General features: G+C 45.6%; 55 protein-coding genes and 1 pseudogene (2 of these 56 cut by a window edge). 32 read left to right on the plus strand and 24 right to left on the minus strand.

All coding sequences use genetic code 11. The annotated features are described in order from the left end of the window. The 7 genes from ACT3IB_RS11835 to ACT3IB_RS11865 all read right to left on the minus strand — a co-directional run. Positions 1-21 carry the beginning of a DUF4149 domain-containing protein gene (locus tag ACT3IB_RS11835; RefSeq protein WP_491539229.1) on the minus strand. It extends 471 nt beyond the left edge of the window, so the window shows 21 of its 492 coding nt (coding positions 1-21); its start codon is at positions 19-21; its stop codon lies off the left edge, out of view. Between the two features lie 94 nt (positions 22-115). Beyond that, complete coding sequence (locus ACT3IB_RS11840; protein WP_491539230.1) at positions 116-685, minus strand: plastocyanin/azurin family copper-binding protein; 570 nt, start codon at positions 683-685, stop codon at positions 116-118. Positions 686-763: 78 nt separating this feature from the next. Next, on the minus strand, positions 764-1,189 hold the full coding sequence (locus ACT3IB_RS11845) for an OsmC family protein (RefSeq protein ID WP_491539231.1): 426 nt from the start codon (positions 1,187-1,189) through the stop codon (positions 764-766). Positions 1,190-1,201: 12 nt separating this feature from the next. Continuing rightward, a complete protein-coding gene (locus tag ACT3IB_RS11850; RefSeq protein ID WP_491539232.1) occupies positions 1,202-2,311 on the minus strand; it encodes a DUF8744 domain-containing protein in 1,110 nt (369 codons plus the stop codon). A 177-nt stretch (positions 2,312-2,488) separates the two neighbouring features. Beyond that, positions 2,489-2,809, minus strand: coding sequence for a metal-sulfur cluster assembly factor (locus ACT3IB_RS11855; RefSeq protein ID WP_491539233.1), 321 nt, complete (start codon positions 2,807-2,809; stop codon positions 2,489-2,491). 12 nt (positions 2,810-2,821) lie between these two features. Further along, positions 2,822-3,064, minus strand: a complete 243-nt coding sequence (locus ACT3IB_RS11860) for a DUF2249 domain-containing protein (RefSeq protein ID WP_491539234.1) — start codon at positions 3,062-3,064, stop codon at positions 2,822-2,824. A 62-nt stretch (positions 3,065-3,126) separates the two neighbouring features. Next, entirely contained in the window at positions 3,127-3,483 is a 357-nt protein-coding gene (locus tag ACT3IB_RS11865) for a ferredoxin family protein (protein WP_491539235.1), read from the minus strand. Between the two features lie 166 nt (positions 3,484-3,649). On the opposite strand from ACT3IB_RS11865, the gene ACT3IB_RS11870 reads away from it, so the two are divergent. From ACT3IB_RS11870 to ACT3IB_RS11890, 5 genes are all read left to right on the plus strand, one after another. Further along, positions 3,650-4,408, plus strand: a complete 759-nt coding sequence (locus tag ACT3IB_RS11870) for a hypothetical protein (protein ID WP_491539236.1) — start codon at positions 3,650-3,652, stop codon at positions 4,406-4,408. A gap of 43 nt (positions 4,409-4,451) precedes the next feature. Further along, positions 4,452-5,087 carry a helix-turn-helix transcriptional regulator gene (locus ACT3IB_RS11875; protein WP_491539237.1) on the plus strand — a complete coding sequence of 212 codons (636 nt, stop codon included), beginning with the start codon at positions 4,452-4,454 and terminating at the stop codon, positions 5,085-5,087. Between the two features lie 126 nt (positions 5,088-5,213). Further along, positions 5,214-6,602 (plus strand): MmgE/PrpD family protein, encoded by a 1,389-nt coding sequence (locus ACT3IB_RS11880; RefSeq protein ID WP_491539238.1) that lies wholly within the window; start codon positions 5,214-5,216, stop codon positions 6,600-6,602. 222 nt (positions 6,603-6,824) lie between these two features. Then, positions 6,825-7,649, plus strand: coding sequence for a phosphosulfolactate synthase (locus ACT3IB_RS11885; RefSeq protein WP_491539239.1), 825 nt, complete (start codon positions 6,825-6,827; stop codon positions 7,647-7,649). A gap of 105 nt (positions 7,650-7,754) precedes the next feature. Continuing rightward, positions 7,755-8,501: a DUF2249 domain-containing protein gene (locus ACT3IB_RS11890; protein WP_491539240.1), complete on the plus strand. Its 747-nt coding sequence runs from the start codon at positions 7,755-7,757 to the stop codon at positions 8,499-8,501. Positions 8,502-8,538: 37 nt separating this feature from the next. On the opposite strand, the gene ACT3IB_RS11895 is transcribed toward ACT3IB_RS11890, so the two are convergent. The 10 genes from ACT3IB_RS11895 to ACT3IB_RS11940 all read right to left on the minus strand — a co-directional run bounded on the left by ACT3IB_RS11895 (position 8,539) and on the right by ACT3IB_RS11940 (position 21,371). Beyond that, on the minus strand, positions 8,539-8,922 hold the full coding sequence (locus ACT3IB_RS11895; RefSeq protein WP_491539241.1) for a hypothetical protein: 384 nt from the start codon (positions 8,920-8,922) through the stop codon (positions 8,539-8,541). A gap of 88 nt (positions 8,923-9,010) precedes the next feature. Next, positions 9,011-11,290, minus strand: coding sequence for a TonB-dependent receptor (locus ACT3IB_RS11900; protein ID WP_491539242.1), 2,280 nt, complete (start codon positions 11,288-11,290; stop codon positions 9,011-9,013). Between the two features lie 111 nt (positions 11,291-11,401). After that, positions 11,402-11,785, minus strand: a complete 384-nt coding sequence (locus ACT3IB_RS11905) for a hypothetical protein (RefSeq protein ID WP_491539243.1) — start codon at positions 11,783-11,785, stop codon at positions 11,402-11,404. Between the two features lie 145 nt (positions 11,786-11,930). Next, positions 11,931-12,437, minus strand: coding sequence for a hypothetical protein (locus ACT3IB_RS11910; RefSeq protein ID WP_491539244.1), 507 nt, complete (start codon positions 12,435-12,437; stop codon positions 11,931-11,933). A gap of 18 nt (positions 12,438-12,455) precedes the next feature. Continuing rightward, positions 12,456-15,545 carry an efflux RND transporter permease subunit gene (locus tag ACT3IB_RS11915; RefSeq protein WP_491539245.1) on the minus strand — a complete coding sequence of 1,030 codons (3,090 nt, stop codon included), beginning with the start codon at positions 15,543-15,545 and terminating at the stop codon, positions 12,456-12,458. A gap of 18 nt (positions 15,546-15,563) precedes the next feature. Beyond that, positions 15,564-16,793 (minus strand): efflux RND transporter periplasmic adaptor subunit, encoded by a 1,230-nt coding sequence (locus ACT3IB_RS11920; RefSeq protein WP_491539246.1) that lies wholly within the window; start codon positions 16,791-16,793, stop codon positions 15,564-15,566. A 15-nt stretch (positions 16,794-16,808) separates the two neighbouring features. Next, positions 16,809-18,047, minus strand: a complete 1,239-nt coding sequence (locus ACT3IB_RS11925; RefSeq protein ID WP_491539247.1) for a TolC family protein — start codon at positions 18,045-18,047, stop codon at positions 16,809-16,811. A gap of 281 nt (positions 18,048-18,328) precedes the next feature. Then, on the minus strand, positions 18,329-19,648 hold the full coding sequence (locus tag ACT3IB_RS11930; protein WP_491539248.1) for a sensor histidine kinase: 1,320 nt from the start codon (positions 19,646-19,648) through the stop codon (positions 18,329-18,331). After that, positions 19,635-20,321, minus strand: coding sequence for a response regulator (locus ACT3IB_RS11935; RefSeq protein ID WP_491539249.1), 687 nt, complete (start codon positions 20,319-20,321; stop codon positions 19,635-19,637). Before ACT3IB_RS11935 ends, ACT3IB_RS11930 begins: the two co-directional genes overlap by 14 nt. Positions 20,322-20,324: 3 nt before the next feature. Further along, complete coding sequence (locus ACT3IB_RS11940; RefSeq protein ID WP_491539250.1) at positions 20,325-21,371, minus strand: hotdog domain-containing protein; 1,047 nt, start codon at positions 21,369-21,371, stop codon at positions 20,325-20,327. Between the two features lie 169 nt (positions 21,372-21,540). On the opposite strand from ACT3IB_RS11940, the gene ACT3IB_RS11945 reads away from it, so the two are divergent. The 12 genes from ACT3IB_RS11945 (at position 21,541) to ACT3IB_RS12000 (ending at position 32,725) form a co-directional block, all read left to right on the plus strand. After that, positions 21,541-22,842: a rhodanese-like domain-containing protein gene (locus ACT3IB_RS11945; protein ID WP_491539251.1), complete on the plus strand. Its 1,302-nt coding sequence runs from the start codon at positions 21,541-21,543 to the stop codon at positions 22,840-22,842. A gap of 154 nt (positions 22,843-22,996) precedes the next feature. Continuing rightward, positions 22,997-24,025, plus strand: coding sequence for an Atu2307/SP_0267 family LLM class monooxygenase (locus tag ACT3IB_RS11950; RefSeq protein ID WP_491539252.1), 1,029 nt, complete (start codon positions 22,997-22,999; stop codon positions 24,023-24,025). 18 nt (positions 24,026-24,043) lie between these two features. After that, a complete protein-coding gene (locus tag ACT3IB_RS11955; protein ID WP_491539253.1) occupies positions 24,044-24,535 on the plus strand; it encodes a PH domain-containing protein in 492 nt (163 codons plus the stop codon). A gap of 113 nt (positions 24,536-24,648) precedes the next feature. Next, a complete protein-coding gene (locus tag ACT3IB_RS11960) occupies positions 24,649-25,077 on the plus strand; it encodes a hypothetical protein (protein WP_491539254.1) in 429 nt (142 codons plus the stop codon). Between the two features lie 57 nt (positions 25,078-25,134). Next, positions 25,135-25,923, plus strand: a complete 789-nt coding sequence (locus ACT3IB_RS11965; protein ID WP_491539255.1) for an undecaprenyl-diphosphate phosphatase — start codon at positions 25,135-25,137, stop codon at positions 25,921-25,923. Positions 25,924-25,946: 23 nt separating this feature from the next. After that, positions 25,947-26,693, plus strand: coding sequence for a Crp/Fnr family transcriptional regulator (locus ACT3IB_RS11970; protein ID WP_491539256.1), 747 nt, complete (start codon positions 25,947-25,949; stop codon positions 26,691-26,693). A gap of 134 nt (positions 26,694-26,827) precedes the next feature. Then, positions 26,828-27,427, plus strand: coding sequence for a DUF6448 family protein (locus ACT3IB_RS11975; protein ID WP_491539257.1), 600 nt, complete (start codon positions 26,828-26,830; stop codon positions 27,425-27,427). Between the two features lie 34 nt (positions 27,428-27,461). Next, complete coding sequence (locus ACT3IB_RS11980) at positions 27,462-27,689, plus strand: heavy-metal-associated domain-containing protein (protein WP_491539258.1); 228 nt, start codon at positions 27,462-27,464, stop codon at positions 27,687-27,689. 18 nt (positions 27,690-27,707) lie between these two features. Next, the gene (locus ACT3IB_RS11985; RefSeq protein ID WP_491539447.1) at positions 27,708-29,669 is read left to right on the plus strand and encodes a heavy metal translocating P-type ATPase; all 1,962 of its coding nucleotides are present in this window, start codon (positions 27,708-27,710) and stop codon (positions 29,667-29,669) included. A gap of 178 nt (positions 29,670-29,847) precedes the next feature. Then, positions 29,848-31,284, plus strand: a complete 1,437-nt coding sequence (nirK, locus tag ACT3IB_RS11990) for a copper-containing nitrite reductase (RefSeq protein WP_491539259.1) — start codon at positions 29,848-29,850, stop codon at positions 31,282-31,284. A 12-nt stretch (positions 31,285-31,296) separates the two neighbouring features. Then, on the plus strand, positions 31,297-32,073 hold the full coding sequence (locus tag ACT3IB_RS11995; protein WP_491539260.1) for a formylglycine-generating enzyme family protein: 777 nt from the start codon (positions 31,297-31,299) through the stop codon (positions 32,071-32,073). Positions 32,074-32,083: 10 nt separating this feature from the next. Beyond that, positions 32,084-32,725, plus strand: coding sequence for an SCO family protein (locus tag ACT3IB_RS12000; RefSeq protein ID WP_491539261.1), 642 nt, complete (start codon positions 32,084-32,086; stop codon positions 32,723-32,725). Positions 32,726-32,787: 62 nt separating this feature from the next. On the opposite strand, the gene ACT3IB_RS12005 is transcribed toward ACT3IB_RS12000, so the two are convergent. Both ACT3IB_RS12005 and ACT3IB_RS12010 read right to left on the minus strand, forming a co-directional pair. Beyond that, positions 32,788-34,002, minus strand: a complete 1,215-nt coding sequence (locus ACT3IB_RS12005) for an acyl-CoA dehydrogenase (protein ID WP_491539262.1) — start codon at positions 34,000-34,002, stop codon at positions 32,788-32,790. 121 nt (positions 34,003-34,123) lie between these two features. Then, positions 34,124-35,308, minus strand: a complete 1,185-nt coding sequence (locus ACT3IB_RS12010) for an acyl-CoA dehydrogenase family protein (protein WP_491539263.1) — start codon at positions 35,306-35,308, stop codon at positions 34,124-34,126. 328 nt (positions 35,309-35,636) lie between these two features. Here ACT3IB_RS12010 and ACT3IB_RS12015 point away from each other — a divergent pair, with 328 nt between their 5' ends. Beyond that, positions 35,637-35,924, plus strand: coding sequence for a carboxypeptidase-like regulatory domain-containing protein (locus ACT3IB_RS12015; protein WP_491539264.1), 288 nt, complete (start codon positions 35,637-35,639; stop codon positions 35,922-35,924). A 150-nt stretch (positions 35,925-36,074) separates the two neighbouring features. Here ACT3IB_RS12015 and ACT3IB_RS12020 read toward each other — a convergent pair whose 3' ends face one another. The 5 genes from ACT3IB_RS12020 to porD all read right to left on the minus strand — a co-directional run bounded on the left by ACT3IB_RS12020 (position 36,075) and on the right by porD (position 40,839). Continuing rightward, the gene (locus ACT3IB_RS12020) at positions 36,075-36,368 is read right to left on the minus strand and encodes a ferredoxin family protein (RefSeq protein ID WP_491539265.1); all 294 of its coding nucleotides are present in this window, start codon (positions 36,366-36,368) and stop codon (positions 36,075-36,077) included. Between the two features lie 135 nt (positions 36,369-36,503). Further along, positions 36,504-37,832: an FAD-dependent oxidoreductase gene (locus ACT3IB_RS12025; RefSeq protein ID WP_491539266.1), complete on the minus strand. Its 1,329-nt coding sequence runs from the start codon at positions 37,830-37,832 to the stop codon at positions 36,504-36,506. Positions 37,833-37,909: 77 nt separating this feature from the next. Further along, positions 37,910-38,884: an electron transfer flavoprotein subunit alpha/FixB family protein gene (locus ACT3IB_RS12030; protein WP_491539267.1), complete on the minus strand. Its 975-nt coding sequence runs from the start codon at positions 38,882-38,884 to the stop codon at positions 37,910-37,912. 115 nt (positions 38,885-38,999) lie between these two features. Continuing rightward, positions 39,000-39,770, minus strand: a complete 771-nt coding sequence (locus ACT3IB_RS12035; protein WP_491539268.1) for an electron transfer flavoprotein subunit beta/FixA family protein — start codon at positions 39,768-39,770, stop codon at positions 39,000-39,002. A gap of 157 nt (positions 39,771-39,927) precedes the next feature. Further along, a complete protein-coding gene (gene porD, locus ACT3IB_RS12040) occupies positions 39,928-40,839 on the minus strand; it encodes a type IX secretion system protein PorD (RefSeq protein ID WP_491539269.1) in 912 nt (303 codons plus the stop codon). A 134-nt stretch (positions 40,840-40,973) separates the two neighbouring features. Between porD and ACT3IB_RS12045 the strand changes: the two genes are divergently transcribed. The 14 genes and pseudogenes from ACT3IB_RS12045 to ACT3IB_RS12110 all read left to right on the plus strand — a co-directional run. Next, positions 40,974-41,732 carry a PorV/PorQ family protein gene (locus ACT3IB_RS12045; RefSeq protein ID WP_491539270.1) on the plus strand — a complete coding sequence of 253 codons (759 nt, stop codon included), beginning with the start codon at positions 40,974-40,976 and terminating at the stop codon, positions 41,730-41,732. Next, positions 41,732-43,789, plus strand: a complete 2,058-nt coding sequence (locus tag ACT3IB_RS12050; protein ID WP_491539271.1) for a helix-hairpin-helix domain-containing protein — start codon at positions 41,732-41,734, stop codon at positions 43,787-43,789. The genes ACT3IB_RS12045 and ACT3IB_RS12050 overlap by 1 nt, the downstream gene beginning before the upstream one ends. Positions 43,790-43,874: 85 nt before the next feature. Then, entirely contained in the window at positions 43,875-45,686 is a 1,812-nt protein-coding gene (locus tag ACT3IB_RS12055) for an SLC13 family permease (RefSeq protein WP_491539272.1), read from the plus strand. Positions 45,687-45,910: 224 nt separating this feature from the next. Beyond that, positions 45,911-47,680, plus strand: a complete 1,770-nt coding sequence (locus tag ACT3IB_RS12060) for an SLC13 family permease (protein WP_491539273.1) — start codon at positions 45,911-45,913, stop codon at positions 47,678-47,680. Positions 47,681-47,792: 112 nt separating this feature from the next. Then, a complete protein-coding gene (cysQ, locus tag ACT3IB_RS12065; protein WP_491539274.1) occupies positions 47,793-48,563 on the plus strand; it encodes a 3'(2'),5'-bisphosphate nucleotidase CysQ in 771 nt (256 codons plus the stop codon). A 103-nt stretch (positions 48,564-48,666) separates the two neighbouring features. After that, a pseudogene (locus tag ACT3IB_RS12070) lies at positions 48,667-49,020 on the plus strand (four helix bundle protein). A gap of 77 nt (positions 49,021-49,097) precedes the next feature. Then, a complete protein-coding gene (gene cysC / locus ACT3IB_RS12075; RefSeq protein WP_491539275.1) occupies positions 49,098-49,637 on the plus strand; it encodes an adenylyl-sulfate kinase in 540 nt (179 codons plus the stop codon). A gap of 114 nt (positions 49,638-49,751) precedes the next feature. Next, complete coding sequence (gene cysD / locus ACT3IB_RS12080; protein ID WP_491539276.1) at positions 49,752-50,657, plus strand: sulfate adenylyltransferase subunit CysD; 906 nt, start codon at positions 49,752-49,754, stop codon at positions 50,655-50,657. Between the two features lie 52 nt (positions 50,658-50,709). Next, on the plus strand, positions 50,710-51,120 hold the full coding sequence (locus ACT3IB_RS12085; RefSeq protein WP_491539277.1) for a four helix bundle protein: 411 nt from the start codon (positions 50,710-50,712) through the stop codon (positions 51,118-51,120). Between the two features lie 98 nt (positions 51,121-51,218). Further along, positions 51,219-52,499: a sulfate adenylyltransferase subunit CysN gene (gene cysN, locus ACT3IB_RS12090; protein WP_491539278.1), complete on the plus strand. Its 1,281-nt coding sequence runs from the start codon at positions 51,219-51,221 to the stop codon at positions 52,497-52,499. Positions 52,500-53,368: 869 nt separating this feature from the next. Continuing rightward, positions 53,369-54,778, plus strand: coding sequence for a capsule assembly Wzi family protein (locus ACT3IB_RS12095; protein WP_491539279.1), 1,410 nt, complete (start codon positions 53,369-53,371; stop codon positions 54,776-54,778). A gap of 155 nt (positions 54,779-54,933) precedes the next feature. After that, entirely contained in the window at positions 54,934-56,286 is a 1,353-nt protein-coding gene (locus tag ACT3IB_RS12100) for a UDP-glucose dehydrogenase family protein (protein WP_491539280.1), read from the plus strand. Positions 56,287-56,353: 67 nt separating this feature from the next. Further along, entirely contained in the window at positions 56,354-56,764 is a 411-nt protein-coding gene (locus ACT3IB_RS12105; protein WP_491539281.1) for a four helix bundle protein, read from the plus strand. A 202-nt stretch (positions 56,765-56,966) separates the two neighbouring features. Then, positions 56,967-57,671, plus strand: the 5' portion of a protein-coding gene (locus tag ACT3IB_RS12110) for a UDP-glucuronic acid decarboxylase family protein (protein ID WP_491539448.1). The gene runs 243 nt beyond the window's last position; only the first 705 of its 948 coding nucleotides appear in the window; the start codon lies at positions 56,967-56,969; its stop codon lies beyond the right edge, outside the window.

Raw genomic sequence — 57,671 nt, forward strand, 5'->3', positions numbered from 1 at the left:
AAAGACCGAGAGATAGTACATGGTTATTTAATTTCTGTATTTGGAATCTGACAGAAATAAAAAAGGCGACTGATAAACTCAGCCGCCTTGAAAATTGTATAACGTAAAGAATGTACTATTCTTGAACGTTAAGTATACCTTTCATTCCGCCGGAATAGTGGCCGGGGAAACTACAGAGGTACTCATATTCTCCGCTTTCTTCCGGAGCAGTAAAGGTAACTTCAACGGTTTCTCCACCGGCAGCAAGATCAGTATGAGCAATGATCTGATCTTCTAAATCAGTGGGTATATAATCATTATCTCTAGCCTTGGATGCTGCATTTGCAAAGGCAGCAGCATCAGCATTCATGGTAAGTAACACAAAGTTGTGCGCCATGGCAGAAGCCGGAAGATCACTTTCGGTAGTAAGACGAACACGAAGTTCTTCGCCGGGAGCAGCAGTAATCGTTTTTAGCAATACATAATCGCCCATTTTTTCGCCGGTAGTAATTCCTTCCTCTTCGCCGTCAACAACGAATTTCATGCGGTCAATACCCACCACCTCGATGGTGCGAATGTCGTCAGTTTGTTCGGTAGCCTGGGTATCTGCTGTTTGATCTTCAGCTTGCTGCTGATCTGATCCACCGCCGCAGGCAGTGACAAAAAGCAACATCAATGAGAATAAATAAGGTGCAAAACGTGTCATAAAATTGTGTGGTTCTTGAGTTAAAATTTAAGTACAGAAGATACGAAAGTATTTAATTGATTACACATTATTTTGTGATCAAAGTAGGGTTGCTTCCAAGGATATTTCGGTGCCTGCCAAGGCTTTGGAAACCGGGCATCCTTCTTTGGCTCCGTGAGCAAATTGTTGAAATTTATCGTTCCCAATTTTGGGCACGTCCGCTTTGGTGACTAATTTTATTCCTGTGATGGCCGGACCGTCATTGTTAACCTCAAAAGTAACTTCAGCTTGGGTTTCAATGGATTTAGGGTCGTATCCGGCTTCAGATAATTCCAGCGATAATGCCATAGAGAAACATCCGGCATGTGCGGCCCCGATAAGTTCTTCGGGATTGGTCCCTTCACCTTCTTCAAACCGGGAAGCAAAACTGTATGTTCCGGAATACGCTCCACTTCCAAGCTGCATGGTTCCGTTTCCACTTTTCAGGTCGCCATTCCATTGTGCGTTTGCTTTACGTATTGGCATAATATTATGTCTTTATGATTTGGTTGATAGTTGTGTTGATCTATTCAAATAAATTTCCTTTGACAGCTGATAAATAACGCCTCCCAAAAACAGCAGTATAGCCGCTACATTGCCATAGCTTCCTATTATTCTGATAAGCGATCCAAACACCATGTCGCCCACAATGCGAATCAACAGAAAGCCGTGCAATAGTATCAGTGGCAGATAAAAATAGGGGTGCCAGGGCACCAGTTTGCCCGACAGTGAGGGAATAATGACTGAGGCATGGGCGAAAATCATGCTGAACACAAATCCCACAAAAAGCATGTGTAGGAGCCCGTCGTAAATCGGTCCGGCGGTGGGAAAGCCGTACCATAGTCCAAATAGTCCCGCTAAAATGAGCCATCCGTAGCCGCTAAGCAGGCAGGTGGCACTGTATTTTGTCCATTCTACAGATTTGATTGTTTTGCGGGCTACATCATATTGAATGAGCCAGCCGGCAATACCAATCAGCAGGAGCGAGGCGATGCTCCAGCCGATGCTGCGATCGAGGTGGGTGATGATTATAGCGGCAATCCAACCGATAATGAGCAGCGTAAAAATATATTGGGCGCGTTTGGGGGGACGCATGATGCGGTTAAGTTCCAGGCGTTCGCCAAAGATTGTGAGCATGGGAAAGGCTGCCCACCAGGCCACCAGTTCATAAATGGGAAAGTGAAGCACGAAAAGGATATTGCCGGTAAGTAGTGAGGCCGCCCCGAAAGCCATGATCAAGTGATAGATTTTAGGCTGTAGATAGTAGAGGTATCCCATTACGAAAGTGAGACCGACGGAGCCGATAATCAGTGCCCAGTTGGAGAGGATCGGAAATCCGAGTAGAAGTAAAACGCTTGAGGCGGCTATAAAAACCGGTGCAACGTACGCCCATTTCTTTTCAAGAGCTGCCGCGCGTTCGAGTCCGATGAGTGTGCCCAAAAAACCATTAATCATCAGCGGTCCGTGGGCAATGGGAGATACAGGTGGGCTGCCAGACACAAGTAATCCCAGGCGAACCATGCCGGAATATAAGCCGGTCAGTAATCCTGCGGCAGCTAAAACAAGGAGACCCACTAATATATAGGTTGGTGTTTTATTGGAATTCATTGAACAAGTAAATTTTTTGAAGCAGTGTCATCCTGAATTTATTTCAGGATCTCTGTGCTTGTCAGGAAAACTTCAAATGCTGTACCAAGGCCAACTTCGCCGAAGTAGCAGGCTACGTAGGCTGAATTCAGCATGACACTTTGCTTAGATTTTAAACCACATCATGGGTAATTGTAGTTATTGCATCGGCGGGGGATGGGCAAAAAACTCCACATCGTCCTTAATCATATCCACGTTCCACTCGGGTTCCCAAACCAGCCGGATCTCAAACTCCTCAATTCCGTCTATGGATTGCAGCGCTTTTTCGATTTCCTGCTGCAGGTAACGACGCATGGGACAGCCCGGCGTGGTGACGGTATATTCAAGCACCACCTTGTCATCGTCAATCAAGATGTTATATACCAATCCCAGATCCACGATGTTTACACCTAATTCAGGATCAATGACATCGCGAAGTTGCCGGACTATCTTGCGTCTGTCTATGGGAGTAGAACCCATGATATAGTTAGGTTAATCTGAATTTTTGCCAATGTGTACTTTCCAAACTTCAGGACCCTCTTCGAGATAATCCCAGCTAAAGCTGTTCTGCCCGTGCATGGCCGCCATTTGATAGCGCAGCGGTTTGGGATTATGATCGTTAATGATGATAAATGCTTCTCCCTCATCCAGTTCATCATAGGTGTCAAAAATGGTTGCATGTTTTTTGTGGGGAGGAATTTTGCGAACATCGATTTGTTCTACGGTATCAGGCATTGGTTTAAGGTTTTGTTTTAATTTGTTGAGACACGGCGAACTGTGTCCGTATGTAAGTTCAATTATTTCACTACTTTTTCTTCTTCCCAGCTTCCAATAAGGTGTTCTCGTTTATTTTCTTTTCCACTCCATTTGTCAACATCGGGCAGGGCCTCTTTGGCTTGGTTGATGATATGATCAGCCCATTCTTCAGAAAGCCGTTCATTTAGTTCAATATAATTTTCCCACTCCATGGGCACTTCATCGTCTGGATAAATAGCCTCTTCGGGGCATTCGGCCACGCATGCATCACAATCGATGCATTCAATAGGATCGATGACCAAGAAATTGGGTCCTTCCCGGAACGCATCAACCGGACAAACGGCCGCGCAGTTGGTGTGTTTGCATTGGATGCAGGGATCAGTTACAACGTATGCCATAGCTGTTAAATAGTACTCAATTTCAGTTGCTTCACTCCAAAGGTAGGGGTCCCTAAAATTAATATCAACTATAAAAACGGTTTTAACCTTTTTTATTGATTTATGATAAAATCATCGATATCTTAAGCACGGATTGAAAACAAAACGAATTGACAAAGACACTGTTATGAATACTGATCAATCCCTTTCAAAGCTCACCCCTGAAGCCACTATTTCGGAGATCATAAATACGGATAGCGAGGCGGGTGAACTGCTTGCTTCCATTGGATTGGCATTATCTGAGCATGAGCAGGAAACGCTTCGGTCGGTCTGCCAGCAGCGAAAATGGAGTGCAGTAGAAGTCCTCCAGTGGTTAAAGAAACACAGTTCCATAACTAATGGAGAAGCATCAAGTACAAATACCAAGTCAGTCCCTGATAAAGATTGGACACTCATGCAATGGACTGCGTACCTTGAAGAATCGTTTATGAATTCCAACCAGTCGCTTTTGGAAGAGCTTGAGGAAAATTTTCCCCGTATCCAAAAGATACACGGTAATCAGTATCACTGGCTTAAAACGATGAAGTGGGAATTTGACAGCTTCAGAGAAGCACTGGGTATGTATTATACCTTTGAACGGGAAAAGTTTTTCCCGCTAATCGGACGCCTCAAAAAGAATAGCAATAACAATCTGAGTCACGGGACGATTCAAAAATTAGAAAAATCGCTTAATATTATTGAACGGGATCAGCGTCGGCTTCGAAACTTGATGAAGACTATCCGGGAAAAAGGAAATCAGTTCAAAAACCCTGGGAATGCATGTTCAACACTGCGGATTCAAAATGAGAATTTTAAAATCTTGTTTTCACAATTGGATAAACAGTTCGAAGTGGAGGAAGATCAGGTTTTACCGCGTACCAAAGATGAGATAAGAGTCAAAGGGTAATACAATTTTTTTAGGAGATACTTCCAAACTAATCAAGATCATTATGTTTACCGGTTCAAAAAAAGAAATAATCGACTTAATTAAACGCAGGGGAACGCTCTCTATTGATGAAGCCGTGGAAGAGATCGATTTGGCAAAAACGACCCTGCGCGAGCATTTTCTGCAGTTAGAACGCGATGGTTATGTAGAACGAGATTATGTGCGCTCGGGGCCCGGACGTCCCAGCCTGCAGTATCAGCTGACATCCAAAGGGAACAGCCTGTTTCCATCCTCCGAGTCGAAGCTCATTCGCAATATCATCAACTATCTCAAATCAAAAGGGAGTGAGCAGCTGGTTGAAGATTTTTTTGAGGATTTCTGGGACCAGCGTCTGGAAGAAGCCCAGGATCGGATCAAGGAATCATCAGCCGAAGATTCAGAGTCCAAGATCAAGGTACTAATGCAGATGCTGGAAGAGGAGGGCTTTATGCCGGAATTTGAGATGGATGAACGCGATGAGTCATTGACAGTAAAAGAGTGTAATTGTCCCTTTAGTGAAGTCATAAAAGAAACGCGGCTACCCTGCAAACTGGAGGAGATGTTCTATAAGAAATTATTTAGTGAAAAGGCCGAACGCACCAGCTATATCGCCGAGGGAGATTATTCCTGTACTTATGATATTCCGGCTGATTCAAGTTGAAATGCAATGCCCGAAGAGAGTGTTTAATTACAAAAAGAAGATAAAATAGTATTTAATATAAATAATGGAACTTCTTGGTTGCAGGATTAATGATTTTATAATCCCGAATGGTTAAATCACAGTATTATGATTGTTCATGAATTAGCAACGTTTGTTAAGAATGCATCTTATCATGATTTATCCGATGAGGCAAAAAAGCAGTTGAAAATAAGGCTCCTGGATTCGCTTGGAACCGCTATTGGAGCTATTGAGGGTCCGCCGGTTAAATCTATCAGAGCAATGGTCAACGATTTTGGCGGATCAGACATGAGTTCACTGATTGGCGGCGGCAAAACCACGCCCGATCGTGCTGCGCTTTACAATAGTGGACTGGTGCGCTATCTCGATTTTAATGACAGCTATCTGGCCAAGGGGGAAACCTGCCATCCGAGTGATAACATCGGATCTATTTTAGCGGCGGGAGAAACGACAGAACTCAATGGAAAAGATTTTCTAACGGCCTTGGCTGTGGCTTATCAAGTGCAGTGCCGGTTGAGTGATGAAGCGCCGGTGCGCGATAAAGGCTTCGATCACACTACACAGGGTTCTTATGCCGTAGCGGCTGGTGTTTCTAAAGCATTGGGATTGGAGGAAGATAAAACAGCCAACGCTATTTCTATTGATGGCACAGCGTTGAATGCCTTGCGCGTGACCCGAACCGGAGTGCTCTCCAACTGGAAAGGATTGGCTTATCCCCATACGGCTTTCGGTGGGACTCATGCCGCGCTGCTTGCGAAGTATGGGATAACCGGTCCGCCCGCCGTTTTTGAGGGCAACAAAGGCCTTATGGATTCCATTACCGGAGAGTTTTCGATTGATTGGCAAAATGAAGATTTCGAGCGCGTAACAAATACAATTATTAAGAAATACAATGCTGAGATTCATTCGCAGTCGTCTATTGAAGGAATGATTGAGTTGAAAGAAAAACACGGTTTTACAGCGGATGAAGTAGAAAAAATAGAGATCGAAATCTTCGATGTAGCTTACCACATTATCGGCGGTGGTGAAGAAGGCGACAAGACGATTGTGCGTACCAAAGAAGAGGCCGACCACAGCTTGCAGTATATGGTTTCAGCGGCGCTGCTTGACGGACAAGTAATGCCGGAGCAGTATGAGGAGAATCGCATTGAGGCGGATGATATACAGTCGTTATTGCAGAAAGTGAAGGTTTCACCTAAGCAAGAATACAGCGATCGCTTTCCCGATGAGATGCCGACAAAACTGACGGTACATCTCAAGAATGGAGCATCCTATGCCATCGAAAAGCGTGATTACGAAGGATTTCATACATGTCCCATGAGCTGGGAGACGATCATCCAAAAATTTGAGGGACTGGCTAAATCCTATACTTCCAAGAAATTGCGAAATAAAATTATAGATACCGTTCAGAATTTTGATCAGCATTCGGTTTCTGATTTGATGAAGCTGTTGACAGAAGTTCACTATTCTGCTAAGGGTAAAATAGAGTCGATTTAGGTTTTCAATCTCCCTAAACACCTCTTCGCCAAGAGGGACTTAAGGGTTGGCTTAAAACCTATAGTGTTCCTCCTTGGGGAAGGAGGACAGGAGGATTGCCTAAACTGATATTACATTGCTATCTGATAAAAAAATGAGTAATCGACACAGAACTTGAATTAGAAAAAAGCGTGGACACGTAATTAGGTGTTCCACCAATTAAGAACATAAAAGGTGGCTATTATGGCTGGCGAAGAAACATTCGATTTTCTGAATAAAAACGAACGGGAATCCAAACCAAGAACAACAGGTATTACCGAGATTCGCGGTCCCTATTACGATGTAATGGGAAAACGATATCTTAATGACATCATGGAGACGATGGGCGAACACGTGGATTCGCTAAAATTTTCCGGCGGATCGTTTTCGCTTATGCCGAAGCCGGCGCTACAGGAGCTGATTGATATCGCCCACGACCATGATGCGTTGGTTTCGACCGGCGGATTTATGGAGTACGTCCTCACCCAGGGCATAGAAGCCGTTGACAAGTACATTGATACCTGCAAAGATTATGGGTTTGATATTATCGAGCTTTCGGCGGGATTTATTACCCTGCCTACCGATGACTGGCTGCGACTGATCGAAAAAGTGCAGGATGCGGGATTGAAAGCCAAGCCTGAGATTGGCATCCAGTTTGGTGCCGGCGGCGATACGGCCAAAGGGGAGCTCGAATCAGAAGGCACGCTCGACACCGGTTATGCCGTGAAGCAGGCCAAGCGTTTTGTGGATGCCGGAGCGTACATGATTATGATCGAATCGGAAGGCATCACCGAAAATGCCGATCCATGGAGAACCGATGTGCCAGCCGAATTCATCAACGAAATCGGCCTTGAGAAGCTGATGTTTGAAGCGGCTGACCCGGAAGTGTTTGCCTGGTACATCAAGAATTACGGTCCAGAGGTAAATATGTTTGTGGATCATAGTCAGATTGTACAGCTCGAAACGCTGCGCCGCGGCATCTGGGGTACCAAAAGCCTTTGGGGACGCGTGTTAACCTATAAAGATTAAAATAGAACTTATTCAAACAGACATAATCTACCTCAGAGTTGGCTATGTCTAAATACACGATTGAAATTATTGTAAACACTTTAAAACAAAACGAATTTTATATCCATGAACCAGATAACAGAAGAACTTGATGTACGTTCGTTAATCCCCATTAAAAGACACGAAAAATTGCTGAAACTCTTTAAGGATTTGCCGGCAGGAGACAGTTTTGTCTTTATCAACGATCACGACCCCAAGCCGCTGTATTATGAATTTCGATCGATTTATGGTGATGTGGTCGGCTGGGAATACCTGCAGCGCGGCGGGCAGGAATGGAAGGTACGCGTAACACGAACGGAGCCGTCGCAGGGCAGAGAATTCGAAGATATTTCTACGTTAATGGATCTCCGAAAAGCGGATCCCAAAGACTGGAAATATGCTGTTTTTCATCGCTACGGGATGATGCTGAAAGGGGATACGATGGAAATCATTTCTGAAAAAGATCCTGAAGAAATCCGTCAAATTTTTAAGAAGAAGTTTGACGGTGAATATACGTGGACGTATAAGAAAGATCGTCCGGGTGAATATGTGATCCATGTGACCAAAAAAGAAGAAACTGATCCTGCTCTCGAAGATGTATCCATCGTAAACTTGTTTGATGTGCGTCCGCACCCACCGGCCAAGCGACATGATATAGTTTTTGATGCTTTTGACGAGCTGAGTCCCGGTGAAGCCTTTGTGTTTATTAATGATCACGATCCCAAGCCATTGTACTATCAGATGGAGGCCGAAAGCGATGAGTCCTTTAAGTGGGAGTACCTGGAGACCATGCCCAAGGAGTGGAAAGTGAAGGTTATGAAGCTGGAGGCGTAGGTACTATTTGATTGCCTGAGAGATCAGGAATCAAAACTTAGCGGCGAATCTGTGATAGGCTCCACCAGATTATCAGCCAGACAACGGTTCGGAGCATCATTGCTTTTAAGCTGTCGAATGCAACGTCGAAGTGCATCCAATATAGCAGGCTGATGAGCACGAGCACCAGTGTATTAAGTCCGAAAATGATTTGCGACATTTGTAAAGCTTTGGGATGCTGTCGCCAGATAAAGATTCCGGTGCCGGTATAAACAAATCCCATGACGAAATTAAAGATCAGCAAGGGTAAGAAGATGATATACCCGGGATCGGAGAAGCCCAATAACGTAGTTCCTCCCACCCAGATAGTTATCAAGCCAAAGGCGGTTGCAATAATTGCAGCTGTTGTTTGAATGAGTGATTTCAGGGCTTTTCGATTCATTTTCCTGACTATTTGATGACGTTGGTATCATTATTAATAAAAAGGGGATACCTGCAAAGTATCCCCCTTGAATATTACTTGCCAGATGTTACAGTGATGACAAGATGCCGTTCCATTTGAGTTCTACAAACAGGCTGCGTCCGGGATCGTTGAGCGGTAAGGTTGAGCCTTGCAGACTTCGGTTCAGGTGTTCGTGATAGGTCACGTCAAACAGGTTGTTAACACCCGCCGAAAGTTGAATACCACGTCCCAATTGAGAATTCAGCTTGAAGTTTGTAAGCAGATAACCGTCCGTAGGCTGTTCGTCAAATGATTCGGCCACGCGGGTTTGCTCAGCCACTCCGCGCAGATGCAGTTGCGGAATAAGCTTGCCGCTTAGGAAGCTGTAGTCCAATTTAAGATTTGCTTCATATGCCGGAATCTGTGGCAGGTCTTCATCCGTGGTCAAGTTTCGTCCGATCGTATAGGCAGTGGACAGATTATATCCCAACTTATTGCGACCATTATTTTGGAAGGTTAGCTCAAAGCCATATAGCGCAGCCTCATCTACATTTACAAATTGCTTTACGCCCGGTGCACCCATCTGTTTGGGATTTAAATCAGGACGAACGGTTGCGCTGATATAGTCGGTAACATAGCTGTAAAACAGCGATCCTTCCACGCTGATAACTTCGTTGGTATAGTTGAGCATAGCATCAACCTGGTGATTGGCCTCAGAGTTAAGCTGTGGGTTTCCAACATACTCATAGGGATCCATTCCGATAGCCAGGTAGTTTACGAAGAGCTCATCCATCCCTGGGTAACGCTCTGATCGTCCAATCCAGAAACCGGTCGACCAATTGGAATACAGATCTTTGGTTAAGCCGGCACTGGCGCTCCATCCAAGGTGTTCTTGATCGAGTTCCCCAAGCGTTTGGGCAAAGTAGGCATCGGGATTGCTGGCATTGGAATAGTAGTAATCGAAACGGGAAGAGAGCACCACGTTCCATTCGCTGATATTTGGCTGATATTCAACGACACCGCCAAAGCGATTGCGTTTGCCGCCCTGCCAGACATTATCAGTTACAGTTTGTCCGGCCATGGGACCCATATTGAAATCGCGGGTGCGGAAGCCCTCCATATAGCGCAGGGTAGCGTCGGTACCGAACGTCCAGTTGCCGGATGCGCCTGGGAGCACATAGGAAAGATCATAGCCGTAGGTTTCGGTGGAAAGATCAGTTAAAGCTTCAACCATGTTCGACATCTGCCGATCGAGATTGTCCATCAGGTGTGCTACGTACGAACCAAAAAACGAGCTTTCAAAACGTCCGCTACCCAGATTGGTGTTGGTATATGTGAGCGTAGCATTAGTGATATTATCTTCGCGCATATCCATCATCAGTGCGGGATATTGAATATCACGTGCAAAATTCTGGCTCAGTTTGGCTTTAAGGGAATTAGCGTCATTTAACTGGACTGCTGTTTCGACGGTATATTCTGCATTTGACATCTCAGCGTTAACGCTGTTTCCGGAACCATCCTCATAGTTTTCGGTGGATGCAAAAGCTCCATAGAGGTTGGTGGTCCAGCGACCGCCCTCTTTTTTGATGCCGCCGGCGTAACGCTGACGATCGATGTTGCTTTCATATCCTACCGTAAAATAGCTGGATAGAATGGGATCGCGATAGAAATCCGGCTGTTGCGATTTAAAGTTGATGACTCCGCCAAAAGAAGGACCGTGTTTGAGGGCATAGGGTCCTTTCAGGATTTCGACCTCTTCGATATGTTCCATCTGAACATGTGAGGTAGGTGGATCCATGCGGTTGGGGCAGGCCCCCTGCGACTGCAGCACGCCGTCCATCTCGACCATCAGCTGATTCTTTTGAAAGCCGCGCAATACCGGATCAACGCCGAAGCCGCCGCCTTTGCGGATGCCTGAAATATTGGGCGAATCTTTGAGAAACTGACCCGCATCGTGTGAGAGGTTAACGGTCGAAATCGCATCCATAAACTGGTCGGGCTGGAGCGATGATTTTCGTGCAAGCACAGTGACCGGGCTCATGGCCTCCGTTGACTTTCGCAAATAGATCGTTCTTCTCTCCTCAGTAACATCACTTGCGGTGAGTTGAACAGTTTTACTTTTATAGCCTACATACGTAATGCGAAGCGTAAATTTATTGGCATCAGCGGTGAAGCTGAATGTACCGTTGGCATCGGTGATAGTAGTAAGATCACCTTCTGACCAATGTATGTGCGCTCCCGCCAGCGGTTTATGATTTGATTGATCTACTATTTTACCGGAGATAGTTTGCTGTGCCCAGGCAGCATTCGTAAGGGCAAAAAGGAGCAATAGTCCTATTGTTAAAGAAAATAGTTTTTGTAAACGCATAATTCTGATAAGGTTTCATTGATCCGCATCACGAAGCAGATATAGCTATAGTAATAGCATAATCCGATCGCGGTACAGATTGGTTATTAAGTTGAGTAAGTAATCCGGAGATTATGCGCGGAGACGGGGCGGATGGAAAATATCATCCGTAAATGTAAACAGATGTTGCTTTTTTATACTTAGAAGAATAGCAGTTTGAGAAAAGGTGATATCATCAAAAGCAGAAACCAGCGGGGCTTTAATTTGGAAGGGAGCATGTATGCCAACGGGTTCATCTCCATGATGATCACAGCCGCAAAGCATGGCGTCGGTAGAATCACCGTTTGAGGTGCCGTGATTACAACTACAAGCTTGTTTTTCGTCCACTGAGCAGGAGCCCGCACAGTTGCCATCGATGCTGCAGGACATTTTTTCTCCGCTATGATGAGTACTCATTTCCGACATCACCAATGGAGAAATACTTTGCAACATGGATGCTCCGACGAAAAGGAGCATCACTATTGACGATATTTGGTTTAGCTTTTTTAGCACACCGTTCTATTAAAAGAGTGATTTGTCTTAAAATACGATTTTCCTTCATTAATAGAAAATATTTCAATAATGGTGGAGTGCTTTTGGAGGGTAAGTTTTGCCCATATAGTTATGTAAGGTAAATCTGTATTTTTGGCGGGGTTTCTGATTTAAGATGTTCGAAATCTATAACACTGCTTGTTTTATTCTTGGGATGAAAGATCTTGCCTCCCTGGTAAGCGGTGTACAATAATGCTCCCAGTGAGATCAGTGCTGAGATAGCCAATATTCCAAAGAGGGTGTTTTGCCATCGAATATTGTAGGACAGGGCAAAAAATCCCACGACACTTATTACTCCCGTTAAAATTGTAAACCAGAAAGCGATTTCAGCGGCCTCCTCGTGATCGTGAATCACATCATGAGAAGCTACATTGAGCTCTTCTACAATATCTTCGGCCGCTTCGCCGGTTTCCATGGCAACATAGCTGCTCACAGCCCCGATAAGAAAGAAGGTAAGGGCAATTTGCAGTATAGAAGTATTCTTCTTGATCAATCCCCATACTAAGATCAGCAGGCCAAAAGCAACACTGAAAATAGGAATATGATTGACGACGAGATGTAAATAATCAGCTTCCATAATAACTCCGTTTTAAGTTTAGAAGGATTCCTCCTTCGATACCAGTTCTTTTCCTTTTTCCATCCAGTGATAGATGGTGGGTAATACCAGCAGTGTTAGCAGTGTTGCTGTAACAAGTCCGCCTACGACTACCGAAGCTAACGGGCGCTGTACCTCGGAGCCCGGTCCGGTGTTAAAGGCCATCGGGATAAATCCGAGGCTGGCTACCAGGGCGGTCATAAGTACGGGACGTAAACGGTCGCTGGCTCCTTGGATGACGGCTGTTTTGAGGTCTTGTCCTTCTCTCCTTAGATCATTTAAATGAGAAATAAGAACAATACCGTTGAGTACGGCCACCCCGAACAGGGCCACAAAACCGATGCTGGCTGATACAGAGAGATAGAGGCCTCTCATCCAGAGCATGAAAATACCTCCGGATAAGGCCATCGGGAGATTGAGAAATATCAACAGGGTAAATCTGAACTTGCCAAACATCATATAAAGCAACCCAATAATAATCAGTAACGAAATGGGTACCACGATGTAGAGGTGATTCATGGCTCGCTGTTGGTTTTCAAACGTTCCACCGTACTGCAGAAAGTATCCGGCCGGGATATCAATATTCTCATTGATGGCCTCTCTTAAATTGGATACGTAGGTACCGATATCAATATCTTTGATATTTATACCCAGTATGGCACGCCGCCATCCGTTTTCTCGAGAAATTTGCCGGGGCCCTTCTTCAGCATTAATATTGGCAACTTCTTTAAGCGGAATATATCCACCGTTGGGTAGCTGTATGGGCACATCCATAATGTCCTGAAAATCCTTTCTCAGGTTTTCCGGTAGACGTACCCTGATATCAAAGCGGCGTTGGCCTTCAAAAATCTGCCCGGCCGTACTCCCGCCTATACCTGTTTCAATCACACTTTGAACTTCATTTACATTGAGTCCATAGGTGGCTACTGCTTCACGATCAATTTGAATATTGTAATAGGGTTGCCCGCTACTCTGCTCCATAATAAAGTTATCGGTTCCCTTAAGGTCACTGAGTAGCCCTGATATCTTTTGTCCCACAGCATTGAGGGTATCAAGCTTTTCACCGAATATTTTCACTGCAATATCAGATTTGACTCCACTCGTTAATTCATCCACACGCATGGCGATAGGCTGGGTAAAGTTGTATGATAGCCCCGGCTCAGTTTCCAGGTAGGGACGAATACTTTCGATAATATCTTGTTTATCAATACCGTCTCGCCACTGATCTCGAGGATAGAGCATTACCCAAACATCCGTCTGGTGAATACCCATCCAATCATTGGCCAGATCTGAGCGTCCTGTTTTGGGAACAACTGTTTTAATTTCAGGAATATTTTTTGTGAGTTTGCCGGCCAGCCAATTGGCATTGTTCACGGATTCATCAAGGGTTACCGAAGGCATGCGGATTTGCTCGATGAGTATGGATCCCTCATCTAATTCCGGTAAAAACTGGGTGCCAAGGAAGGGCATTATTGCAATGGAAATACCAAATATTGCTACGGCAGAACCCACAATGATTCCCTTTTTATTCAGACTTTGCTTGAGGAAATTTTCATAGCGAGGCTTTAACCAGTTAATGACATAGTTTTTACGCGTTTTTACCCCATTACGAAATACAAGAGCTGATATAGCAGGCACATAAACCAGGGCTAAAATAAGTGATCCCAGTACTGCGGCTCCAACGGTGATAGCCATGGGTCGAAACAGAATACCCTCCATCCCCGAAAAAGTCATTACAGGGACATATACCATCAGGATAATTAACACCCCAAAGAAAATCGGACGGGCTACCTCATGGGCGGCCTCCCTAATGATCTTCAGTTTTGACTTTTCCGTTTTATCGCTGTTCAGTTTCTCTACAATATTCTCTACCATCACTACCGATCCGTCGACAACCATACCAAAGTCAATGGCTCCCAAACTCATAAGGTTTGCGGCAAGCCCCAGCTGATCCATTCCAATAAATGCAAAGAGCATTGATAATGGTATTACAGCTGCAACAATGAGGGCACCCGTAATTTCACCGAGCAAGAGCAGCAACACGGCAATCACAAAGAATCCACCCTCTACCAGGTTGGTAATAATAGTGTCGGTCGTACGGTCAACGAGATCAGATTGATCATAAAATTTTTCAATCGTTACCCCCTCGGGTAAACTTTTATTGACCTCGTCAATTTTTTGGTCCATATCCTGGATTACTTTGCGGCCATTTCCCCCGCGAAGCATCATTACAATACCGGTGACGATCTCTCCCTCTCCATCCCGGGTTACCGCGCCTTGTCGCAGTTGTTTGCCGATATTTACATCTGCAATGTCTTTAACATAGATGGGACGATCTTCCGATCGTTTTACAATGATGTTCTCGATATTATCGGCATTGGAAATTTGCCCAAAACCCCGGATAATATACTGTTCCCGGTTGTGTTCAAGAAAGTTACCTCCGGACACGCTGTTATTGTTTTTAATAGCGTCGGTAACATCCTTCAGGCCAATGCCAAAGTTCCTTAGTTTATCAGGATCTACTGATACATCATACTGCTTTACAAAGCCCCCGAACGAGTTGATTTCAGTTACTCCATCAACCGTTTTTAATTGAGGGGCAATCAGCCAATCCTGAATAGTCCGGAGTTCGGTAAGGGTATGGTTTTTACCTTTTACCTCATACTGAACAATTTCACCCATAGCGGTAGATATAGGGCCCAAGTTGGGGGTCGATACTCCTTCAGGTAGTTCGCCAGCAATACTTTGAACACGTTGGCTTACTTGTTGGCGGGCAAAATAGATGTCGGTACCCTCTTCAAATAATATGGTTACTGCTGACAAGCCAAATTGTGAAATGGAGCGAACTTCTTTAACATTTGGAAGCCCGTTCATTGAGGTCTCTATGGGATAGCTCACCAACCGTTCTACATCATAGGGAGAGTATTGGCCGGCTTTCGTAATGACCAGTACCTGAACCGGAGTAACATCAGGTTGAGAATTTATGGGGATATTTGATAATGAAAACACGCCCCCCACAGCCATCAGCAGGACCAGGGCAAGGGCTACAAATTTCTGTTTTAAACTAAAATCGATGACTCTGTTTAACATAGTAGGCGAAACTGTAGGTTAGTCGGCAAATTGTTCGAAACGTTCTAATGCTTTAAGGCTGAAGACTTGGCTCACAGCGATTTTTTCTCCCGGCTTTAGTCCTGAACCTATGACGGCACGATCATTAGTCATACGTTCAACTTCAACGACCCTCTTTACATATTCTCGGGGAGATCGCTGTACAAAAACAGCAGCATCTTGTTGTTCAAATTGAATAGCGGAAAGGGGAATCGTAAAACTCGAATCTGAGGGTTGTGCAGCATAATTCATCCGAACACTCTGACCCACGATAGGCCAGTTCTCCTGAGTCGGCACAATACTGTTAAGTACGATAGATTTATTTGCTTCGTCCAGAGCCGGATTGATCGAGTTAACCGTCGATTCAATTCTCTTTTTTTGAGGCGTACTGCCTTCTGTTTTTTCGGTAATTACAACGGGGGTACCCTCACGCACAAAGGGAGCGTCTGCTGCTGAAACAAAGCCTTTTACAAGAACTTCGGTATTATCAATGATATCCAAGAGTTTGTCATAGGAGTTGACGGATTCTCCAAGATCTATCAGATGCTGATTTAATACGCCTGAGATGGGGGCATGAATCGTGAGTTCAGATTTTGGGTCCGAAGTGAATGGATCCCAATTTTGAACCTCATTGTTTGTAATACCCACAGCACGAAGACGAGCTAAAGAAGCGCTCTGTTTGGTCTTTGCTCTTCGGAGGTCAGCCTGTGATCGTTGAAGGGTACGTTCTGGACTAATCTTTTCTTCGGTTAACACTTTCAGGCGTTCAACCTGTTGTTCTTGATAGGTAACTTCAGCGGTTGCTTCCAAGTAATCACCAACGAGGTTGGCGAATTCCAGACTTTCTAAATTTAATAGGGGATCTCCCTTTTGTACACGGTCTCCCTCGTGGGCATAAATCTTCGATACTCTTCCGTTAATAGGGGAACTAACCACAGAAATGCGTTCCGGGGCCGCGAAAACTTGTCCCGGCGCATTAATTGAGAAATTAATCTGATCTTTTTCTACGGTATAAATCTGAATGTTAAGATCTTCGACTTGTTGCTCAGTAAGCCGCACCACTTGTTCCTGGGTTCCTTTTTCAGATAGGGAGGGAGGGGTTCCCGGATCAGTCGTAGTACCATCGGGACCGGTATCCGAGCTGCAGCTTCCTAAAAAAAGAAGAGACAACAGAATCAGTCCCAACGGGTTAAAAGATGAAGTTGTTTTTGTGGGTGAAAAGACGTTCATAATAAATGCTGGATTTTATTTAAATATGATATCTGTTTGCAGATATTTCTCGAGTTCGATCACTCGCAGGTAATAATCTCTCAGTGTTTCGTAATACGATTGCTGTGTTCGCAGGTAAGTCCTTTGGGCTTCCAGCAACGTAAGCAGATCCAATTCACCGAGTCGGTAACCTTTCTGAGTCATATCTACCAATTCTTTTGATTTGGCCTGTATCGATTTGCGATATCGAATTACGTTGGCACGCGTGGTTTCATAGCCGTGCCAGGCTTGTTCAGCCTGCTTTTTGATGGAAAGCTGTTCTTCACGATGTTTCCATTCGACTCTGCGATATTCTGCTTTCGACTGTTGCACTTTGTTAGACTGGTTTATGCCGAACCAAAGGGGCACGCTCACTCCAATTTCAAAAGCATTGAAATCAAAACCATTACCAAAATCCTGACGGTAGTACATAACATTTAGGTCAGGCAGGTAACTACTCTTGGCGGCTTTTGTCTGATAAGAAGCAGCAAGCTGTTCTTTATTTATTTGCTGCAGTTGTGGATGGCTTTCTAATTGCTGAAGTACCTCATCTTGATTGATATCTACTTCTACATAATGCAGTGTATCGGGGAAGCCGATTTCATAGGTTTGTTGCTCCTCATCCAGCCCAATCGTTTCAAATAAATTGTAGCGGGCCTCCATAATCTGCTGGTAGGCTTTCTCCATATTATTTTGTGCTTCGGTGAGCTGAAGATCGGCCTGCATGGCGTCAATTTCGGAGGACTCACCGAGATCGGACCGTGATTGTGCCGCATTACGCAAGTTTTTTAACAGCTGCACCCGCTCTTGTGCCAGGTGGCTTGATTCGATTGCATAGGCAAGTTTGGTATAGGCCGATTTTACATTGGCCTTGACCTGAAGTTTTAGGGCTTGCAGCTGGAGTTCCAGCGAACTGGTATTGGCACGTTCGCTTTTTACTCGATAATACCCGGTTAAGGGAAAGTCCAATGATTGGGAAACCACCCAGCGCTGTTCTGCAAAAGTACCCTGACCAATACCTTCCCGGGCATAGGTAACAGTAGGATTTTTAATGCCCATGCTTAGGCCCGCCTGTTGTTTTTGGGCCTCAATGCTATTTTTTAGCTGATTAACCTGTGGACTATGTTCATAGGCAATTTCAAGGGCTTTGCCAACGCTCAAATTATTAAGATCGGTTGTATCTTGTGAGATCGGTTGAAATGTAACAAGCAGTGCAATTATTACAGAAAAAATCATTACAAATTTCTTTTGTCCGTTATTATGCGAGCAATCGCAGTTGTTCTGAGGACTAATGTAATAACCAAATCTGTAGAGAAAATGGATTCAGGAAATCCGGCTCATGAGGTACATTGTCTGCTCATAATTAAGTAGACAACATTACCTGCTTTTTATGATTAATGGCTCAATTATGGACAGGCGAAAAGAAAGGGGAGTCGATGATTTTTGATGAGAAACCCAGAAAGATCTAACCTTTCAAACCGAATGACCCGCTTGCATTTGGTTTTGGGAGTGGTGGATTAAAAATGAATTGAAACTTCAGCGCCTTTGTCAGATTGATTTTGTGCCGAACATCTGAAGTTATGCAGCCGACAAATACTTTGGACAATAGAGAGTCCCAAACCGGGACTGTCATCATCAAAACCATCGGTATGATTTTGTGTTTTTTGGAACCGATCGAAGACGGAATCCAAAAATTCATTTGCTATGCCGGGTCCTTCATCCAAGACAGAAAAGCTACGTTGCTCACCTTCACATTTTGTTTGGAGGGTGATGGAAGTTCCGCTCGGCGTATATTTGATTGCATTCTGAACAATATTGTAGATAGCGGCCCTAATCAATTCGCTATTGCCTTTTACGTTTATAGAGCAATCAAACTCTTTTTCCAGAGTAAGTTGCTTCATTTCAATAAAATCACTGAGTTCATCTATTACATTTTCAGTGATGTTAGTAATCTCGACGTCTTCATCAAGCGAATATTGCCGATTTTCTATCCGACTAATAAGCAACAGGGCGTTGCTCAGGCGACTTAGTCGCACGGCCGTATCCTGTATGTTTCCCGCTGCTTTTATGGTTTGTTTATCGAGTGAGTCGGCATTGGAAAGAATTTTTTCTGCTTTTTGACGGATGATAGAAAGTGGTGTCAAAAGCTCATGAGAGGCATTTTGAATAAACTGTTTCTGGTCCTCAAAAGATGACCGGATGTGCTGCATCATAGAGTTCAGCGCCCGGTTGAGGACATTAATTTCGTAGGTGGTGGTATCGGGAAAGGTTTCGTCAAGATCGGAGGGATCAGAAATATGTTCGAGAGTGGAAACCGTTTCATAGAAGGGGGCAAGGACGTTATCCAGTACAAATTGGTTGAGGATATATAGCAAGAGAATCCAAATCAGCAGTCCGGCCAGCACGCTCAGTAATATTGTTCTGCTTATATGTTCCCAGGAAGCGACTTCTTCATATAGCCGTATGGTATAGTAGGTGTCGTTGACATTGATGGCTGTGGTCAACCGCCGGTAGGATTTTTCTTCAAATTCTTTGTTGGGATTTCGAATCGTATCGATGGTTGCAAAATTATTTGCATTGGGGGCAACGGTGCCGTCATATTTTTTAATATCGATCCATTCGTATGATCCGAGAATGCCCAGTTCCTTGATATCTTGAAGGCTGGAAGCATCTTCGTCGATCTGATTTATGAGATCAATTTTATGCTGTAGCAGATGATTATCGAGCTCACCATAAACGGTAGAATTGACAAGATAATAAATGCCGATTGAAGTGAGTGCAAAAACCACCAGCGTCAACGCCGTATTGCTCAGCAGTATTTTATTATTCAGTTTCATAGGTCGTCAGTTTATATCCCACACCATACACCGTTTTGATGAGATTCTCTACTCCGGCCGCATGTAATTTTTTGCGGATATTTTTCATGTGAGAGTTGATAAAATCCAGTGAAAAACGATCGTCAATTTTACTTCCCCAAATGTGTTCGGCAAGAGCTATGCGGGTGATGGTTTTATTTTTATTAAGCATCAGGTAGCGCAGCATTTTGTACTCGGTCTCAGTGACGTCCAGCGGTTTGTCATCAACCAAAACCTTCATGTGATCCATATTTAATTTCAGCGGTCCCGCTGCAATTTGGTTGTCGCTGATGTTGTATTTTCTGCGCATGACCGCGTGAATACGTGCTCTTAGTTCGGCAATGGGAAACGGTTTGGCAAGGTAATCGTCGCTGCCCAGTTCCAGTCCTTTTACTTTATCTTCGGTTTCGCCGCGTGCAGTTATTATGATTACAGCAGTTTCTTCATGATCATCTTTTATTGTTTTGAGTAAGTCAAGTCCATCACCGTCGGGCAAACCCAGATCCAGTAAAATAAGATCATATTCTTCGGCCGCTACCATATCTGAAGCTTTGCTCAGCTTTTGAACCGAATCCACATAAAACTGTTCTTCGAGCAGACACTCTTCAAGATCTTCAATCAGCAGCGGTTCATCTTCAACAATCAGCGCTCGCATATGTTAATTGTTTTGTTTTTGCATTTGGTGATGTTCGATTCGTCGCCGGTGGGCTTTCAGGTAGCGTTCATCTTCGGCATACGTGGTGGGGTAGACATCAGGCACCGGTTTAGGATTGAGATCCTCGTCCACATTTACAAAAGTAAACACGCAGGTGTTAGACAGCGCTTTGGTCACCTTGTCCATGCTGGTACGTTCGATATCAATTTCGAGGGTCATCGAAGTATCACCGGTATAAACCACGCGGCTGGTAAAGTCGAGTTTATCCCCAATACGGATGGGCTGCAAAAAGTTGATGCGATTTACGCGAACGAATATCGGTCGGTCGGGCATGATCTCCTCGGCTTGAATGAGGGCCAGCTCATAGGCGCGGCGAATGACGTAGCCTCCAAATATTTTGTGAGGCACGTTTTCCAAGTCAGGATACATCCGCTCCACGCTGTTACGGATTTGCTTTCCGGCCAGCAGTCCATCAAAGTCGTCTTCTTCCTGCGCCTTGTGAAGTTCCCGAAGCATCTGATATTCTTTCTTGCTGGGCGGTTCTTCAAGGGCATCAATTTGCTCTTGGTATTTTTGCCGCCGTTCAATAGCGTCGTTGTATCTTCGTTTCTCGATCTCACTTTCATAATCCAGTGACGGAATGGGCAGACTTTCGGCTTCGTCCCCTTTACCTTTTCGCGCCACCATTGTAAAATAGCAGGCGGCCAGTGAGTGCTCGGCTTCTTTATCCTGATCTACCCGAATACCGACCTCCATGGAGGTTCGTCCCACATAATTGATGCGCGCTCGTAAATATACGTCTTGCGTAATGTCTGCGGGAGTGTGCAGGGCGATATCATCAACGGCTGCGGTCACCACCCGGCCATCAGGCTCAAACTCGTGCACATAATCGAGGGCAATGTCTTCGGCGATTTTATCGAGCTCTTCAAGCAGACGTCCCCAGCGAATATTGCCGGGGATATCTTTGTCAATAATCATGAATCTTTTACGCAGTTTCTTATCACTGCTAAAAGGGAGGGTTCGCTCAATGGAGGTATCTAATGGACGCATAGTCTTAGGTTATTGAGAATTTCTTGGGTAAGAAATCTGTTAGTTTGATTGATATAAGAAATTTAGATTCCGAAAGGTACTTGGTTTTGCCGGCATCATTTTACAACATGCTTTGCAAATGATACCATCCTTATTTGAAGAAATCGTTAACATTATAGAATAAAGATAGATGAAAAAGCATAACACTACCTCAACGGAAAATCTGCAAAAGTTTATCAAGAGTAAAACTGGAAAGGTGATCGATATTCGTCCTATAGCCGCTTATAACGGCTGGCGTCTGCAAGATGAAAACCGGGGCGGCCATATCCCAAGCGCTAAGAGTATCCCGCTGAAATGGACCCGCTATATGGATTGGGTGGAAGTGCTGGAAGAGAAGAATGTCGAGAAAGATGAGCCGGCTGTGGTTTATGGATATGATGATGAAGATACACGATTAATGGCAGAAAAGTTGCTTAATCTGGGCTATACCGATGTGCAAGTTTATGATGGGTTCTTGTCAGAGTGGTCAGCGAATGAAAGTTTAGCGATGGACCGACTGGAACGTTATCAGCAGCTGGTACATCCCGACTGGCTAAAACAGCTTATCGAGGATAACAATCCCCAAGAGTATGACAATGATGATTTTGTGATTTGCCATTCGCATTATGGCTACATTGAGGATTATGAAAAAGGACATATTCCCGGTGCAATTGCATTGAATACCAACTGGCTGGAGTCGACGGAGACCTGGAACCGGCGTACGCCAGAAGAATTGCGGGCACGGTTGGAAAGCTTGGGGATTCGTCACGATACTACAGTCGTGGTGTATGGTCGTTTTTCAGCGCCGGTGTATGATGAGGAGCGTTTTCCGGGAAAGAGTGCGGGACATCTGGGAGCCATGCGCAGCGCAGCAATTTTGCTGTATGCCGGTGTTAAGGATGTCCGTATTTTAAATGGCGGGATTACATCTTGGGAGGATACGGGATATAAACTTTCAACTAAAGAAGTAGAACCTATTCCCGTAGATAAATTTGGTGCCGAAGTTCCGGGTCGCCCCGAGTTGATGATCGATACACCAGAAGCTAAAGGATATTTATCAGCTGATGATGCAGAACTGGTTAGCGTGCGTAGCTGGCCGGAATTTATCGGCGAACGCAGCGGATACCACTATATCGAGAAAAAGGGACGAATATCCGGTGCGGTTTTTGGGAATTGCGGCAGTGACGCTTACCACATGGAAAATTATAGGAATTTTGATCACACCATGCGAGAATACCAGGAGGTGGCGGAAACCTGGATCGAAGAGGGACTGACACCCGAAAAGCGATTGGCTTTTTATTGTGGGACCGGCTGGCGGGGCAGTGAGGCTTTCTGGAATGCATACCTAATGGGCTGGCCAAAGGTTTCGGTATATGATGGCGGATGGTACGAATGGAGTAGCGATTCACAAAATCCTATAGAAATAGGTGAGCCGACCTTAGAGCAAGGTTAACTGGATACTGTTTTAATCAAATATCGTGGCAAACGGCAAATTACAAAATAATAGTGTCGGTTAAGTATATTGGAATTTGAATAGATCATTTTTCGTTACACCTCCGAAGGATGAACTTTAACATTAAAGTAAATAGAGTTTTAGAAGATTATCCATGGAATTTGGCTTATATACCTTTGTTGAAAATACTCCGCATCCCGAATTGGATAGGATGCTTACGCCCGCTGAACGCCTTGAAAATCTGATGGAAGAAATTGAGTTGGCCGATGAAGCCGGACTTGATCTATTTGGCATCGGAGAGCATCACCGTGAGGAATATCTGTCCTCATCACCAACCACCATTTTAGCGGCCGCCGCGGAGCGAACTGACCAAATTAAACTAAGCAGCGCCGTAACCGTACTGGGATCGGAAGATCCGGTTCGAGCCTACCAGCAATTTGCGACCATCGATCAGCTTTCGAAAGGGCGGGCCGAGATTATGGTGGGACGTGGTTCGTTTGTGGAGTCCTTCCCGCTTTTTGGCTACGATCTGCAGGATTACGAGGAGTTGTTTGAAGAGAAACTGGAGCTATTGCTTAAGCTACGCGAAAGTGAAACCATTACCTGGAACGGCAAACATCGTGCTGATATTGACAACCGAGGCGTCTATCCGCAGCCGTATCAGGATCAGATTCCCGTGTGGAGAGCCGTGGGTGGTACGCCGAAGTCTGCTTATCAGGCCGGGGCGCTGGGCTTGCCGATGGCGCTGGGCATTATTGGCGGACAGCCCGAGCAGTTTAAACAATTGGCGGATATCCACCAAAGAGGAGCCGAGGAAAATGGTCATGAAGAGCCAAAGCTGAGCATCAATTCCCATGGATTTATCGCTGAAGATTCCAAAGAGGCGGCCGATATTGCTTTTCCCGCATTCAAGGTTACTATGGATAAAATTGGAAAAGAGCGCGGCTGGCCTCCGATGACGCGCGATAAATTTGAGGCCTCCCGGACGCTGCGTGGAGCAAATGCCGTGGGCGATCCGCAGGAAATTATTGACAAAGTGCTGTTCCAGCACGAAATTTTTGGTCACGATCGCTTTTTGCTGCAGATGAGCGTAGGATCTATCCCGCATAAGAAGCTGCTCAAATCGATTGAGCTTTTTGCCACCGAAGTAAAACCGGCGGTGAATAAAGCGCTGGGAGAATAACAACTTAATTAGGATGCCATGGAAGAGGTCAGAAAAACATTCAAAGCCCCGTGGGATTGGCTTCTGATCCTGATGACGAGCGGAATCACGATACTGCTTCTGGGACTCGATTACTATTCGCCAGGCATACTTTCCACCCTTATAACATGGTCGATTATTCTGGGCGCGCTCGGCTTTGGTATTTTTGGATATCATTTAGAAGATGGGCAACTCAAAATTCTACGCCTCGGATGGTCGAAGGATATCGATTTATCAGAGGTTAAAAATGTAGAATTCAAGCCCCATGCCATGACCGGGTCGGTGCGGACATTCGGCATTGGCGGACTGTTTGGCTACGTCGGTTATTTTCGAAATAGCATCCTCAAAAATTACAAAGCCTATGTGACCCATCGCGATAAAACGGTTGTACTCACAACCAAAGAGGGCGAAATTGTGATTTCACCGGATAATCCGAAAGCGTTTGCGGCATCTATAAAATTACTTATAGGAGATAAACCCGTCAATGGCTGAAACCTTTTGAAAAAGTCATCGCTATTATGAATTGATCTTATTTAAGTTTCTGTTTCAACGGCAGTTTCGTATCATTGAGCCTCATAAATCCAACCACTTAAATCTTATTTAATATGTACACCGGTTTCCAACATCTGCATTCCGGCCTTGCCTATCTGGTACTGCTTATTTTAGTGGGCGTTATTGGCTATGCATTGGTTAATTTCATCAACAAAAAGCCATTTACCGAGGGTGCGCGTAAATTTTCTTTAGTGGGATTAATCGCCGCTCACACGCAGCTCCTCATCGGTCTGGTGCTTTATTTTATCTCTCCCAACGTCATGTTTTCCGGGGATGCGATGGGTGATGCCATGTCGCGCCTGTATTTGCTCGAGCACCCGCTGACCATGATTATCGGTATCGTGCTGATTACCATTGGCTATTCCAAGGCCAAAAGTGGCGATGATGACGCAGCCCGCTACAAAAAGATTCTCATTTTTTACGGCCTGGGATTATTCCTGATTCTGCTCCGCATTCCGTGGTCCGCTTGGCCGGGCATGTAATTGTTGGTGTATTAGGATTCAAACCGAAAACCTCTTTCCCATCCAAATATTGGCAGCATGAGCATTATTGAAGTTATCATCTTGAGTATTATTGAGGGGATCACTGAGTTTTTACCGATCTCTTCAACAGGACACATGATCCTGGCTTCCCATCTTATTGGGATAGAAAATACCGAGTTTCTCAAAACATTTGAGATCTCCATCCAGCTTTCGGCAGTGCTGGCCATCGTGGTGATGTACCGCGATAAACTGTTTGCCGGATTGCAACTTTATTACAAGTTGTTCTGGGCTTTTATTCCGGTGTCGGTGGTGGGATTGCTGTTTTATGACGCCATTAAAGCAGTGCTGTTTAATACCGTAGTGGTAAGCGTAATGCTTATTTTGGGTGGACTTGTCCTCATCTGGCTCGACAAGTGGACTCGAAATCGAGAAACACAATACAAGGAGCTTGAAGATATCTCCACCAAGAGTGCCCTGATGATCGGAATTGCCCAGTGTTTTGCGCTCATTCCCGGTACCTCTCGGGCTGCTGCTACAATTATCGGCGGTGCGGCTATCGGCTATAACGAGCGTCAGGCGACCGAGTTTTCTTTTCTATTGGCGATACCCACCATGGCCGCCGCAACCGGATATGATCTATTAAAAACGGCCTCAGGAATATCTATGGAGCAATTTGTGTTGCTGGGGCTGGGAAGCGTATTTTCCTTTATTTTTGCCTGGATTGCGGTTAAGGGATTCTTGAAAATCGTGGATTCGTATGGATTCCGTCACTTTGGATATTACCGCATCGCTCTGGCGGTCACATTTTTAATACTGGCCTTCGGTTTTAATATTACCTTGTATTAGAGATAAAATCGTAAGCCTGAATTATGGCCGGCCGCAAAACCACCCCGCTCAAAGATTTTTCGCTTGACACCCACCGTTGCTCGGTTGACCTCCGACTGCAAAAGCTGAGCATGGTTCCCTTTTTCGCCGGGTTGGATCAGGAAGCACTCGAAGATATCAATCAGCAATTTAGTGCCGCACATCACCACGCAGATGAAACCATTTATCACCAGGATGAACGGGCGACGATGCTGCGGGTGGTGGTCCATGGTGCTGTAAAGCTGGTGCGCCATACCATGGAGGGCAAAGATGTACTGCTGGATATGCTTCAGCCGGGCGAATACTTTGGGAACCTTTCTACCACAGGCAAAGTCGTTTACTCTGAGACCGCTCGAGCCCAGACCGATGTCTGCATCCTTTCCATTCGGATGACAAATTTCCGATCGCTGCTTAACGACTATCCGGAAGTCGCGGTGGCCGTCCTCGATATTACGGCTGACCGACTGCAGTCATCCCAGGAAAAAATTCGTCATCTTACCACGCTCACCGTTAAAAAACGTATTGCACATATCTTGGGGATGCTGGCCGAAAAATTCGGGGAACAGAGCACGCATGGATTGCTTTTGCAGCTTCCCCTGTCCCGCAAAGATTTGGCGGACATGGCCGGGACATCTGCTGAGACCGCCAGCCGAATTATGAGTGACTTTCAGGATCAGGAGATCATTAAAACCGGTCGCCAATGGGTTGCTATATGTGATGAGAATCGCCTTGCCGATATCGCCAAAGAGTAGCCAGGTTAGAGTACAGCAAAGCCACTTTTCCCGGAAGTAAATAAATCCTCCCTTAATTGAGCCAGCTCATTTTAGTGCAGGTGGGCCTCCGTTACATTGGGCACAGAAACCAATGACAATAAACGGAGATCATTATGTTACAACTAAAAACAGTAAAACTATCAGCACTCATAGCACTTTTCTTTTTAACGGGATTATCACTCCCACAACAGGCCGAGGCGCACTGCGATCGGGTCAATGGTCCGGTGGCAGTAGATGCCCGAAAAGCCCTGGAAACCGGCGACGTAAGTCACGCGCTCATCTGGGTGACCGAAAAGCAAGCCGAGGAACTTAAATCTGCATTTGAGCAAACAAAAGAGGTTTATGCTCAGGGCGGAGAATCTAAAAAATTAGCCGAACGCTATTTCATGGAGACCACCGTACGACTGCATCGAGAGGCCGAAGGCATGCCCTATACCGGATTGAAACCGGCCCAGTCCAACCCCGAAGATATTGCCGTCGCTGAAGAGGCTCTGGAGTCAGGTGATGTAGAACCGGTAGCCGCGTTACTTTCCAGAGAGATTAAAGAAAAAGTTACGGAGCTGCATCAACAGGCAATTGAAGCCCAGGGTAAGAAAGAGGAGAGTGTTAAGTCAGGACGTGAAGCGGTGGATGCCTACGTGCGGTATATTGTGTATGTCCACAGCCTGTACGAAGCCATCCAAGCGGGACCGGCACACGGAGTGGGAAATTAATCAGCAAAATTCAATCTCCAAAAACGAAGATGTTATGGAATCACTGACTAAAACAATACTGCGAAGCGACGAATTAAGCTGTCCATCCTGTGTCAGCAATATCCAATCAACCTTGAATAATATGGATGGCATTGAGAATGCTAAAGTCCATTTTAACACCGGACGGATTGAAGTGGAACACCACGCGGATACCGTTTCTGAACAGGATTTGATTGATGCTATTCAGAGCACAGGATACGAAGCAAAAGTATCACAATTTTAAGGTTAGCAGGTGAGCATGATGAGATTATTAAATCGATTAAAGCAGAAAATTAGAAATCCCACAAGCCGAAAGAAGCTGTTGCTGGTTGCAAGCGGCCTGTTTATTGGGATGGGCTGGTCGGCTGAATGGCTTTTGAGTGCCCCGGTCATTTTTAATGCTTTGATGATTACGGCCACCCTGCTGGCCGGCTACGATATTGCGAGTCGCGCCTGGCAGGGGCTTAAGAATAGGCATACGAATATTGAACTGCTGGTAAGCATTGCGGCTGTTGGGGGGCTTGTAATTGGCGTGTTTTGGGAGTCGGCAGCGGTGACCTTTCTGTTTCTGTTGGGGGGATGGCTCGAAGCGCGGACGCTCAGCAAAACCCGAAGCACGCTTAAAGAGCTCATCGATATGGCTCCCGAAACCGCCATTGTAATACAGGATGACGGTCAACAAGAAATTCCGGCGCGGGAGGTGCAGTCGGGTTCGCTGATCCTGGTAAAGCCGGGCGGAAAAATTCCGGTGGACGGTGTCGTGGTAAGTGGTCATACGACGGTGGATGAAAGCATGGTCACAGGAGAATCGATGCCGGCTGAAAAGCAGGAAGATGACGAGGTGTATGCCGGGACCATCAACCGAAACGGGAGTATTAAAGTGCGTGCCACCCATGCCGGTGGGGATACAACCCTGGCTAAAATTATCCGTCGCGTGGAGGAAGCCCAGGAGGAGAAAGCACCTACCCAGCGATTTATCGAACGATTTGCGACCTGGTACACGCCTGGTATAGTGATCTTGAGTATTAGCTCGTTTGTGTTTACCCGGGATCTCGAGCTGGCTTTAACGCTGCTTGTGATTGGTTGTCCCGGCGCGCTCGTTATTTCTACACCTATTTCAATCATTACGGGCATCGGTCGTGCCGCGAAAAAGGGGATCCTCATCAAAGGAGGGGAATACCTCGAAAATGCCGGCAAGATTACGGCGATAGCCCTGGATAAAACCGGCACGCTAACCGAGGGAAATCCAAAAGTAACGGATGTTTTGAGTTTTAGATCGGCTGCCGTCTCAGTTGAAGGAACGTATGAGGATGATTCAATGTCAATCATCTCGAAAACTATTGATGGAAATGATAAAGAATCATTTTCCAGTGAGCAGCAAGAGATTTTGCGTTGGGCCTCGATTGCGGAATCAGCCTCAGAACATCCGCTGGCCGATGCCATTTTGGAGGCCACCAATGACAGTGATAAGATAGCCGAAGCCGATCGATTTACTGCTCATACCGGACAGGGGATCGAAGCAGAATACAACGCCGATCATATTTTGGTCGGACGGCTGGAATTTATCCGAGAACAGGGCGTCAGCATGGATGATCAGGCTGCGGAAGAAATAGAGAAGCTGGCAGAGTCCGGCAGAACGGTGGTGTCAGTGGCATTAAACGGTGAACTGATCGGAGCTTTGGGCATTATGGATACTATGCGTCCCGATGCCCCACAGATGATCCAAAAATTACGAAATTTTGGAGTAGAACGGGTCTTGATGATCACTGGGGATTCATCTGAAACGGCAGAAAACATCGCTGAGGCCGTAGGCATTGATGAAGTCCACGCGCGCATGCTGCCCGAAGATAAATTGGAAGTAGTGAAGAAACTTCAGGAAGAAGGACACAAGATAGCGATGACCGGTGATGGGATCAATGATGCGCCTGCGTTGGCGGCAGCTGATCTAGGTATTGCTATGGGAGCGGCCGGTACAGATGTAGCTATTGAAACGGCGGATTTGGCGCTAATGAGTGACGATCTGATGAAAATTCCGGAGGCGCTGTCCCTATCTAAAAAGACGTTGCGCAATATTCGTCAAAATGTAGTGGTCGCGCTCGTCACCGTGGCGGCATTACTGGCGGGCGTATTTATGGGATCGGTGCACATGGCGGGCGGCATGCTCATTCACGAGCTTTCAGTAATGGCGGTCATCCTGAACGGAATGCGGCTGCGATGGGCATAGATTTCAAGTTGGTTTGATACGAAGCTATTTTAAAGTTTCTGTGTTTTTAACAATATTGCTACCAATGGATTGAGGTAATGTGTTAAATAGATTGTTAGAGGGATATGATTGCATTCGATAAGAATGCTATTGCCGCTCTCCATTCAGAAAATAATCGAGAATTAAATCAGGGATGGATATGCTATTTAGAAAAGGTATGGGTGTGATGTTATTTTTAACAGGGCTGGTATTGAGCTGCTCTTCGAATAATGATTTTAATCCGGAAACCGCTGAAATTGTTGAGGAAGAAGAAGCCGAACTAACGCTTCCACCCAACGTGCCGCCGCCCATTGATCGAGATCACGCCACAAAGCTGATTGTGAACATGGAGGTTACCGAAGAAGAAAAACGCCTGGCCGATGGCGTTACGTATACGATGTGGACGTTTGGCGGAGAAGTGCCGGGAAAATTTATTCGAGCGCGCGAAGGGGATATGATCGAGTTCCATCTCAAAAATCATCCCGACAACAAACTGCCCCATAATATCGACCTGCATGCGGTAAACGGTCCGGGTGGGGGCGCAGAATCGACCTTTACCGCACCAGGACGTGAAACCGTATTTACGTTCCGAGCCTTGAATCCGGGGCTGTATGTGTATCATTGTGCCACGGCTCCCGTGGGAATGCACATTGCCAACGGCATGTACGGACTGATCCTGATTGAGCCTGCAGAAGGCCTTTCCGAAGTGGATCAAGAATATTACATCATGCAGAGTGAGTTTTACACCGAGGGTGATTACGGTGAACGCGGATTACAGCCTTTCGATATGGATCGGGCCATTAAAGAAGATCCGGAATACGTGGTATTTAACGGATCAGTTGGATCAACGACCGGTGATAACGCTATCACTTCCAAACCCGGTGATGATGTGCGCCTTTTTGTTGGAAATGGTGGTCCTAATTTGACTTCTTCGTTCCATGTAATCGGAGAAATTTTTGACAGGGTACATTACGAGGGAGGCGATCGCATACAGGAAAACGTACAAACGACCTCAGTCCCCGCAGGCGGATCTGCGATAGTGGAATTCGAAACCGAAGTGCCGGGCGATTATATCCTGGTGGATCACGCTATATTCCGTGCCTTTAACAAAGGCGCGCTTGCTACGCTGGCCGTTTCCGGTGAAGAGGATGAAAATGTCTATACCGGTCAGCAATTGGACCGCGTATATCAGCCGGAAGGCGGAGCAGTGCAGACCATTCCGCAGGAGAAACGTATAGAGCCCGCTGCTGAGACAATGGAAGAGCGGATCGAGCGCGGTAAGGAGGTCTATTCTTCTGTTTGTCAGTCTTGTCACATGCAGGATGGCTCCGGTATTGAGGGTGCATTCCCGCCATTGGTAGAGTCAGATTACCTCAATGAAAATCCTGATCGGGGAATTAGTGCGGTGGTTCATGGTTTATCTGGAGAAATTACGGTTAATGGAGAAAGTTATGATGGGGTAATGCCGCGACAGAATCTAACCAACGAGGAGGTCGCGAATGTAATTACGTACGTCCTTAACAACTTTGACAACTCCGGTGGGGAAATAACACCCAAGGATGTCGAGCGCGTGCGTGAGCAAGGTCCGGTTGAATAAAAGACAACTTAAATGCGATTATTCACTGTTTCTTTTTTGATATTATTTCTGGGATTATCTCTTTCGGTTGATGCACAGCCGGAGGGGATGGTCTCTATTGAAGAGGGAACGTACATGCCATTTTATAGCTCATCGGGTGATAGCGTGGAAGTGCAATCTTTTTATTTGGATACCCATCTGGTAACGAATGCTGAATTTCTGGAATTCGTCAGGGAAAAAGAAAAATGGCGACGGTCCGAGGTTAAAAGTGTGTTTGCGGATGAAGATTATCTTCGCCACTGGAAGGGCGCATTAGAATTGGGAGATATCAATCCCAATGCACCCGTGACGAATGTGACCTGGTTCGCGGCCCGTGCCTATGCTAAATGGAAGGGGAAGCGGCTGCCTACGCTGGATGAGTGGGAGTATGTGGCTTCAGCCAGCGCAACCAAGCCATTGGCCAGTCGAGATGAGGACTTTGTACAAAAAATTCTGAATTGGTACAGCCGACCCAATCCCAAAACAATGCCTCCGGTAGGACAGGAAGTCCCGAACTATCACGGAGTATATGATATGCATGGATTGGCCTGGGAGTGGGTTCAGGATTTTAATACGGTCTTTATTACCGGTGAGTCGCGTTCCGACCAGGGAGAGCTTAAACAGTTTTATTGTGCTGCAGGGAGTTCGGCAGCCGCGGATTCGGATAAAGGTAATTACGCCGCTTTTTTGCGCTATGCATTTCGGGGAAGCCTCGAGGCCGACTTTTCAGTAGGGAACCTGGGATTTCGCTGTGCCAAGGATAAAGAATAAATATATGATTATGAGATTTTCTGTTGTAGCAATACTGGTATTTATGATAATTGGTTGTTCAGGGAATGGGAAGGAAGCTGATAAATCTTCCCAAGCGAATGCATCCGCAAGTAATCATAATGTCCATTCAAATATGCAGATGGATGCGGCGGAGCCTTCGGAAGAATCTATTTATAATGTCAACAGTACGTGGAAAAATCGTCATGGTGAGGAATTGCAGCTAAATAAGCTACGCGGAAAGGTGCAGGTGGTAGCAATGGTTTATACGCATTGTGAGCACGCCTGTCCCCGTATTTTGGCCGATATGCAACGTGTTAAAGATAACCTGGGAAACGAGGTCGCAGCGCAAACGCACTTTACGATTATTTCTATTGACCCGGAGCGGGACACGCCGGATCGCCTGAAAATTTTTGCCAATGAGAACAATTTATCCGAAGAAAAGTGGACCCTGCTTAACGGTGGCAATGGCGATGTGTTGGAAATTGCAGCACTTCTGGGCGTAAAGTATAAACGCGTGAGCGATACGGATTTTACGCACTCCAACATGATTACGGTGCTAAACAAAGAAGGAGAGGTTGTTCATCAGCGAAAGAAGCTGGAGGATAGCCAAAGTGATATAAACGAAGCTATTGAGAAAGCAGCTTCAAGCTGAGAAAATAAAACCCTGACAGGGCTTGGTACCCTATCAGGGGATTTAATAGAATTGAATTAGATTTAGGGCATATCGTTACCACGCGGCACGAACGCCTGAATATCAGTAATTTCGCGTCCTAAAATAAGGCCATGAATATCGTAGGTGCCTTCGTAGGTGTTTACGGATTCAAGGTTCATCACGTGATGAATTACCCGGTATTCTCCGGTAATACCGTTAGCACCGTGCATATCGCGGGCAATACGTGCAATCTCCAAAGCGGTTCCACAGTTATTTCGTTTTGCCAGTGATACCATCGAGTGATGAGAACGTCCCTCATCTTTAAGCTTGCCCAGTCGCCATGCAAGCAATTGCATTTTCGTGATATCCGTCAGCATATTGGCCAACTTGGTTTGGGGCAGCTGGTTGGCTCCAATGGGATACCCAAACTGCTTGCGGTCGAGAACATATTCACGCGCTTTCTGGTAGCAGAATTCCGCAGCGCCCACCGTACCCCAAGCAATGCCGTATCGCGCAGAATTCAGACAAGTAAACGGCCCTTTGAGCCCGCGGATATCGGGAAACGCATTTTCATCAGGGACAAAGACATCTTCAAAAACCATTTCGCCCGTTTCAGAAGCGCGGAGTGACATTTTGTGTTTGGTAGATGGCGCACTGTATCCATCCATATCCTTGGTTACAATAAACCCGCGTATCTCTCCCTCGTCGTCCTTGTTTTCTTTTGCCTTTGCCCAGACGATACCTACATCAGCAATGGGAGAATTCGTTATCCACATTTTGGCTCCGTTCAGGATCCAGCCGCCATCAGTTTTTACAGCAGTGGTAGACATCGAGCCGGGATCAGAACCGTGATCGGGTTCGGTAAGTCCAAAGCAGCCGATGAGTTCGCCGGTGGCCAGTTTTGGCAAAAATCGCTCTTTTTGCTCATCCGTACCAAACTCAAAGATGGGCAGCATCACCAGCGACGACTGCACCGACATAAACGAGCGATAGCCCGAATCTACGCGCTCTACTTCCCGGGCAATGAGTCCATAAGCCGTTTGGCTGGCATCAACTCCTCCAAATTCCGGTGGAAGGTAGGAGCCGAGAAGCCCCAGATCGCCCATTTCGGTGGCGATATCCTTATCGAAATACTCTTCCTGATTTCCCTTAAGTGCACGCGGTTCTAATTTGCTCTGGGCATAATCACGAGCTGTTTCCATGATCATGCGATCATCTTCGGGGAGCTCGGATTCAAACTGAAAGGGGTCATCAATGTTAAAGCTGTTACTGGCCATGAGGTAATAATTGTTGGTGATATTTTCTTTTATCGAAAGTAAGCGATATGGTTGAAAGTTTCAGGTTTCAAGTTGAAGATTTTAAACATTCAACCTCCAACTTGTTTACTTTCAACAGTAATTATCCCCAGAATTCTTTTTTGAGTTCACGGGCAATTATCATCCGTTGCACCTCCGAGGTTCCTTCTCCGATGGTCATCAGCTTGGCATCACGCATGAAGCGCTCCACGTGATATTCCTTGATGTAGCCGTAGCCGCCGTGAATTTGCACGGCCTCATCTGCTGCTCTCACCGCTAATTCCGAGGCAAATAATTTAGCCATGGACACTTCCTTGGTGAAGGGCTTACCTTGATCTTTTAACCAGGCCGCGCGGTGGACCAGCATACGAGCGGCATCCACTTCAGTAGCCATGTTGGCTATTTTGGTTTCAATAGCCTGGAAATCGCCAATGGGTGAGCCAAACTGTTTGCGTTCGCCCGAATATTTCAGGGATTCTTCAAGGGCTCCGCGAGCAATACCTACGGATAGAGCACCAATGCCAATACGTCCGCCGTCGAGCACTTTCATCGTATCTACAAAGCCGCGGCCCAGTTCACCGAGCAGGTTTTCTGCGGGCACCTCCACATCCTCAAAGATGACTTCGGTTGTATCGCTGGAATTCATTCCAAGTTTTTCCATTTTTCCGCCGGATTCAACGCCATCCCATTCGCCTTCAACAATAAATGCGCTAATTCCCTTCGTTCCTTTATCGGGATCTGTTTTAGCCAAAACTACATATATATCCCCCACCGAACCCTGTGTGATAAAAATCTTGGTACCGTTGAGAATGTATTTATCGCCTTTTTTGATGGCCGTCGTTTTCATTCCCGAAGCATCACTGCCCGATCCGGGTTCCGTCAGACACCAGGCACCTAACTTTTCACCTTTAGCAAGGGGCGTCAAATACTTTTCTTTTTGGGATTTGTTGGCTGCCAGAGCAATATGTCCCGATGCCAGTGAGGTATGCGAGGCTACCGTTAAAGCCAGAGAAGCATCCCATCGGGCAATCTCTTCAATGGCCAGACAAAAGCTGACGTGTCCCACTCCACCGCCACCGTATTTTTCGGGATGAACCATCCCCATAAATCCCTGTTCGGCTAATTGTTTAACAAGGTCGTGTGGAAATTCTTTGCTGGCGTCGCGCTCTTTTACGCCTGGTTTAACATGTCGCTCGACAAAATCCTTAATACTGTCTCTGATGAGTTGTTGTTCTTCAGAAAGTTCAAAACTAAGCTCAGTAGGTCCTTTTAATACGTCAGTACTCATAAGATGGAATTAATGAATAAGGTTGGAATTTTTCTCTCTATTAAAATAGAAAAATTTTGATAAACCGTTTTTATAAAAAGCAGAAACTGTAGGCGGTGTATTTTACTACTAAGATGAATTGATATGCATTAAATATTTGGGTGGTAAGTATAATGAAAACATCAATTTATGAATTCGTTTATCGGAACAAATAAGCAAGAGTTATAGTAAAATTGAGTGAAAGTTGACTGATCAAGGTTAGCATAAATTTCATTAAGAAAATCGTGAGGACGTTATGTTTAAACACAAGACTCTTTTGTCAGCGCTAATTCTAATAATAGGTTTAGCGATGTTTTCAACTGAGGCTATTGCTCAAGAGCAATCACAAGCAAGTTTATCCGGAAAGGTTGTTGATGCATATACGCAGGATGCTATCTCCGGTGTGCAAATTATGTTAGAAGGGTTAAATATGGAAACGAGATCTGATGCAGATGGTTCTTTTTCGTTTGATTCAGTTGAACCCGGATCATATACCCTTAAAGCCTCTTCGGAAGGATATGAAGACTGGGAAAAGGATATTACTGTAAGTGAAAACGGAGACTCTATAAAAATAGAGCTGAAACCTGCTGGAGATTAATAATCCCGAATAAAGTTTAAATAAAAAGGCCTTCCGAATACCAGAAGGCCTTTTTTATTAAGGTGACTTACCTAATTCGTTACGTCGCAGCAAATAGCAAGGTGCAGTCTGTAAATATCAATGCTGCACTATGCGTTGTGAATACAAAATCTACCCGAAATTCCAGGTAACACCGCGACCAATCTCCGGATCTGGGTAATTCCAGTCTACAGCGCCTTGATCACAGGCATACATGCACGTACCGCATTCGATGCAGTCTTCGACCTGAAAGTGCACCTGGCCGTCTTCATCCATGGTATAGCAGTTGGCCGGACAAACATAAGTGGTACATTTATGCGGACAGGTTGAGTTACAGATATCCGTATCTACCTCAATATGGGGCTTAATATCTGATTTTGCCTGGTTGCGATAGCTAACCAGTCCCAGTCGTTCTGTAAGATCCATTAATTTCATAATGCGAAAAATAAAAACTTAACATTTTAAACACCGTGTCATTCTGAACTCGTTTCAGAATCTATAAAATATTTAGATTCAGATCCTGAAATAAATTCAGGATGACACATAGTTATATTTCAAATCCTATAACGATTTAGCGCCTTTAAATCCGATTTTCATAAGCTCCCAATACGAAGAATGCTTTTTGATGGATTCACTCATTAGCTTCCGCGATTTCTTCGTCGGTTCGTTGTCAATAGTAAAGAACTTGCGTCCGAAGTCACAAATCAGGTTTGGTACATCCTGGTACATCGTTGGGTTGTGCAGCATGTGAACGGCATCCTGGAAGCTATTGATGTCCTTCATGACATAGCTTTCCGCAAGCGCCTGCTTGTACTCCTTGAGCGTATTGCTCGTGAAGTCATCACGCTCTTTTGCTTTAATAATTGTTTCTGCTCCCAGAATCCCCGATCGCATCGCATAATCCATACCCTGGATCGCTTTTCCGGCATTCATGAGTAAGTTCGCCGCTTCGCCACAGAGCAGTACGCCATCTTTATAGAGTTCTTTCGGCATCACGCGCTTGTCGCCAGACGAAACCACGTGCGCCGAATATTCAACGACTTCCCCGCCTTGAATCGTATCTTGAATTACGGGGTGGTCTTTAAAGGTATTCAACAAATCATGTGGACTTTTTTCTTTTTCGCGCATATCCTTGATGCCAGCCACCAAACCCAGAGAAATGGTATCACGGTTGGTGTAGAGAAAGCCACCGCCCTCGACGCCGTCGGTGGCAAAGCCGACAAACTCATTCGACATGCCGCTGAGTCCATTCAACTGAAAGCGATCTTCCAGTACTTTCTGGTCGTAGCGGATGACCTCCTTAATGCCGGTCAGCATGTGATCGGCGGGCACATAATCATCCTGCAAGCCCACCTGGCGCGTAAGTAAATTATTGACGCCCTCCGAAATGATGACGCTGTCGGCATGAAACTCTTCATCGCCTGTGCGGATGCCCACCGCTTTATCATCTTCCATCAGGATTTCATCCACCTTGATATTGGTGGCGATGAACGATTCCATGGCATAGTCGCTTTCATCGATAGCATCCTGAACTTTTCCGGCCAGCCAGCGGTCAAACTTGGAGCGCAGGACCACCACACCGGAGTAGGGCGTTTCATTGAAGTGAGATGACTTAAAATCAATCGAAAAAGTTGACTGATCATCCATGAAGGTAAGCCGCCGGTGGTTGATAAACCGCTCCCAGCCGCCGTCTTCCTCCTCCCAGTAATTGGGGACGAGCTTGGCCAGATCACTGCCCCATAATACACCGCCGGAGACATTTTTAGATCCGGCAAATTCGCCTTTTTCGATGAGTAGAAATTTCATGTTGTTGCGTGCCAGCGTCATGGCTGCTGCGAGACCGGCAATTCCCGCCCCAACAATAATACAGTCAAACTTTTCGTCCATCATAATAAATATTGAATAATTAATTTTGAATGTTGATTTGCTTTGTTCATCGACAATTCAACATTTAAAACTTGAAATTTCTATCCTTTGATCTTTTTCAGTTCTTCAATAAAAGGTGGTAACACCTTGTAGAGGTCGCCGACAATTCCGTAATCGGCAATATCGAAAATAGGGGCATCGGGATCTTTATTAATAGCAACAATGACCTTACTGTTTGCCATACCTGCAACGTGCTGTATCGCTCCCGAAATTCCGACCGCAATATAAAGTTGTGGCGAAACGACTTTTCCGGTTTGACCGATTTGCAGGCTTGGATCCATGATTCCTGCTTCGGTGAGAGCACGTGAAGCACCAAGTGCAGCGTTTAGTACCGAGGCTAACTCCTCAATCAATTCCTGTCCTTCATCATCTTTGGCACCGCGACCGGCAGCAATAATTGTTTCTGCTTCGGAGAGATCGATTTTGTCACCGGAAGCACCAATAATTTCTCGCAGTGTAGCTTTGAGCTCGTCCTCATCAAAGCTAAAATCGATATCAACAACTTCAGCTTCGGTTGGAGATTCATTCAGGTCGTAAGAGCCCGACCGCACAGAGACCAGAATGTTATCACCGGAGGCTTTATTGTCTGAAAGAATTTTTGCCGCCATTACCGGACGGGTAGCTTCAATTCCATCGTCGGTCAATTCGAATTCAGAAACATCCGAGAGAACAGCCGCATCTTGATTGGCCGCGAGAGCGCCCAGAATATCTTTGGTGCCTTCTGTTGATCCAAAGCCGAAAATAAAGGGATCGGCTTCATCCATTACCTTCGAAAGTGCCTTAAGGAGTGGAGTGTTTTTGTGGTTCTCAAAAATGGGATCTTCTATCGTGTAAATAGTAGACGCACCATATTTTTGAACTTCTTCAACGTAATCAGAAGCATTGGGATCAACAATAACTGCCTCGGAAGAGTGTCCGTTAGCCTCAGCCAGTTGAGTCATCCGAGATAATACTTCCAGCGATGCCCGTTTAATTTTTCCGTCACTTACTGCGATGTGGGTTAGTAGTGTACTCATTGTTTTAAGGAATATTTTTAACTATTGAATTTCATTACTTTTAGCCATTGTGATTAGAAGGGCAGACGGAAATTATGAGATGAATTTGCCTTTTTACGTCTGCCAGCTCACTTACTTAAATCACGTTTTCTTCTTCATCGAGCAGTTTAGCTACTTTCTGCGCCAGCTCTTCAGGTTCTCCTTCAAACTTTTGCCCCGGTTCGCGTTCCGGTTTTTCCATGTAACCGGTTACTTTGGTTTTCGCAGAAAGGGCCGATTCATCAACGTTCATATCCGAAAGGGCAATGGTTTCCATCGGCTTGCGCTTCGACTGCATAATACCTTTTAGGCTGGGGATCCGCGGCTCATTCATATCATTTGAGCAGGTTACCAGACAGGGCTGGGGAAGTCCAATGATTTCCTGTCCCGAATCGCCCTGACGTTTTACCACCAGTTCATCGTCCTCCATAGAAAGTCCAACAGCGTTGGTGGCATAGGGCAGATCAAGGTGTTGAGCCAGCATGCTGCCGGCCAGTCCTGCATCCGTATCTTGTGATTGCTTGCCGCATGAGATTACGTCGTATTCCTTATCTTCAAAAAAGGAGGCCAGAATTTTAGCATATACTGCAGAATCATAATCAACATCATCTTCCGTAGTGATATGGGTAGCCTTATCAGCCCCCATCGCAAGTGCTTTGCGAATGGTTTCTTTTGCTTTCTCGGGGCCAACCAGCACCACTTCCACTTCTCCGCCGTGTTCCTCGGTGAGTACCAGAGCCTCCTCAACGGCCGAAGCGTCATAGGCATTCAGCACCATGCGATCGGTATCTTGAATCAGGTTGCCATCTTTAATTTGGATGGGTGCATCTACATCGGGAACTTGTTTAATACAGACGTAAAATTTCATACGATGAAAATATTTTCGGTTAGAATGGAAAAAGATTGTAACTCATCAGGCTGAGAATATACAAAACCTGAGATTAAATGTTCAGCAGCTCGCCATGTGTATACCGCTATCCATAAAAAAGTGCTTGAAGTCTTAAATAGCAATGATAAAGCGTTAGTTATTGCAACTTTTGATATTCACTGAGATGGCCCTGATCAACATTGGATAATAAGTTATAGGCTTCCAGCCTTACATCAGGTTCGGCATCTTCAAAGATGGATGTTATTTCGCGGTATTTGGCATTAAAAAAGGTATCAAAGAGTAAATCAGATGAAGTCTGTCGTTGTGCTTGCTGAATTTTCTTTAATGCCGACAAAATTTGATCTCGTGCTTGTTCGGGACTATTCAAAAACTGATCAATTCCTTTTCTGTGATATTGATAAAGGGCAGTACGAAATGGCTCAAAGTTGGTTTGCAGAAGATTGGAAAGCAATTGGGTTCTGTTACGTTGGTTGCTGCTGCGCGACCATCCTATTGCGGGGGTTGTTTGTGCAAGGGATACAATATTCTGTGCCTGTTGATAGTATTGTGTACCGCCCAGCTTTTCGAAGGTGTCGAAATCATAACCTAAAACAGTATAAACGTAAAAGTCGAGGAGACTGGTAAGCGGATCAAACTGCAGTTCGTCGTGCAGGAAAGAACGGTTGGGGGTATATTCAAAATTCCATTCCTGATCATTAAACAGGAAAATGGCGGTATTGCGAGTGGTGTTATAAATCGGGCGTTGAGATCGGACAATAATCTGTGCCTCAAAATTGTAATTCTCTACGGATAATAAATTTATCTGCAGAGACATTTTTATGCGCTCATTTTCATTGAAGTTTGTGTTGGTCCACTCATGCTGATTGATGTATGCTTCAATTTGCTGAGGAAGGTTATCAAGATAGTTCAGCGAAGTGCTACTTAATTGACTTCGATCGATGGTAACATTCGCATCAATTTCCTGTGCAAACAATTGCCGGGAACCACTAATTATTAGGAGAATTCCCAATAAAATTCCGGTAAACCAATTTAAAGAGGAAAAATTCATTTTGAATTTATAGATTACTTAAAATCATCAGAGAGTCTATTTATCGTATGATACGAAAGCTATTACATTTACACAGGTATAGAGTCATATTATTTAGTGTTGGGTTGATTTTTATTACGGGAGTTTGCTCATCTGTGCAAGCTCAAGCAGTAATAGGAGCAAGAGAGATAGCCCTCGGACAAGCGACATCGGCTCTACAGGGTACCGATTGGTCTATGTTTGGCAATCCTGCACTGATGTCGGAAGATCAACGATCGGTGTCGTTTTTTGGAGTTCGCTATTTTGGATTTTCGGATATAACAGACATGGCCTTTGCGGGATCTTTCCCAACAAACGTTGGTGTTTTGGGAGTGGGAGCCCATCGCTATGGAGACGACCGTTTTAATGAGAACAGGCTGCGACTGGGATACAAAAATTCTTTTGCCGGATTCCATTTCGGGGCTATTTTCAATTATAGCCACGTTGCGTTTGGGGGTGGGTACGGATCGGCAGGTGCGCTTGGCGTTGATGTGGGATTGGCGGCTCCCATTGTATCTGATTTATGGATTGGAGCCAAGGCCACGAACATTAATCAGCCGGAGTATGGATCAAAGAATAATGAAAAGTTGCCCCGGGAGCTGAGTATCGGCTTGTCATATCAATTGTCCGATATCGCATTGTTTACCAGCGATGTAGTCAAGGATGTGCAGTTTCCTATTTCGTATCGCGGTGGGATAGAGGTAGTAGTTATCAGAAATTTAGTGGTGCGTGCAGGCATTACGGTCGAGTCCCGTACTTTTGCCGGAGGATTTGGGTACAGTGGGGATTTTTGGGCGGTGAATATTGCCGTGCAACGTCATGAAAATAGCGTGCTGGGATATAGTCCTGCCATCGATTTTAAAATTACCTGGTGATGCGCACCGTTACACTGATCATATCGGGTTTTTTTGTTCTCTTGCCGGCAGTCGTGCTGGCACAGCAGCAGGATACTACCCGCTCTGAGGTGCAGGATGATCTTGAAGATGCCATTGAAAACTTTGATCCCGGCGACCCCGAATTTGACAGCGAACAGATGACTCAGTTTCTGCAGGAACTGGCAGAAAATCCCGTCAACATTAACAATGCCAGCGTAAAGACATTGCTTCAGATACCGGGATTAAATCTTAAGCTTGCCCGCGGCATTATCGAATACCGATCCAAGGTAAAACCATTTGAAACCATAGAGGAGTTGGATGAGGTATCGGGCATCGGACGCGTAACGCTGGAGCAGTTGCGACCTTATGTAACGGTGGGGAGCGGACTGGAGTTGGGGAGAACGCTCTATACTAATCCGCGATACTGGACATCCGGAGGTGAGTTTCAGATGTTTTCGCGTTTCCAGCGGGACCTGCAAGAAGGAAGGGGATATCAGCAGCCTCCACAGGAGGGAGGTTATATCGGCAGCCCGATTAAATATTATCAGCGCATGGGATATCAGAGTGATCACTTGTCCATAAATTTGACGCAGGAAAAAGATCCCGGTGAAGAGCTTGTGGGACCCTTGCAATTTGATCATCGCACATGGCATGTGGCGCTTGAAAATAATGGCCATCTACAGATGTTGGTGGGCGGAGATTATAGCCTCGCTTTTGGCCAGGGATTGGTGCTTTGGAGCGGAGCTGCTTTTGGGAAAGGCAGTAATGTAGTAGGAGCGGTGAGTCGCAATGGTCGGGGTATCAAGCCTTATACATCAGCGCAGGAAACAAACTATTATCGCGGTGCGGCTATAACCTACGGCGGGAAGCTTCAATTTACGGGGTTCTTCTCGGACCGAAAGCGAAGTGCAAGCGAAATAAGTTCCGATACTACTCGATTTCCCGGTAGGGATGGATATCATCGCACCGAAAATGAATTTCTTCAGAAAGATAATTTGCAGCAGAGGTTATATGGCGGACATATTCAGTTGGAGCTGCCTTTTGGTATTATTGGGGCTACCGGCTACCAAACGACTTTCGATCAGTATATCGCAGCCAGTAATCAAACCTATGCACAGTACGATTTTGAGGGGACTTCCAATTATGCTTACGGCTTCGATTATACTTTTTTGGCCGGACCTGCGGTCGTTTTTGGTGAGATAGCGCAAAGTGAAAATGGGGGCTATGGCTTGATCGCCGGCGTTGAAAGTAGTCTCGGTGACGATACAGATATAACGGTTGCGTATCGTAAGTATCAGAAAGAATTTCAATCTATTTTGGGGAATGGCTTTGGAGAGGTATCCGGTCAACCCAAAAACGAGGAGGGTATCTATTTGGGGATGCGGCATGTCTTTGGCGAAAAAGTTACGCTAAGTACCTATATCGATCAGTTTCGATTTCCGAGTGCACGTTTTGGCACGAACCAACCTACCCAGGGATTTGACTGGTTGGCTAAGACAGAGATAGATTTGACCGATAATCTTAATTTTTACGTGCAGCTGCGCAGCGAAATTGAGGATGATGAATATGAGATGTTGGATTCTTTTGGTCGAACTCAGCGCAGGCTGGGTACCGCGCAACGCAGCAGTTTTCGTGCGAACTTGGAGTATTGGGTGAACAAGAATGTGCGTCTGCGTACAAGAGGAGAGCTGGTTCGTAGCCGCCATGCCGGAGAAGAATCGGAGCATGGGTATTTGCTGTATCAGGATTTGCGATTGCGAATCAATGATGAGTTCAGTTTGGATACCCGGCTTTCCATGTTCGATACCGAAAGTTTTGCGACACGCGTCTACCAGTTCGAAAATGATCTGCTGTATGTCTTTTCCAGTCAGTCGTTTTTTGACCAGGGACAGCGAATGTATGTGTTATTAAATTACGAACCGTTCGATTATTTGGAGCTTTGGGCCAAATTCGGTATTACCGTGTATGAAGATACACAGGTTATTGGTAGTGGATTAAACCAGATTGAAGGAGACCATCGCAGCGAGATCGGCCTGCAGGCACGCGTGCGGTTTTAGGGAAACTTTAAATTGTAATAGCATATCCACAGAGTTCTTCTATCTTATATAGGATTATTTATTTTAGAAATTGACTATAGCGTTCATGAGTGTTGACATAATTATCATATTAGTGGTGCTGGTGCTTACCTTTGTGGCACTGGCGATCGATTTATGGAGTCCCGATGCTGTATTACTGACCGGGCTGGCCATTGTTACCGTCAGTGGGGTATTAAGTTTGGAGGATGCTTTTCTGGGATTTGGCAATACAACGCTGCTGGCGTTGGGAAGTTTATACGTAATTGGGGCTGCATTGCGTGAAAGTGGAGCACTGGACAGGGCCAGTAATTTTATTTTGGGTCAGGAAACCAGAAGTGTGCAACGAATTCTGTTGCGATTGTGTCCCAGTGTCTCGGTTTACTCTGCCTTTCTTAATAACACGCCTATTGTAGCGATGGGGATTCCGGCGATACGGAGTTGGGCAAAGAAATATCATATCCCTGTATCAAAACTTTTGATACCTCTTTCTTATGCAGCTATTCTGGGTGGACTTTGTACCTTGATTGGGACAAGTACTAACCTGATTACGCATGGTTTATTGGAGAGTCATGGTTTTAGAGGATTTTCATTTTTTGAATTGGCTTGGGTAGGCGTCCCCTGTGCCATTGTTGGGTTAGTATATTTGGTCGTTGTTTCACCAAAGCTTACTCCTGCACGGCGTGATATCCGTTACGAGGAAGAGCAGAACAGGAAGCTGCTGGTTGAGCTGGAAATTGCAGAGGGGGCGAATGTTGTAGATAAAACGGTTTCGGAAGCGGGATTGTCAACGATTTCAGGATTTTATCTGTCCCGAATAAATCGAAACGAACAAGAAATTGCTCCGGTCCCGGATGAAGAAAAGCTGCGTGCCGGAGACCATCTTTTTTATGCTGCAAAAGGGGGCATCGCAGCAAAAACCCCCGAGCTTGAAGGGTACCCGGGATTGAAGTTGGCCTATCAGCCACCACGAACGATTCGGCGAAATGAGAGAGATCGTGAGCTGCACCAGGTGGTGGTAAAAGAAGGATCCCGCTTAGTAGGAGCAACTGTCGGTGAAGCCCAATTGCTGGAACGTTTCGGAGCTGCTGTTACAGGTGTTCGCAGGCGGGGAAAACGAATTGATCAACCATTGGGAAAATTTGTCTTACATCCGGGTGATGTTCTCTTACTGGATACCGGACGCGGTTTTCGTGGAGCACATGAAGACACCGAAGACTTTTTCTTGACCAGTGAGGCTGGAGGTGAAGCTCCCGGAGATCCTGAAGCAATAATGGAGGAGCGACCGGGCGGTAAAGATTTATATGTGTCGGTAGCAGTATTGTTTGGGGTTATTGGTTTGGTTGCGGGAGGAGTGCTTCATATAGGTTTGGCTGGTATTTTGGGTGTGGCTGTACTGTTGGCTTTTAACGTGATTGAAGCCGGAGAAGCCCGAAAGTCAGTAGACTGGACCGTTTTAATTGTGATTGGTGCAGCATTGGGATTGGGGAAAGCGATGGAAGTGAGTGGAGCAGCCGTAATTATTGGAGAAAGCATGGTTGAGCTGACCAGTGCCTATGGACCCCGAGCAACTCTGGCAGGAGTTGTTATTATTACAGTAATTTTAACGGAGTTTATTACAAATAACGGTGCTGTAGCATTGATGTTTCCCATCGCTTTATCTGTTGCAGAAACACAAGGTATTGAAGCGCGGGGATTAGTTATTGGGATAACGTTGGCTGCTTCTATGTCGCTAATAACGCCTATCGGCTATCAAACAAATTTGATGGTGTATGGCCCGGGTAATTATAAATTTACCGATTTTTTTAAAGTTGGATTTCCCCTCCAAATTGCCTTGTGGTCGGTTCTCATCATTTTGATTCCGTATGTTTGGCCGATGTAGAAGATAAGAATTGTTGATGGTTTTGGTTTAAGGTTGAATGTTACAAATTGAAGGTTGTACCTGATTAGGTGAATAAAGTGATTAGGTTATTGAGTGACTGAGTTGCAAAGTGACAAAGCAACAAAGTTTTAAGCTACACTCTCTGGTTATGTTAAATTTGAAAACAGGGCATAATTGGTTTTCTTTGTGCCTCAAATAATTCTCGTAACAAGAGCGTCGCATTTATGACCCTGGCCGGCTGGATGGTAATAGCCATAATTTTACTATGTCTTGCCTTGCTGATAACAACCCGGTTGTCGGTTGATGTCGTATTTATCGGTGGGTTGACCGTACTGATCGTAAGCCAGGTGGTACCGCCCGAGGAAGCGCTTGTCGGATTTGCAAATCAGGGGATGCTGACGGTAGCTGCGCTGTATGTAGTGGCTGCCGGCATGAAAGAGACCGGAGCCATTCAGTTTGTCGTTAATTCGATTATAGGTAAAGCCAAAAGCATCAGAAGAGCACAGGTTCGCATTATGGCACCGGTGATGGTGGTCAGTGCTTTTCTAAACAACACGCCGGTGGTGGCGTCATTTATTCCCGCCTTGGAGGATTGGGGACGCAAAAATCAAATAGCCGCATCAAAAATATTAATTCCCCTGAGTTATGCCGCTATTTTGGGCGGAACCTGTACGCTCATTGGTACCAGTACCAACCTTATTGTGAATGGGTTGCTTATTGATGAGGCCTCTACGGATACCATTGGAATTTTTGAGCCGGGACTAATAGGCGTACCGGCTGCTATCGTTGGTTTTATCTACTTAACTGTGTTTGCGAAAAAACTGTTGCCCGACCGGGGATCCGGATTTGATACCTTTAAAGATCCCCGCGAATATACGATAGAAATGATTGTGGAGGACGAAAGTCCGCTGCCGGGAAAAACGGTCGAAGAGGCGGGGTTGCGTCATCTTCCTGGATTATATCTGGTGGAGATCTATCGTCAAGATCATATTATTGCCGCGGTTGATCCGGAGCAGAAGCTCAAAGGCGGGGACCGTCTCATATTTACCGGCGTTGTAGATTCCATCGTAGACCTGCAGCAGATTAAGGGATTGAAGCCGGCCACCGATCAGATTTTTAAACTGAATTCCTCTCGCCGCGAGCGACTCTTGATTGAGGCCGTGATATCGCCCTCTCATCCTGTTAACGGGACAACTATTAAAGAAGGGCGTTTTCGTAATGTTTATGATGCCGTGGTGTTAGCCGTCTCCCGAAATGGGGAACGTATCAAAGAAAAAGTGGGGGACATTCGTTTGAAAACAGGGGATACACTCTTGTTGGAAGCTCACCCAAACTTTCTGGAACAGTACAGAAATTCCAGTGATTACTATTTAACAAGTGCTATCAGTGATTCAAGTCCGCCCAATTATGAAAAATCGGGCACTGCCTGGGGCGTGCTGGGCATCATGATATCCACCGTTGCCTTGGGGTGGCTTTCTATGTTTCAAGCCTCATTTTTAGCGGGGGGACTCATGGTGGGAACGGGATGTGTTCGAGCTGCCACTGCCAAAGATTACATCGACTGGACGGTACTGTTGGTCATTGCGGCCAGTCTGGGTATTGGGAGTGCGCTACAGTATACCGGCGGAGCTACGGTCCTGGCCGAAGGATTTTTAGGTTATACGGATGGCAGCCCGTACCTGGCATTGGCGGGCGTATATTTAGCAACGTGGCTGTTAACCGAAATGGTGACAAATAATGCCGCTGCGGTGCTTGTATTTCCTATCGCGATTTCGCTGGCGGCCTCGTTTGGAGTGAACTATATGCCGTTTGTGATGACCATTATTATGGCAGCTTCGGCCAGTTTTTCAACGCCTATTGGTTATCAGACCAATCTGATGGTGTATGGCCCGGGTGGATATAAATTTACCGATTTCACTAAAATAGGGCTGCCTTTGAATTTGATCATTGCGGTAATTACAATACTTTTGGTGCCACAAATATGGCCGTTTTAGATTAGAGAGTGGAAAGTTAGATGTTAAAGGTTGAATGTTGGGTGTTGAAGGTTAGGTCCTAAAACTAAAATAGTTTAAAGGGAGTTGTACTCCCACAATATTGTTCAAAATTATGCTTAAAGAAATTATTGGAATAGCGAAAGAAGCAGGAGAGGCGATGCTCGAAATTTATCACGAAGCACAGGATGTGGAGATTACCCGTAAGGATGATGACTCGCCACTTACCAAGGCTGATTTGGCTTCGCATCATGTTATTGTTGATGCCCTCAAAGAATTGGACCCTGATACACCCGTAATTTCGGAAGAGTCGGGAATTCCTGATTACGAAGAGCGGAAAGAATGGTCCAGGTTCTGGATTGTTGATCCGCTCGATGGAACCAAGGAGTTCATCAAAAAGAATGGCGAATTTACGGTTAATATCGCCTTGATTGAGGATGGTCAGCCCATACTGGGCGTGGTGTACGTGCCGGATAAGCGAACGATCTATTATGCTGAAAAGGGTAAGGGATCCTTTAAACAGGTAGGAACCGATGCTCCGGAACGTATTTATTCTACAGCCAGTAATAAAAATGACCCTCTTGTTGTGGTGCAAAGCCGATCGCACGGTTCTGATAAGCTTGTTACTCAGCTGAAGGAGAAAGGACTTACGGTAAAAGAAACAATCCCGGCCGGAAGCTCCATAAAGTTTTGTTTAGTGGCCGAAGGTAAGGCTGATATTTACCCGCGAATGGGGCCCACCATGGAATGGGACGTGGCGGCCGGCGATGCAGTATATCGCTATTCGGCGGGGGAAGGCGTTCATGAATCGCCCTTGACGTACAATAAACCGGACCTTAAGAATGGCAGTTTTTTGATCGGGCTAAAAGAAAATGTTGAATTTTGAGTGTTGAACATTGAGTTGGCAGGAACTGAATTCTGCGACTTAGTCTATAAGGATGAATTGATTTTGAGGTCTTACTATAAGCCTTTGAATTAATTCACCAGTTATGAGAAAGAAAAATATTATTAAATCCAAGAGTTTTAATTTTGCACTCAAGATAATCAGCCTGAATCAAAAACTTGTAAAGAAAAATGAATATGTAATTTCAAGACAGCTGTTGAAGAGTGGAACCAGTATTGGAGCTAATGTTGAGGAAGCTGGAGCGGCTCAATCCAAACGTGATTTTATTGCAAAGATGTCAATTGCATCAAAATAAGCCCGAGAAACGAAATACTGGTTGCGGTTGCTAAAACATAGCGATTTGTTAGATTTTGACACTGACTATTATTTGAATGAAATAAATGAGATCGTCAACATATTAACCGCAATTGTCAAGACTTCGCAAAAGAGCCTAAGATAATTCAACATTCAATACTCAAAATTTAACGTTGATATCTAAAAAGAAGCTAACCTATTTGAACCAATGAAAATTGATTTATGAAAAACAACAAAAGTACCCTCAAACCCACCGTTCTTTGGTTTACCGGGTTGTCGGGATCGGGGAAAAGCACGATATCAGAAAAAGTATATGCGCGACTTAAAGAGCAGGGTTATGAGGTTGAACATTTGGATGGGGATGCCGTACGTGAGGTATTTCCAACGACCGGATTCTCAAAAAAAGAACGTGATGAGCACGTGAAGAGAGTCGGTTTCGTAGCCAGCCTGCTGCAGAAGCACGGCGTATTTGTAGTGGCGTCATTTATTTCCCCCTACCAGGATGCCCGTGATTTTGTCCGCGATAGGTGCCAAGACTTTACTGAGATACATATCTCTACGCCACTGGAAGTGTGTGAAGAACGCGATGTGAAAGGACTGTATGAGAAAGCCAGAAAAGGGGAAATTGATAATTTTACCGGTATCAGCGATCCCTATGAAGAACCGAAAGATCCGGAACTCAGCATCGATACTACACATATAACTCCTGAGGAAGGGGTAGAGCAAGTATTTGAGTATTTGCGTAACGAAGCTAACGGATAACTTATGAATAGTAGTAAATGGCCGAGATTATTATTTCGAAGGTCTCGATAGTCATTGTAAGTAAAAATCCTTATTTTCCTCCGCCATAGTTTTACTCTAAAATGATATTAGCAAATGCATTTATATAAACTAAACCATATCCGACAATTGGAGTCGGAATCTATTCACATCTTCAGAGAGGTGGCAGCCCAATTCGAGAATCCCGTACTGATGTTTTCAGGCGGAAAAGACTCGATAACAATGGCTCGGCTGGCTCAAAAAGCGTTTTGGCCGGGTAACATACCGTTTCCATTCCTACACGTTGATACGGGACACAATTTTGATGAGACTATTGAATTTCGCGATCAGCTGATGGATGATCTGGGCGTAGAGCTTATTGTGGCCCACGTGCAGGATATGATTGATGCCGGAAAGGTAAAAGAAGACAACAGCGCAAATCCGAGTCGCAACAAATTGCAGATTCCCACGCTGTTGCATGCCCTTGAAGAGCACGGTTTTGATGCAGCATTCGGTGGCGCGCGACGCGATGAAGAGAAAGCACGAGCCAAAGAACGTTTCTTCTCCCACCGTGATGAGTTTGGGCAGTGGGATCCCAAAAACCAGCGTCCGGAGCTGTGGAATCTGTATAACGGACGAAAGAACGAAGGCGAACATTTTCGTGTATTTCCATTGAGTAACTGGACCGAGATGGACGTCTGGCAGTATATTGCCGCCGAAGATATCGATATCCCCAGTTTGTATCTTGCCCATACTCGGGACGTGGTTGAGCGAGAAGGGACATATCTGGCGAAATCACAATTTATTACCCTTTCTGAAGAGGAGGAGTACAAAGAAAAGAAAATCCGCTTCCGTACTATTGGGGATATGACGTGCACCGGAGCTTTTGAATCTGATGCCGATACCATTCCACAAATTATCGAAGAAGTGGCCTCTGCCCGTATTACCGAGCGGGGTAATCGTACCGACGACAAAAAAGCCGAAGCCGCCATGGAAGAGCGTAAAAAGCAGGGATATTTTTAGAGGCAGCTAAAAGTGTTAAAGGTTGAAAGTTGAATGCTGCAGGTTAAACGTTATGGCATCGATTGAGAGATTTGAAGATTTAGAGATTTGGCAACTTACAAGAGAACTTGTTAGGGATGTTTATGAGCTGACTCAAAAAAGGAATTTCTTGAAAGATTACGGGCTAAAAGATCAGATAAGACGTTCTTCCGTTTCTGTTATGAATAACATCAGTGAGGGGTTTGAGAGTAGAACAACCAAACGATTCATAAACTATTTGGGACATGCTAAAGGATCCTGCGGAGAAACGAGGTCTGTATCTTATGTAGCTTTAGATTGTGAATATATCACTAAATCAGAATTCCAAATGCTTTATGATCGATGCACGACAATTTCCAGAAAGACACAGAAGTTAATTTCTTATTTAGAAGGGTACGGGTCTAATGATAGGGTTCAGGATGTTGTAGTCAATTATGGAACTTAACCTGCAACCTTCAACATGTAACATACATTCAATTAGTATCAGCTTAATACTGCAGGAGTAATAAACGAATTTAATTTTTAAGACACTGAGTAATCATAATGAGCACTGAAAAAGACGAAGCACAAAAATATTTAGACATGGATCTGCTCCGCTTTACGACGGCGGGCAGTGTGGATGACGGTAAGAGTACCCTGATCGGTCGCTTGCTGTATGATTCCAAATCGATATTTGATGACCAAATGGAAAAAATCGAAGAGTCCAGTCGTAAGAAGGGCGACGAATATACGAATCTGGCGCTGCTGACCGACGGACTTTCGGCCGAGCGCGAGCAGGGCATTACCATCGATGTAGCCTATCGCTATTTCTCCACGCCCAATCGAAAATTTATCATTGCCGATACCCCGGGTCACGTTCAGTATACTCGCAATATGGTAACTGGGGCTTCTACAGCTAACCTGGCGATTATTTTGGTGGATGCCCGAAACGGTGTGATAGAACAGACCTGTCGCCATTCCTTTATTGCATCGCTCTTGGGGATTAAGCACGTGGTGCTTTGTGTTAATAAGATGGATCTGGTGGATTACAGCCAGGAGAGATTCAAGGAAATTCGAGAGGAGTTCAAGACCTTTTCTTCCAAGCTGGATGTGCCCGATATTCATTACATACCCATCAGTGCACTGTATGGAGATAATGTGGTGGATAAATCAGATAACATGCCGTGGTATGGTGGTTCAACGCTGCTTTATACACTTGAGAATGTGCAGGTAGACAGTGACTACAATCACGTTGACAGTCGTTTCCCTGTGCAATGGGTTACACGTCCGCAATCAACGGACTATCCCGATTATCGTGGCTATGCCGGACAAATTGCCGGCGGGGTGTTTAAGCCGGGCGATGAAATTATTGCATTGCCTTCCGGATTCACCAGCACTATTGATCAGATCCAAACCTTCGAGCAGGATGAAGAGGAGGCGTTTTCTCCTATGTCGGTAACGATGACGCTTGAAGATGATATCGATATTTCCCGCGGCGATATGATTGCCAAGCCGGATAACCAACCGGAAGTAGGACAGGATATCGAGATGATGGTTTGCTGGCTGAACAAAGAGCCGCTTGATCCCAATGGAAAGTATGCCATCAAGCATACCACCAAAGAAGCGCGATGCATCGTTAAGGATGTGAAATACAAAGTCAATATTAATACGCTCCACCGCGTGGAAGGGGACAAGGAAATTGGTCTGAATGATATTGGACGGGTCAAGATCCGTACCACCAAGCCGCTGTTTTACGACTCCTATAAGCGCAACCGCAAGACGGGCAGTATTATCCTTATTGACGAGTATACCAACGAGACCGTCGGCGCGGGGATGATACTTTAGGTAGTAACTGAGTTACAGAGTGACATAGTAACAAAGTGTTTTTAGTGAGTGACCGACGATGGTTGGCCGGTGACCGTTCATTTCATTTGGGTTGTCATTTCAAACCATGTCTAAGCTCCGATATTTCGGAACTTCAGAAAGGTGGGTGAAGTGGGAAATCTTTGCTTTCGGTTTTGGATTGTGGGTTGAAAACCGTGAGGCCATCATAGAATAATTCCCCTCCCCGGGGGGCGGGTTTTGCAAAATTCCGGGTGGTTGCTTTTGTATTAGTTGAGAGAGGGTTGTACCCTCGAACGATGCTATAATGGCAACGTACTTCGGGAGTGCAACTCTCTCTTAACAGAGGTATCAGGACAGGGGATTGCGCACTCCGTTCATGACATTTGCTTCGTTCGCTATGACATGCAGTCATTTAATAACTGTCATCGCGAGGATCCCGATATTTCGGGAGACACGGCGATCCCCCCCAACTCAATTAGAAATATTAATGCTATCAGGAGATTGCCACGCTCCGTTCCACTCCGCTCGCAATGACAGGATGGTGGTTGGGCAGCGTTGCTGCGTTCGGGGCAACCAATTGCGATCCTCTTTTGCAGAATTAGGTATATATCAAGAGAGGGGATTCCCTGTCTATGCCTAAGCTTGTATAATTAGGAGTAGCTATACTATTTAGAAGACCCCGCGCAGGCAGAATACGTTCCATTGGTGAGGAACGTTTTTATTAGTCAGAAAATATTTGATCAAAAGCACTTCGAGATGTAAGAAATATCAATTATTTTCTCAGCTAATCGATAAGCACCAAATTATCTGTTCTCCTAATGTTTTTCCTGACAAATAAATTTTTAAAAATACTCCTTCTAACTATAGGAGTGGGTTCATTAATAATTGATACAGCTGAAGCCCAGACTATTGAACCCCGGGTAGGAGAAGGCGATAAGACAACCTATCAGCTCAGTTCGGAGTTATATACTGCTACTGATGGGTCACTGCCATTTTGGTTTTACTCAAATGTGCATGGAAAGGTTGATCCGGCCAGTACCAATTGGCTAAATGAAATCTCCGTGAATCATCATCTTTTGGAAACAGATGCCTTGGCGGTAGATATCGGTGGGGCAGGGATTTTCCGGCTCTCTGAAAATAATGCTGTATTGTTACCAAAGGCGTACCTAACAGCGAATGCATACGGATTACAATTAGATGTTGGTCGATTTTCCCAGCCGATAGGGCTGAATAACCATCATTTGTCTTCTGGATCAATGATGGTCAGTGATAATGCCATGCCTGTTCCCAAAGTTAGTATATCAACGCCCGATTTCATGGGAGTTCCCTTTACAGATAGTCATGTAGAATATAAAGGTATGTTTAGCCACGGTTGGTTTGAAGAAGACCGACATGTGGAAAGTCCTTATCTTCATCAGAAATATTTTTATTTGAAATTAAATATTGGTCCCTGGTCAGGAATTGGCGGAATAGTTCATAATGCCCAGTGGGGTGGTACCGATCCGGACAGGGGCAAGCTGCCACAATCATTCGGGGATTACATCCGATTAATTACCGGACAGGGGGCAGATGAAAGTGGTAATGCTCCGGGCGGAGAGGTATCCAATGTGATAGGCAACTCGGTAGCGGCATATGATTTTGGATTGCAGTACAAGCAAGAGAACTTCACGCTCATGCTCACTAGAATGTTCTACCTGGAGGACAAGGTTTCGACTCGTTTTCGGAGCCCATGGGATGGAGTATGGGGAGCAAACCTCATATTTGAAAATAAGAACAGGGTTCTGAATGCCATTACTTATGAGCATATAAATACGAAAAATCAGGATGCCAAAGATTGGGAGCTGATCGGTCGACGTGATTATTACGATAACTTTGTATATGGAAGCGGTTGGACATACGAAAATCGTACGCTGGGAACCCCGTTAATTCTTTTTAACGGGAATACCATTACCAATAACGTGATTGTTGGGCATCACTTGGCTTTCAAGGGAAGGTTTTTAAGAAATCTAGGCTATAAGGCATTCATAACCTACAGCAGGAATTATGGGGTGCAGAATGACTGGGTAGATAACCCCAGTAGCTCAATTCCCAAAGATGATCCTGGAATAACGCCGCGAGAAAATTTTCGTAAAGATCAGTATTCAGGATTGTTTGCTTTGCGTTATGGAGCGCCGGGCAATAAGTCATTGACCTATAACTTTAAGATAAGTGTGGATTCGGGCGACTTATATAAAGGGGTTGGATTCATGTTTGGGGTACAATGGTCCGGGGCGTTTTAAGATTTACTGCGGTACCTCACTTTTTGTATTTGAATAGCTATCTTTTTAATGGTTTTATCTATCAACCTTTTGAATACGGGGAACATTCGCTTATCTTTTGCCTTTCAAAAATCAAGAGTATTACCGACCAGATAAATTGAGATAAGATATTATTTATGAATATTGCAATTATAGGCACCGGATATGTGGGATTGGTGAGCGGCACCTGTTTCGCCGATTCCGGCAACAACGTCACGTGCGTCGATATTGATGAGCAGAAAGTTCAGCAACTCAAAGATGGGCAGATCCCGATCTATGAGCCGGGTCTGGAGACGATCTTTGCCCGCAGCCAGCGGGAAGGCCGCCTGCACTTTACCACCGATATTTCCGAGGCCGTCCCGCAGGCCGATATCGTCTTTTTGTGCCTGCCGACCCCGCCGGGTGGCGACGGACAGGCCGACCTCAGCGCCGTTATGGCCGTGGCCGAGCAGCTCGGGCCTATCGTCGATAGTTATACGGTGATTGTCAACAAGTCGACCGTACCGGTGGGCACCGGCGATCGCGTGGAAGCCCTGATTGCCGAGCACGTGGATCCCGCCCTATTTGATGTGGTCTCCAACCCGGAGTTTTTGCGGGAGGGCGCGGCCGTCGAAGACTTTAAATACCCCGAACGCGTGGTGATCGGCACCGGCAGCGACCGGGCCGCCGAAACCATGACGATGCTCTACGAGCCGTTTGTCCGCTCCGGGAATCCCATTATCGTGATGGACCGCCGCAGCGCCGAGCTCACCAAGTACGCCGCCAATGCGATGCTGGCCACCAAGATTACGTTCATGAACGAAATTGCCAATATCTGCGAGAAGGTCGGCGCCAATGTCGACAATATCCGCCGCGGGATCGGCACCGACTCACGCATCGGCAAGCGCTTCCTGTTTGCCGGGATCGGCTACGGGGGCAGCTGCTTCCCCAAGGACGTGCAGGCCATCCACCACACGGCCGGCCAGCACGGCTACGACTTTAAGATTGTGGACGCTGTGATGGACGTCAACAACGCCCAGAAGGTCTCCATTGTCAGGAAGATGGAAGACTATTTTGGCACCGACGACTTCCGCGGGATGACCTTCGGGATGTGGGGGCTGTCCTTTAAGCCCGAGACCGACGACATTCGCGAGGCGCCGGCCCTCTATATTGCCGAAGAGCTCGTCAAACGCGGGGCGAGGCTGCTGGCTTACGATCCGGAAGCGATCGGCACCTTCAAGGCCGCGACCAGCCAGGCGGTGTTGGATCATACGACCTTCGTCCACGACCAGAAAGAAGCCCTGGATGACATCGATGCGCTGGTCATCTGCACCGAGTGGAATGAGTTCCGCCGGCCGACCGTGGACAATTTCGCCGACGAGATGAAGGATCCGGTTATTTTTGACGGGCGCAACCTCTACGACCTGGGCCGAGCCGAGCAAGCCGGGATCACCTATATCAGCGTGGGGAGGCCGGTAGTGCAGGCAGAAGAATTGGAACCGGTAAAATGAAATTGACAACCGATGAATGACCACTGACCATCAGACGCTGTCGTCAATAGTCAAAAGACAGGAAACTATGGCTTTTAAATTCGAGAAGTTAGAAATCTGGCAACAGTCATTAAACTATGTTGATGCAGCTTATGAAATAGCAGATTTACTACCCTCCAAAGAGCGTTACGATTTGGCTGACCAATTGCGAAGAGCTTCAACATCTGTTTCTTTAAATATTGCTGAGGGATCTACTGGTCAAACTAACAAACAACAAAGTCGATTTTTAGGAATAGCTTTAAGATCACTTCTTGAAACTGTAGCCTGTATTCACTTAGTCAAAAGAAGAAATTATTGTAAAGAGGAAACAGAAAAGAAACATTTGGCAAAGTTATATAAGGAAGCAAACCATTTAGCTGCACGTATTCAGGCCATGAGAAATTCCTTAAGCGATAGAGTCGGAGAAGAAAAAGTTGACTATTTAATAGATGATGGCTGACAGCCGACGAATGATCACCGACCACTGTTGTCTGTCGTCGATAGTCTATTGTCCCCCAGATTCAAACAAGGCTAATAGTATTTTGATAACTGGCAATGGACGACTGACTACCGATGACAGTGGTCGGTCGACAGTTGTCTTTAAACTAAAAAATGTAAATTAGATTCATATTGTTTTGGAAGATACTATTAAAGATAAAAGCATAAATAAACCAAGAGTCCTTATCACCGGCGGTGCCGGCTTTTTAGGATCCCATCTTTGCGACCGGTATATCAAAGAAGGATATGAAGTAATATGCATGGACAACCTATCAACGGGGAATGCAGATAATATCGGACACCTGATAGGCAACGAGAACTTCTCCTTTGTCAATTATGATGTCACCAACTACATCCATGTGAATGGCGACCTGGATCTGATTCTCCATTTCGCATCCCCGGCCTCTCCCATTGATTATCTGGAGATGCCCATACAGACGCTCAAGGTAGGGTCGCTGGGGACGCATAAAGCACTGGGGCTGGCCAAAGAAAAAGACGCCCGATTTCTGTTGGCCTCCACCAGCGAGGTTTACGGCGATCCGCTGACGCACCCCCAAAGCGAAGATTACTGGGGCAATGTTAACCCGATCGGGGATCGCGGGGTATACGACGAAGCGAAGCGCTTTGCCGAGGCCATGACCATGGCCTACCATCGCTACCATGGCATTGAGACGCGTATTGTCCGAATATTTAATACGTACGGATCCCGGATGCGATTACACGACGGACGTGCACTCCCCACATTCATGCGTCAGGCGTTGAAAGGCAATCCGCTGACGGTCTATGGCGATGGCTCCCAGACGCGTTCTTTTACCTACGTAGACGATCTGGTCGAGGGAATTTACCGGCTTTCACAAAGTGAGTATACC

The sequence above is a fragment of the Fodinibius sp. GM21 genome, assembly GCF_058386955.1.

Coding starts and splice junctions, on each gene's coding strand:
- ACT3IB_RS11840 (WP_491539230.1), bottom strand. CDS start 685: ATGACACGTTTTGCACCTTATTTATTCTCATTGATGTTGCTTTTTGTC.
- ACT3IB_RS11845 (WP_491539231.1), bottom strand. CDS start 1,189: ATGCCAATACGTAAAGCAAACGCACAATGGAATGGCGACCTGAAAAGT.
- ACT3IB_RS11850 (WP_491539232.1), bottom strand. CDS start 2,311: ATGAATTCCAATAAAACACCAACCTATATATTAGTGGGTCTCCTTGTT.
- ACT3IB_RS11855 (WP_491539233.1), bottom strand. CDS start 2,809: ATGGGTTCTACTCCCATAGACAGACGCAAGATAGTCCGGCAACTTCGC.
- ACT3IB_RS11860 (WP_491539234.1), bottom strand. CDS start 3,064: ATGCCTGATACCGTAGAACAAATCGATGTTCGCAAAATTCCTCCCCAC.
- ACT3IB_RS11865 (WP_491539235.1), bottom strand. CDS start 3,483: ATGGCATACGTTGTAACTGATCCCTGCATCCAATGCAAACACACCAAC.
- ACT3IB_RS11870 (WP_491539236.1), top strand. CDS start 3,650: ATGAATACTGATCAATCCCTTTCAAAGCTCACCCCTGAAGCCACTATT.
- ACT3IB_RS11875 (WP_491539237.1), top strand. CDS start 4,452: ATGTTTACCGGTTCAAAAAAAGAAATAATCGACTTAATTAAACGCAGG.
- ACT3IB_RS11880 (WP_491539238.1), top strand. CDS start 5,214: ATGATTGTTCATGAATTAGCAACGTTTGTTAAGAATGCATCTTATCAT.
- ACT3IB_RS11885 (WP_491539239.1), top strand. CDS start 6,825: ATGGCTGGCGAAGAAACATTCGATTTTCTGAATAAAAACGAACGGGAA.
- ACT3IB_RS11890 (WP_491539240.1), top strand. CDS start 7,755: ATGAACCAGATAACAGAAGAACTTGATGTACGTTCGTTAATCCCCATT.
- ACT3IB_RS11895 (WP_491539241.1), bottom strand. CDS start 8,922: ATGAATCGAAAAGCCCTGAAATCACTCATTCAAACAACAGCTGCAATT.
- ACT3IB_RS11900 (WP_491539242.1), bottom strand. CDS start 11,290: ATGCGTTTACAAAAACTATTTTCTTTAACAATAGGACTATTGCTCCTT.
- ACT3IB_RS11905 (WP_491539243.1), bottom strand. CDS start 11,785: ATGCTCCTTTTCGTCGGAGCATCCATGTTGCAAAGTATTTCTCCATTG.
- ACT3IB_RS11910 (WP_491539244.1), bottom strand. CDS start 12,437: ATGGAAGCTGATTATTTACATCTCGTCGTCAATCATATTCCTATTTTC.
- ACT3IB_RS11915 (WP_491539245.1), bottom strand. CDS start 15,545: ATGTTAAACAGAGTCATCGATTTTAGTTTAAAACAGAAATTTGTAGCC.
- ACT3IB_RS11920 (WP_491539246.1), bottom strand. CDS start 16,793: ATGAACGTCTTTTCACCCACAAAAACAACTTCATCTTTTAACCCGTTG.
- ACT3IB_RS11925 (WP_491539247.1), bottom strand. CDS start 18,047: ATGATTTTTTCTGTAATAATTGCACTGCTTGTTACATTTCAACCGATC.
- ACT3IB_RS11930 (WP_491539248.1), bottom strand. CDS start 19,648: ATGAAACTGAATAATAAAATACTGCTGAGCAATACGGCGTTGACGCTG.
- ACT3IB_RS11935 (WP_491539249.1), bottom strand. CDS start 20,321: ATGCGAGCGCTGATTGTTGAAGATGAACCGCTGCTGATTGAAGATCTT.
- ACT3IB_RS11940 (WP_491539250.1), bottom strand. CDS start 21,371: ATGCGTCCATTAGATACCTCCATTGAGCGAACCCTCCCTTTTAGCAGT.
- ACT3IB_RS11945 (WP_491539251.1), top strand. CDS start 21,541: ATGAAAAAGCATAACACTACCTCAACGGAAAATCTGCAAAAGTTTATC.
- ACT3IB_RS11950 (WP_491539252.1), top strand. CDS start 22,997: ATGGAATTTGGCTTATATACCTTTGTTGAAAATACTCCGCATCCCGAA.
- ACT3IB_RS11955 (WP_491539253.1), top strand. CDS start 24,044: ATGGAAGAGGTCAGAAAAACATTCAAAGCCCCGTGGGATTGGCTTCTG.
- ACT3IB_RS11960 (WP_491539254.1), top strand. CDS start 24,649: ATGTACACCGGTTTCCAACATCTGCATTCCGGCCTTGCCTATCTGGTA.
- ACT3IB_RS11965 (WP_491539255.1), top strand. CDS start 25,135: ATGAGCATTATTGAAGTTATCATCTTGAGTATTATTGAGGGGATCACT.
- ACT3IB_RS11970 (WP_491539256.1), top strand. CDS start 25,947: ATGGCCGGCCGCAAAACCACCCCGCTCAAAGATTTTTCGCTTGACACC.
- ACT3IB_RS11975 (WP_491539257.1), top strand. CDS start 26,828: ATGTTACAACTAAAAACAGTAAAACTATCAGCACTCATAGCACTTTTC.
- ACT3IB_RS11980 (WP_491539258.1), top strand. CDS start 27,462: ATGGAATCACTGACTAAAACAATACTGCGAAGCGACGAATTAAGCTGT.
- ACT3IB_RS11985 (WP_491539447.1), top strand. CDS start 27,708: ATGAGATTATTAAATCGATTAAAGCAGAAAATTAGAAATCCCACAAGC.
- nirK (WP_491539259.1), top strand. CDS start 29,848: ATGCTATTTAGAAAAGGTATGGGTGTGATGTTATTTTTAACAGGGCTG.
- ACT3IB_RS11995 (WP_491539260.1), top strand. CDS start 31,297: ATGCGATTATTCACTGTTTCTTTTTTGATATTATTTCTGGGATTATCT.
- ACT3IB_RS12000 (WP_491539261.1), top strand. CDS start 32,084: ATGAGATTTTCTGTTGTAGCAATACTGGTATTTATGATAATTGGTTGT.
- ACT3IB_RS12005 (WP_491539262.1), bottom strand. CDS start 34,002: ATGGCCAGTAACAGCTTTAACATTGATGACCCCTTTCAGTTTGAATCC.
- ACT3IB_RS12010 (WP_491539263.1), bottom strand. CDS start 35,308: ATGAGTACTGACGTATTAAAAGGACCTACTGAGCTTAGTTTTGAACTT.
- ACT3IB_RS12015 (WP_491539264.1), top strand. CDS start 35,637: ATGTTTTCAACTGAGGCTATTGCTCAAGAGCAATCACAAGCAAGTTTA.
- ACT3IB_RS12020 (WP_491539265.1), bottom strand. CDS start 36,368: ATGGATCTTACAGAACGACTGGGACTGGTTAGCTATCGCAACCAGGCA.
- ACT3IB_RS12025 (WP_491539266.1), bottom strand. CDS start 37,832: ATGATGGACGAAAAGTTTGACTGTATTATTGTTGGGGCGGGAATTGCC.
- ACT3IB_RS12030 (WP_491539267.1), bottom strand. CDS start 38,884: ATGAGTACACTACTAACCCACATCGCAGTAAGTGACGGAAAAATTAAA.
- ACT3IB_RS12035 (WP_491539268.1), bottom strand. CDS start 39,770: ATGAAATTTTACGTCTGTATTAAACAAGTTCCCGATGTAGATGCACCC.
- porD (WP_491539269.1), bottom strand. CDS start 40,839: ATGAATTTTTCCTCTTTAAATTGGTTTACCGGAATTTTATTGGGAATT.
- ACT3IB_RS12050 (WP_491539271.1), top strand. CDS start 41,732: ATGCGCACCGTTACACTGATCATATCGGGTTTTTTTGTTCTCTTGCCG.
- ACT3IB_RS12055 (WP_491539272.1), top strand. CDS start 43,875: ATGAGTGTTGACATAATTATCATATTAGTGGTGCTGGTGCTTACCTTT.
- ACT3IB_RS12060 (WP_491539273.1), top strand. CDS start 45,911: ATGACCCTGGCCGGCTGGATGGTAATAGCCATAATTTTACTATGTCTT.
- cysQ (WP_491539274.1), top strand. CDS start 47,793: ATGCTTAAAGAAATTATTGGAATAGCGAAAGAAGCAGGAGAGGCGATG.
- cysC (WP_491539275.1), top strand. CDS start 49,098: ATGAAAAACAACAAAAGTACCCTCAAACCCACCGTTCTTTGGTTTACC.
- cysD (WP_491539276.1), top strand. CDS start 49,752: ATGCATTTATATAAACTAAACCATATCCGACAATTGGAGTCGGAATCT.
- ACT3IB_RS12085 (WP_491539277.1), top strand. CDS start 50,710: ATGGCATCGATTGAGAGATTTGAAGATTTAGAGATTTGGCAACTTACA.
- cysN (WP_491539278.1), top strand. CDS start 51,219: ATGAGCACTGAAAAAGACGAAGCACAAAAATATTTAGACATGGATCTG.
- ACT3IB_RS12100 (WP_491539280.1), top strand. CDS start 54,934: ATGAATATTGCAATTATAGGCACCGGATATGTGGGATTGGTGAGCGGC.
- ACT3IB_RS12105 (WP_491539281.1), top strand. CDS start 56,354: ATGGCTTTTAAATTCGAGAAGTTAGAAATCTGGCAACAGTCATTAAAC.